Origin of the sequence: Cyclobacterium salsum (assembly GCF_010119245.1) — a bacterium.
Lineage (GTDB): Bacteria > Bacteroidota > Bacteroidia > Cytophagales > Cyclobacteriaceae > Cyclobacterium > Cyclobacterium salsum.
In genome coordinates this window covers 57,672-115,342 of sequence record NZ_WNKG01000001.1, presented here as the reverse complement: position 1 = coordinate 115,342, position 57,671 = coordinate 57,672, and the positions used below count along the sequence as shown (strand labels likewise).

The 57,671-nt window shown below is 45.4% G+C and carries 40 protein-coding genes and 2 tRNA genes (2 of these 42 cut by a window edge); 13 read left to right on the top strand and 29 right to left on the bottom strand.

Going from position 1 to position 57,671, the window contains the following annotated elements:
* A protein-coding gene (locus GJS45_RS00395; RefSeq protein ID WP_162339474.1) for a zinc-dependent metalloprotease crosses the window boundary here: on the top strand, nt 1–499 show its 3' portion. Its footprint begins 1,994 nt before the window's first position; 499 of the gene's 2,493 nt are visible here — the last part of the coding sequence; its start codon lies off the left edge, out of view; the stop codon is at nt 497–499.
* Nucleotides 500–605: 106 nt separating this feature from the next.
* Here GJS45_RS00395 and GJS45_RS00390 read toward each other — a convergent pair whose 3' ends face one another.
* From GJS45_RS00390 to GJS45_RS00305, 18 genes are all read right to left on the bottom strand, one after another.
* Nucleotides 606–1,316, bottom strand: a complete 711-nt coding sequence (locus GJS45_RS00390; protein WP_162339473.1) for a DUF3307 domain-containing protein — start codon at nt 1,314–1,316, stop codon at nt 606–608.
* Nucleotides 1,313–1,927 carry a hypothetical protein gene (locus GJS45_RS00385; protein ID WP_162339472.1) on the bottom strand — a complete coding sequence of 205 codons (615 nt, stop codon included), beginning with the start codon at nt 1,925–1,927 and terminating at the stop codon, nt 1,313–1,315. The genes GJS45_RS00390 and GJS45_RS00385 overlap by 4 nt, the downstream gene beginning before the upstream one ends.
* Nucleotides 1,928–2,075: 148 nt before the next feature.
* Complete coding sequence (locus GJS45_RS00380; RefSeq protein ID WP_162339471.1) at nt 2,076–3,785, bottom strand: L-lactate permease; 1,710 nt, start codon at nt 3,783–3,785, stop codon at nt 2,076–2,078.
* Nucleotides 3,786–3,809: 24 nt separating this feature from the next.
* Nucleotides 3,810–5,696: an aldolase/citrate lyase/malate synthase family protein gene (locus GJS45_RS00375; protein WP_162339470.1), complete on the bottom strand. Its 1,887-nt coding sequence runs from the start codon at nt 5,694–5,696 to the stop codon at nt 3,810–3,812.
* A 54-nt stretch (nt 5,697–5,750) separates the two neighbouring features.
* Nucleotides 5,751–6,899, bottom strand: a complete 1,149-nt coding sequence (locus tag GJS45_RS00370; RefSeq protein WP_202928006.1) for a YncE family protein — start codon at nt 6,897–6,899, stop codon at nt 5,751–5,753.
* A 206-nt stretch (nt 6,900–7,105) separates the two neighbouring features.
* Nucleotides 7,106–8,041: an RraA family protein gene (locus GJS45_RS00365; protein WP_162339469.1), complete on the bottom strand. Its 936-nt coding sequence runs from the start codon at nt 8,039–8,041 to the stop codon at nt 7,106–7,108.
* 105 nt (nt 8,042–8,146) lie between these two features.
* The gene (locus GJS45_RS00360; RefSeq protein WP_162339919.1) at nt 8,147–9,574 is read right to left on the bottom strand and encodes a mandelate racemase/muconate lactonizing enzyme family protein; all 1,428 of its coding nucleotides are present in this window, start codon (nt 9,572–9,574) and stop codon (nt 8,147–8,149) included.
* Between the two features lie 81 nt (nt 9,575–9,655).
* A complete protein-coding gene (locus GJS45_RS00355; RefSeq protein ID WP_162339468.1) occupies nt 9,656–10,933 on the bottom strand; it encodes a mandelate racemase/muconate lactonizing enzyme family protein in 1,278 nt (425 codons plus the stop codon).
* Between the two features lie 80 nt (nt 10,934–11,013).
* A complete protein-coding gene (locus GJS45_RS00350; RefSeq protein WP_235954562.1) occupies nt 11,014–11,904 on the bottom strand; it encodes an RraA family protein in 891 nt (296 codons plus the stop codon).
* 98 nt (nt 11,905–12,002) lie between these two features.
* Entirely contained in the window at nt 12,003–13,316 is a 1,314-nt protein-coding gene (locus tag GJS45_RS00345; RefSeq protein ID WP_162339466.1) for an enolase C-terminal domain-like protein, read from the bottom strand.
* A 27-nt stretch (nt 13,317–13,343) separates the two neighbouring features.
* Nucleotides 13,344–14,219, bottom strand: coding sequence for a 2-hydroxy-3-oxopropionate reductase (locus GJS45_RS00340; protein ID WP_162339465.1), 876 nt, complete (start codon nt 14,217–14,219; stop codon nt 13,344–13,346).
* 58 nt (nt 14,220–14,277) lie between these two features.
* Complete coding sequence (locus GJS45_RS00335) at nt 14,278–15,438, bottom strand: mannonate dehydratase (protein WP_162339464.1); 1,161 nt, start codon at nt 15,436–15,438, stop codon at nt 14,278–14,280.
* Nucleotides 15,439–15,465: 27 nt separating this feature from the next.
* Nucleotides 15,466–16,896 (bottom strand): GntP family permease, encoded by a 1,431-nt coding sequence (locus GJS45_RS00330; protein WP_162339918.1) that lies wholly within the window; start codon nt 16,894–16,896, stop codon nt 15,466–15,468.
* The gene (locus tag GJS45_RS00325) at nt 16,896–17,669 is read right to left on the bottom strand and encodes an HpcH/HpaI aldolase family protein (protein WP_162339463.1); all 774 of its coding nucleotides are present in this window, start codon (nt 17,667–17,669) and stop codon (nt 16,896–16,898) included. Before GJS45_RS00325 ends, GJS45_RS00330 begins: the two co-directional genes overlap by 1 nt.
* 62 nt (nt 17,670–17,731) lie before the next feature.
* Nucleotides 17,732–19,264, bottom strand: coding sequence for a SusD/RagB family nutrient-binding outer membrane lipoprotein (locus GJS45_RS00320; RefSeq protein ID WP_162339462.1), 1,533 nt, complete (start codon nt 19,262–19,264; stop codon nt 17,732–17,734).
* Between the two features lie 43 nt (nt 19,265–19,307).
* On the bottom strand, nt 19,308–22,772 hold the full coding sequence (locus GJS45_RS00315) for a SusC/RagA family TonB-linked outer membrane protein (RefSeq protein WP_162339461.1): 3,465 nt from the start codon (nt 22,770–22,772) through the stop codon (nt 19,308–19,310).
* A 47-nt stretch (nt 22,773–22,819) separates the two neighbouring features.
* Entirely contained in the window at nt 22,820–23,845 is a 1,026-nt protein-coding gene (locus GJS45_RS00310) for a FecR family protein (protein WP_162339460.1), read from the bottom strand.
* Nucleotides 23,846–23,974: 129 nt separating this feature from the next.
* Entirely contained in the window at nt 23,975–24,568 is a 594-nt protein-coding gene (locus tag GJS45_RS00305) for an RNA polymerase sigma factor (protein WP_162339459.1), read from the bottom strand.
* Nucleotides 24,569–24,983: 415 nt separating this feature from the next.
* Here GJS45_RS00305 and moaD point away from each other — a divergent pair, with 415 nt between their 5' ends.
* Genes moaD through GJS45_RS00280 form a run of 5 tightly spaced genes read left to right on the top strand, consistent with a single transcriptional unit; the run spans nt 24,984 to nt 29,049 of the window.
* Nucleotides 24,984–25,223, top strand: coding sequence for a molybdopterin converting factor subunit 1 (moaD, locus tag GJS45_RS00300; protein WP_162339458.1), 240 nt, complete (start codon nt 24,984–24,986; stop codon nt 25,221–25,223).
* 1 nt (nt 25,224) lies between these two features.
* Nucleotides 25,225–25,638 carry a molybdenum cofactor biosynthesis protein MoaE gene (locus GJS45_RS00295; RefSeq protein ID WP_162339457.1) on the top strand — a complete coding sequence of 138 codons (414 nt, stop codon included), beginning with the start codon at nt 25,225–25,227 and terminating at the stop codon, nt 25,636–25,638.
* A gap of 33 nt (nt 25,639–25,671) precedes the next feature.
* Nucleotides 25,672–26,661, top strand: a complete 990-nt coding sequence (moaA, locus tag GJS45_RS00290) for a GTP 3',8-cyclase MoaA (protein ID WP_162339456.1) — start codon at nt 25,672–25,674, stop codon at nt 26,659–26,661.
* Nucleotides 26,662–26,702: 41 nt separating this feature from the next.
* Nucleotides 26,703–27,899: a molybdopterin molybdotransferase MoeA gene (locus GJS45_RS00285; RefSeq protein WP_162339455.1), complete on the top strand. Its 1,197-nt coding sequence runs from the start codon at nt 26,703–26,705 to the stop codon at nt 27,897–27,899.
* 4 nt (nt 27,900–27,903) lie between these two features.
* Nucleotides 27,904–29,049, top strand: coding sequence for an XdhC family protein (locus GJS45_RS00280; protein ID WP_162339454.1), 1,146 nt, complete (start codon nt 27,904–27,906; stop codon nt 29,047–29,049).
* A 40-nt stretch (nt 29,050–29,089) separates the two neighbouring features.
* On the opposite strand, the gene GJS45_RS00275 is transcribed toward GJS45_RS00280, so the two are convergent.
* The 6 genes from GJS45_RS00275 to GJS45_RS00250 all read right to left on the bottom strand — a co-directional run bounded on the left by GJS45_RS00275 (nt 29,090) and on the right by GJS45_RS00250 (nt 40,347).
* Nucleotides 29,090–30,412, bottom strand: coding sequence for a hypothetical protein (locus tag GJS45_RS00275; protein WP_162339453.1), 1,323 nt, complete (start codon nt 30,410–30,412; stop codon nt 29,090–29,092).
* Nucleotides 30,413–30,560: 148 nt separating this feature from the next.
* A complete protein-coding gene (locus GJS45_RS00270; RefSeq protein ID WP_317165063.1) occupies nt 30,561–31,421 on the bottom strand; it encodes an HAEPLYID family protein in 861 nt (286 codons plus the stop codon).
* A 73-nt stretch (nt 31,422–31,494) separates the two neighbouring features.
* Nucleotides 31,495–31,887, bottom strand: coding sequence for a hypothetical protein (locus GJS45_RS00265; protein WP_162339452.1), 393 nt, complete (start codon nt 31,885–31,887; stop codon nt 31,495–31,497).
* A gap of 18 nt (nt 31,888–31,905) precedes the next feature.
* Nucleotides 31,906–35,331: a HEAT repeat domain-containing protein gene (locus GJS45_RS00260; protein WP_162339451.1), complete on the bottom strand. Its 3,426-nt coding sequence runs from the start codon at nt 35,329–35,331 to the stop codon at nt 31,906–31,908.
* A gap of 70 nt (nt 35,332–35,401) precedes the next feature.
* Nucleotides 35,402–38,689 carry a HEAT repeat domain-containing protein gene (locus tag GJS45_RS00255; protein WP_235954517.1) on the bottom strand — a complete coding sequence of 1,096 codons (3,288 nt, stop codon included), beginning with the start codon at nt 38,687–38,689 and terminating at the stop codon, nt 35,402–35,404.
* Nucleotides 38,690–38,967: 278 nt separating this feature from the next.
* Nucleotides 38,968–40,347: an AGE family epimerase/isomerase gene (locus tag GJS45_RS00250; RefSeq protein WP_162339449.1), complete on the bottom strand. Its 1,380-nt coding sequence runs from the start codon at nt 40,345–40,347 to the stop codon at nt 38,968–38,970.
* A gap of 506 nt (nt 40,348–40,853) precedes the next feature.
* On the opposite strand from GJS45_RS00250, the gene GJS45_RS00245 reads away from it, so the two are divergent.
* The 3 genes from GJS45_RS00245 to GJS45_RS00235 are packed head-to-tail and all read left to right on the top strand — an operon-like array spanning nt 40,854 to nt 43,658.
* On the top strand, nt 40,854–41,966 hold the full coding sequence (locus GJS45_RS00245; RefSeq protein ID WP_162339448.1) for a Re/Si-specific NAD(P)(+) transhydrogenase subunit alpha: 1,113 nt from the start codon (nt 40,854–40,856) through the stop codon (nt 41,964–41,966).
* Between the two features lies 1 nt (nt 41,967).
* Nucleotides 41,968–42,285, top strand: coding sequence for an NAD(P) transhydrogenase subunit alpha (locus GJS45_RS00240; RefSeq protein WP_162339447.1), 318 nt, complete (start codon nt 41,968–41,970; stop codon nt 42,283–42,285).
* 5 nt (nt 42,286–42,290) lie between these two features.
* On the top strand, nt 42,291–43,658 hold the full coding sequence (locus GJS45_RS00235; protein WP_162339446.1) for an NAD(P)(+) transhydrogenase (Re/Si-specific) subunit beta: 1,368 nt from the start codon (nt 42,291–42,293) through the stop codon (nt 43,656–43,658).
* Nucleotides 43,659–43,727: 69 nt separating this feature from the next.
* Here the strand turns inward: GJS45_RS00235 and GJS45_RS00230 are convergent, their stop codons facing one another.
* The 4 genes from GJS45_RS00230 to GJS45_RS00215 all read right to left on the bottom strand — a co-directional run bounded on the left by GJS45_RS00230 (nt 43,728) and on the right by GJS45_RS00215 (nt 46,850).
* Nucleotides 43,728–44,084 (bottom strand): L-rhamnose mutarotase, encoded by a 357-nt coding sequence (locus GJS45_RS00230; RefSeq protein ID WP_162339445.1) that lies wholly within the window; start codon nt 44,082–44,084, stop codon nt 43,728–43,730.
* A gap of 11 nt (nt 44,085–44,095) precedes the next feature.
* On the bottom strand, nt 44,096–44,926 hold the full coding sequence (locus tag GJS45_RS00225) for an amidohydrolase family protein (protein ID WP_162339444.1): 831 nt from the start codon (nt 44,924–44,926) through the stop codon (nt 44,096–44,098).
* A 15-nt stretch (nt 44,927–44,941) separates the two neighbouring features.
* Complete coding sequence (locus GJS45_RS00220; protein ID WP_162339443.1) at nt 44,942–46,015, bottom strand: 3-oxoacyl-ACP synthase III family protein; 1,074 nt, start codon at nt 46,013–46,015, stop codon at nt 44,942–44,944.
* Nucleotides 46,016–46,214: 199 nt separating this feature from the next.
* Complete coding sequence (locus GJS45_RS00215; protein WP_162339442.1) at nt 46,215–46,850, bottom strand: peroxiredoxin; 636 nt, start codon at nt 46,848–46,850, stop codon at nt 46,215–46,217.
* A 224-nt stretch (nt 46,851–47,074) separates the two neighbouring features.
* Here GJS45_RS00215 and GJS45_RS00210 point away from each other — a divergent pair.
* Together GJS45_RS00210 and GJS45_RS00205 are read left to right on the top strand one after the other, a co-directional pair.
* Nucleotides 47,075–47,146: transfer RNA gene (locus GJS45_RS00210), tRNA-Glu, on the top strand.
* A gap of 30 nt (nt 47,147–47,176) precedes the next feature.
* A tRNA-Glu gene (locus tag GJS45_RS00205) sits at nt 47,177–47,248 on the top strand.
* Between the two features lie 464 nt (nt 47,249–47,712).
* Here the strand turns inward: GJS45_RS00205 and GJS45_RS00200 are convergent.
* The gene (locus GJS45_RS00200; RefSeq protein ID WP_162339441.1) at nt 47,713–55,818 is read right to left on the bottom strand and encodes a malectin domain-containing carbohydrate-binding protein; all 8,106 of its coding nucleotides are present in this window, start codon (nt 55,816–55,818) and stop codon (nt 47,713–47,715) included.
* Nucleotides 55,819–56,039: 221 nt separating this feature from the next.
* On the opposite strand from GJS45_RS00200, the gene GJS45_RS00195 reads away from it, so the two are divergent.
* Nucleotides 56,040–57,272, top strand: a complete 1,233-nt coding sequence (locus tag GJS45_RS00195) for a multidrug effflux MFS transporter (RefSeq protein ID WP_162339440.1) — start codon at nt 56,040–56,042, stop codon at nt 57,270–57,272.
* Nucleotides 57,273–57,344: 72 nt separating this feature from the next.
* On the top strand, nt 57,345–57,671 hold the start of the coding sequence (locus GJS45_RS00190; protein ID WP_162339439.1) for an ABC-F family ATP-binding cassette domain-containing protein. 1,287 nt of this gene lie beyond the right edge of the window; only the first 327 of its 1,614 coding nucleotides appear in the window; the start codon lies at nt 57,345–57,347; its stop codon lies beyond the right edge, outside the window.

Sequence of the window (57,671 nt, the reverse complement as noted above, 5' to 3'; positions counted from 1 at the left end):
GGTATTCGATCCCATCGCCCCTGCAGAAATTGCTGCCCATCACACCTTATCCTTTCTCTTTCATCCGGAGAGAGCATCCCGCCTGATAAGTCAAAGCGCCCTGGATAATAATCAACTTCGATTGGAAGAATACCTTGATCTTATATTGGAAGCTACCTGGAAAACCACGGCCGGAACAAGCTATCAGGCAGAGATCAAGCGTTCGGTAGACAAATTGATACTTCAACATTTAATGGAATTAGCCACACAACCTGCAGGCAGCTCACAAGTGAGCGCCATTGCTTTAGCCAAAACAGAGGAATTAAAGGACTGGATACTGGAGCAGCGTACCAGGGATTTTGCGCAAAAGGCTCATCTGGATTATTGCCTGGATCAATTGGAAAAATTTAAATTAAATCCGGAGGATAAAATCACGATTCTGGAACCCTTACCAGCTCCTGCGGGAGCACCCATCGGACAAATGGAGGCAAATGGAATGTCCTCCTGCTTCTATTACTAAATCTGTTTTCAGGTATTAACTAGGGTTAATTTTTTTATCTACAATAAGTTGGAAAGGAAAAGAGGAGGTAGGTTACCTCCTCCTTTTTTTTGTCAATCGGTTAATTTTATAGAACAACCCGTTGAAATTGTTCGTACAAGAGGCCACATACGATGGCCAGTCCAAAACTTATCAGGGTTCCGATCAGGATGTATTCCGTCAATTTTCTATCCCTGGATTGACGCAGGTCCCCAAACCGAAATACCGATTTGGCTGCCACTAAAAAGCCAATCGCCTCCCACCTCCCGGATAATATAAAAGCAAAAACAAACAGGCGTTCCAAAATGCCGATGTACTGACCAGCCTTATCTAAAGAGCTTCCGGAATCCTCTGATAAAGGGGTCCATTTTGATATGATGGTTTGGATAATCACCGAGGAAGGCAAGGTTAAAAATACACCTAGGGTAATCAATAACCAGTATTTTTCCGAAAAGGAGACCTCCGGAATCAGAGAGGGATCGTACAAACCAACAGCCAATACCAGGATAGTCAGGTGTGCAGCCTGATCGACAAAAAACCAATACCGTCGGGTAGTGGGCTTTTGTGCTTGGATTTTTACCAGGTCAATGATTCCATGACTCAGTACAACAGCCAGTAAATAAGGCCAAAATTCAAGATCGGCTACTAACAACAGCATCAGGACCCCATGTAACAGGAGGTGCAGGTACAGCTGAATGGCCCGAAGTTTTTTGATTTCCTTTGCCCTTACCCATGAATTTGGCTGTAACAAAAAATCACCTAACAAATGAGCTAAAATTAACTTTGTCAACAGGATCATAACAGACTTTTCTTCAGTCGTTTTGGAAAATAAGCCAAAAAGGATTGGGTTAACTCAAAATGCGCCCGGGATAAACGAGCACTTACTGCATGTTGGCTTATCCCTTCCATTCCCCCCAGTTGAGTTTGGGATTTTTCGGGATAGGTCAATGCCAGGTACACCATTCTGGCAGAATTGTACGTCCAGTTGTCCATCACCGCAAGGCTCATTTTTAACATTAGATTTATTTCTTCATCAAAATCTGTGTGGGAGGTTTTCAACAGTAGACTCTGGTGCAGCTCAGCTAACAGGTCAAAGGCATCTCCAGAATGAACATAGGCAGTTCCGTTACTTTCCAATAGACGCGTGGACCTGTAATCCTCCGTTCCTATTCCCAGTCCCATCCGGCAATCCAACGGGTCGATGGATTTGATTGCTGCCTTCAACCGAATGGTAGCCAGAAGAAGTTCCTCAGGGTTTTCAATCTTTAACTGAAAACTGTCTCCCCGGTATATTTCCCAGTGTTCCCCAGCTTTGCCCCAGAAATCCAGTTCTTCTTTTAAAGACTTCATCCATTTTTTTGGCGACACTTTTCTGGAACCCTGTATATCTCCTGTTATAATGGCCATCATAGGCGGTTGCTTCTATTTCGGTTCAAACGAAAGGTAAATCTATCACGCTCTTAGTTGATCTGTCTTAATATCATGTATATGAATGATATTTAAATATATCATGCTTTTAGATGATAATCAAATTTATCATTAAAAAAGGTGATATTATTCAAATATTCATTAGAAAACGATCTACCACCCCAACTAGGCCAATAAGTACCAGCCCGATCAAACCGGTAAAGATCAGGTAATAAAGGGTCGGGAAAATGGTTTTTCTCAAGACACTCCCCTCCTTCCCTAATAGCCCTACGGTAGCAGAGGCAGCTACTACATTGTGAATGGCAATCATGTTGCCAGCGGCAGCTCCTACCGCCTGCAGGGCCAAAATCCAGGTAGGTGCCATTCCCAAATTATCTGCCACCCCATATTGAAAAAGGCTAAACATCAGGTTACTCACCGTATTACTTCCGGCAATAAAGGCACCCAAAGCACCAATCATAGGGGCGAAAAAGGGATAGATCATCCCGACTTTGTCGGCTGTCCACGCAGCCATTAAAATAGGCATACTGGTAAGGCCGGAAATATTTTCTCCCGAATTAATATAAACCCGAACCATGGCTACGGCAAAGAGCAACACAACGCCTGCCTTGACTATCATCCGGCCACTATCGGCAAAAGCTGATCGAACCATGGATCCATTCATCGCATGAAGGAAATAGGTAATGAGACAAACGAATAAAAGCAGGGTCCCCGGTAGGTACAGCGGGGTACTACTGGCAGCAATCCCGGTTCCCAGAATCCCTTCCATTCCGATCGAAAAGCGATTCAACCATTCTTTAAACGGCAGTTGTGGTAGGCGACTGAGGACCAGCAAACCGGCAAGTAAAAGATAGGGCATCCAGGCCTTTACAAAGGATATCCGTTCTCCGGCTAAGGGAGAATCCAATTTGCTGGTTGAGATATTCAAAGTTCCTTTCCAGGCTTCCGGCCAGGTAGCTTCCGGTTCGATATCCCAGGGCTTTTGGGGCATTAAGAATCCCCGCTTTGCTGCCGTAACCACCACGGCCAAACCAAGAAGCGAACCAATCAGGGAAGGAAATTCGGGGCCCAGATAGAGCCCGGTCAACAAATAGGGTAAGGTAAAAGCCAAACCCGCAAACAAAGAAAAAGGGAAAAGCTGAAACCCATCTTTCCAGGACCTGTTTTTTCCAAAGAACCTGCAGAGCATCAACACCATCAAAAACGGCATCAGTGTCCCCACCAATGCATGAATAATGGCGGCATTGGCCGTCACGGCAAGCAATACTTCCGAAAACTCCCAACCCAGAAGATCCAATCTTGCCATCAAATCCGGATTTTCCAGACCTCCTCTAACTCCCACAAGAATTGGCGTTCCTACGGCGCCGAAGGTTACGGCCGTGCTTTGCACCATCATTCCCAAAATCACCGCGGCCAGCGCCGGAAACCCCAAAGCCACCAGCAAGGGTGCAACAATGGCTGCCGGCGTTCCGAATCCGGCTGACCCTTCAATAAAGGAACCAAATAGCCAGACAATAATGATAACCTGTACCCTTTTATCTCCACTAATTCCCTGAAATCCACTTCGGATTGTATCCACTCCCCCGGAGTATTTGAGAAAGTGAAGCAGTAGGATGGCAGAAAAAACAATGTAGAGAATGTCAAACGTAATAAAGAAACTCTGCAGCACGGATGCCAGGATGGTCCTAACGGTCATTTCCCAGAAAACAAAGGCCACGATCACCGTTAGAAAAAACGTAATGGGCAGCGTAGTTCTGGCAGGAAGTCTAAAACCTACCAGCATTAGCCCCGCAATCAAAATGGGGCATATCGCAAGAAGAAACATCAGATCGGAAGACATGGCAGGAAAGGTTGATATAGGAAGTTAGACTGTAAAATCCATGTTTTCGGTAATTCGCTGACCTTTTTCTTTTAGCCTTTTGACATACTGGCTGATTCTCTTTTCCGCTTCTTTAAGATCAAAATTATTGAGGTTAATATTTAACAGGTCTATAAACCAAGGGATCTTCGTAGTCTCCGTAACGTATACCTCCACAATCCTTTTGGCTATGGGCAAGGTGGAAGTTTTGGATGAATTGTAAACATCTTTATCATTGGCTTTCAATAATTTATCATACTCCTCCTCAAGTAATTTATGAAACAGTTCCAAGGTGAAAACATCCCCTTTCTGAACTCCTGATTCGGGATCATCTTCGGTGATCACTGCCTCTTTATGCAACCACTCCCAAAGTATACTAAGGCGGATTTCACCCGTGGCCATGTCCTCCATGAGGTACAACACATCGTCATTCCCAAAAAAGTCTGCAGGCTTTAATGCAGCCGCCTGCATTCCCTGACCGAAAGCATTCCCGTATTGCAAGCCTACACTCAGTAGGTTTCTTGCACCCCGAATGGTTCTGGGAGCTTCTTCCAGCAGGATCAGTCCTGCTGCATCTTCGGGCTCATAGCTCAGGGTTGGAAATTGCCTCCCCATTTGGTTGGGGGTACCCGTCTTTTCCCAAACCGGTCGGACGATATGCACCATTTTCCAATGGGCCACCCATTTCCCACTGGCCCCTTCCCGTTGTTCCCGTTCAGCTCCAGCCAGTGCTTTTTCCATGCTGGAGCGAACCCCCTCTTCCGATCCTACCGGAATGTTTGGCTCCATTCCTCCTTGCCAAAGCGCAAAATTCCCAAATGCATCCGGGGTATTTACTGCCCTACGCACCCTGTCCTCATAATTTTTCATGTAACCATAGGTCATACCTATGGATTCAATGTTGGGGTTGATAAAATCCTTGTCCCAAAAAAGGGCATCCGAAACGCTATTGATGTAATCCCAGCGCCCGGTATTATATCCTATAAAATGCTTCCCAAGCACTGCCCTAATTTCCATCAATTGGAACGTCGCTTCCAATTGCTCTACCAGTACGTATACTTTGACAGTTCCCACAGGCAATCCCAAATGGGTTTCAAGGGCGCTGATCATTTTATTCCAAAGCCCGGCCTCTTCAGCCGTTTGAATCTTGGGCAAATAAAGCACCACCGAAGAGCCTGCATCCATCAAGGCCCGGTAGTTATTAGTTACATACAAAGTAAGGTCAGCAATAGACGCTGAAAAGGAAGATCCATCTGAAAGCCGCAAATGCCTGTCATCCAGGTGAAGGCCCCTTGCCCGGAAAATTTTTGTGGTAAATTTTAACTGCTCCCGCCAATTAGAAATTTTTTCCTCACCGAAGAAGCCCTCACTCCAACTGTTCATTTGAGAGGCTACCTTCTCGGCAACCTCCAGAAACACCGGTGAATCGTGAATGGCCAATTTAAGGTTGCGCTGATTGTCCAGGGACATAGTAGTCACTTGCCCAAGGGCATCTTCCCCATCAAACATCCAACCGTCTGCGCCCGATAAGAGTGCATAGGCCACGTTGCGAATGCTGCTTTCCAGCGCTGCATTGGGCTTGGCTCCGGGTCCGGTTCCCTGTATCCATTGCCGCTGAAGGTCGTTTGGAATAACAGCCCCTTCAAAATTCCCGTCCCTGGCATCTTTCACTTTTAGGTCGGTTCCGGGAATATTGGTGTCGGGATTTAAAAAATCAATTCGTTTACCTTTTTGGGCACGCTCATTTCTTCTACGTAGCCGAATGTCCATTAGCTTTTTCACTTCCTGGTTAAAAGGAGCCAGCACATGTAGTGCTTCCAAAACTTCTTTGGTGTAAACATCATCATACGTTTCTTTTAGGTTATCCCGAATACTAATTTCAGCGTTGCTCATAATTGTTTTTAAAAAGCGTTGATTGAGGTTATATGATTTCTATTTAGGTTCTATTTATTGGTTTTTTCGTCCCAGTCCGAATTGATTTCCTGCCGCCACGACAGTTCCATCTGCTACATGCAACTCGATCATTTTTTCGCTCGCCACATAATTCTGATGTTCGTCCTGAAGCAGGTGAAGGGTTTTTCGGCTGGCTACATCGATCACCTCCCCACTGGAAGGATACGCATAGCGGCCATCTAAACTGAAAGTGACCCATCCCGGCATGTCCTGAAGCGGTATGGTGGTCAGTTGCTGGTAAGGTGGAAAGGCCTGAAAGACATGCATTCTCATGTTGTGTCCATCGCTGATCCATATTTCTTTCTCATCCGGTGTCAGGCCTATGCCATGGCTGGGATTTCCATGGCGCCTGACCGGACCCTTATCCCAGCCCTCCACTTGAATGGCAGCCTTTACCTTTCCTGTATTCAGGTCAGCCACCTCAAAACCTAGCAGCTCGTTTACGTTGACGAAAACCAGGGATTCATCGCTGTTAATCGTAAATGGACGGATGCCATGGGAGAAAGGGCCAATTTTTTTAGTTACGGTATGTGTCCGGGTATCTGCTATATGAAGAAAGGGAGAACTTATATCCGCCATGTAGGCAAATTTACCAGAGGGACCATAAATGGTATTGTGCGCCCGGTCATATACCTGAATGGTCGTGATAATTTCACCCGTTTCACAGTTGACTACATTCCAAAAATCTTTCTCCAGGGAGGGCAAATACATGGTCAATCCGTCCGGGGAAATGGACATGCGGTCCGCGCCGCCTTCATAAGCAATTTCCCAAACAATTTTTTCGGTTTTCAGGTCTAGTCGCTGTACACCTTCCAGGGTGCTAACAAACAAACTGTTCAGTGGTATGCTGACATCTATTCCCTTTACATTGGAAGGCTTTCCGTTGGAAGAAAAACCCTGCATGGGAATTCTTTTGACAAAACGGTGCTCCGCTTCCATATCAAATACCAATATACCATGCCCCCCATATCCCAGGTAATTCCTTATTCCCGGTACCGCTACATACAAGTATTTTTTGGGCTTTTCCAGCGTTTCGTTCTTTTCGCCCAAAATTGTGAAGGAAAAAGATGGTGACAACCCGCAGAAAATAACTAACAAACTCAAGGTAATGCGGAAGAATAGCTTTCGACGGTTCATGGGCATTTTGGGTCTGGTTTAATCAAAAAGAAATCCAAGATAATTAAATTGAAATAAGTATCCATAAAAAAACAGGGATTCTCACACAAGAAAACCCCTGTTTTATCTATTTGGCCCTGACATTTATTCCCAAAAGCCTATCCTGGTAGCTGGGGGCTGATAGATCTTACCTATTAGTTACCGTATCCCGGAATAAGCCTTAGAAAATCAGTTTACCAGTTTCTATCCTTCAAATAAGCATCCAATTCCTCCCTACTCATGGGCAGGTCCTGCTTATTCTGAAGCCAATCAAGGAAATCCTCCTTAATGGTATCACTCCATCGGCTGTCAATTTCTCCGGCTGTATACTTCTGCTCCCGCAATCGTTGATGGCCAAACTGATCTCTTAACCCTGTAAATTCAGCATTGATCACCAATTCAGAAACCAGGTGTGCAGGAATAAAAATAACTCCCCATTTGTTGGCAAGGACAGCATCTCCTGGCAAAACAGTAGCCCTACCCAGACGGATCGGGTAATTGATGGTACTTAGCATCATTTCCTGAATATAGGAAGGATCATGACCCTTAACCCAAAGATTAAACCCCTCAATTTCACTCAATCCTGCCATATCCCGGACCGACCCGTTAAAAATCACGCCGTTTTTTGAATTGGCATAAATGGCATTTCCCAGGTTATCCCCGATCAATGTTCCATCGACAATTTTCCCATATCCGTCTGCTACATAAACGTCTCCATCTACAAGGGCATCAATGGGCCAGGAATTGGTCCCGCCTGATTGGGCACGGCCTTCCTCCTTACCTATTTCCTTCACCAGGTTATCTACGTCTTCCCGGAAGGGCATGTACTGGGCGGTAACTGCCCTCCCTGTCATGACTTCATCTTCATGCAAGATAATCCAGTCGTTTTCAAATTGGTTGTTATACCCTTTGTTTCGAAGAATTCCCCAGGCTTCTTCCACGGAGATTGCTTTCAACCTTTCGAGCAATTCATCGGAAATTCTAGGCCTTCCGTCCGGAAAGCGCTCCCCGTCCCATTCCGAGGTTAACGCCTGGATTTGTTCCGGTGTAGGTGTAACTTGTTGCGAATATCCCTGAAGGCTACAAATCAGGAGGCATACGAAACAAATAAGTGCTATTTTCTTCATCATTTTCGATTTAATTGGTTTTTTAAATTCAAGTTGTGGAAAAGAACGTAATAAAACAACCCGCCCACTAGCTAATTTACAGGAGAGGTTAGTTATTATTGCGGCTCTTTAGCTCCACCAGCGATCGTTTGAGCGGTCGGTATTCCATTCCTCTGTCGGCGCAAAGTACTCTGTACCTTCTACCAAATGCTCTTTTATAACATCTTCATTTAATTCCACACCCAAGCCCGGGCCTTCGGGAACATTGGCAAATCCATCTACCACCAGCGGTTTCGGAATATTTTTCACCATCTCTTCCCACCAGGGTATGTCGACTGAGTGATGCTCTAGCGAGATGAAGTTTTCGGTAGCTGCTGCGCAATGAATATTAGCCATAAAGGATACCGGGGTACCGGCAAAATGCATCGCCATGGGGATGCCTCGCTCCTCCGCATAATCTCCGATCTTCTTGGTTTCCAGAATGCCCCCAGAGGAAGCGAGATCCGGTTGAATCATGTCGATCGCCCGTGCATCAATGAGTTTAATAAATTCTTCTTTAAGAAAAATATCCTCGCCCGTTAGCGTAGGCGTTTTGATGGCATCGGTTATTTGTTTCCATTTTTCGGTATAAAACCAGGGCACCATGTCCTCCAGCCAGGCCAACCTGTATGGCTCCAGCGCCTCACCAAGCCGAATGCACTCTTTGTAATCAAAGTGCCCAAAATGATCAGCCGCCAGCGGTATGTCGTATCCTACTTTATTTCTGACTGCTGCCACATAGGCCACCATTTCCTGAATACCTTTGTCAGTAAGTTGCACACCGGTAAAGGGGTGTGCCGTCCTGCCGTAACTACCGTATTCGGAAGACCATGCGTTTCCTTTGTCAAAGGCTTTAGTGTTGACTACCGACCCCTCATTGTCTCTTACCATTTGCACCCCAAAATCCATCTTTAAAAACGTATACCCTTTGTCCACCCTGCCTTTGAGTCTTTCGGCAAAAACCTCCGGATCGTTAGATTGGGTGGTATCCGAGTACAAGCGGATAGCATCCCGATATTTACCGCCCAGCATCTGGTAAATGGGCACATTATAAGCTTTTCCTGCCAGGTCCCACAATGCCATTTCAATGGCGCAAACCCCACCTGCCTGTCGGGCGTGGTTTCCAAACAACTTGATTCTTTTGAATAATCGCTCAATCTGACAGGGGTTTTCACCCAAAATCCTACTTTTGAGTACCAAAGCATACCGGGCACTGGCTCCATCCCTTACTTCACCTAATCCGTAAATGCCCTGGTTGGTATCGATCCGGATAATAGGGCATCGCATGGGTGCCCCCGCTACTTCTGCTATCCTCAAATCGGTAATGCGCAAATCGGAAGGGCTGGAATACCGATTCACTTTTTCAGTAGAACGGGCAAGGGTTTCCTCTATGGGACTGAACATAAACGCGCCCAGCCCCAGGCCACCCAATCCGGCCTTTTGAAGAAAATCCCGCCTTGGTGGAATTATATTTTTGGGCAAACCAGCCGTAACCGTTTCCGGTTTGTTTTTTGGCATGCCCGGTAAGGAAAACAGTTCTTTGAATTTGGGGTTATTGCTTGGTTTCATGGTATTTTGGGTTTTGTGGTTGCTCATTAGTTATTCAAAAAAGGGTACATCTTTCACCGCGTATTTTTTCATTCCTTCTTCATTGATCTCCACTCCTATTCCTGGTTTTTCGGATAAGGTGATGAATCCATTTTCCGTCCTTGGACCATCATAGGTCACTATATCTTGCCATAGCTGATCGGTGTCCATGTAGATCTGCCATTCCATAATTTGAAAATTGGGAACCGAAGCACATACATGGCAGGAAGCCATGGCTCCTAGAAACGAGGCTACCATGTGAGGACTGAAAGGCACGTAATATAGATTGGACAAGTTTGCGATTCGCTGAGCTTCTCCCAACCCTCCCGCTTTTTGGATATCCGGCATGATAATATCCACACCACCCTGACTGAGGAGATTCACAAAACCATAGGCCAAGTAGACATTTTCACCGGTACAGATTGGAGTAGAGGTCTGTTGGGTAAGGTTCTGGTAAAGATCCGGATTATCGGCCGGAATGGGTTCCTCCAACCACATCAAGTCCAGGTCCTCGTACATTCTGGCCATTTTCACCCCTGTGATAAAGTCGTAGCGTCCATGCATGTCCACACAAATATCAATGGTTGGACCTACCTCATCACGTACTGCCGCTATGGCCTGATACATACGATCAATCTCCATGGGACTGGCCGTCCAATTGAACCGGTCGTACTTATTGGGATCCCTCCCATCATCCACATCAAATTTAACGGCCGTATAGCCCCGGTCCACCGCTCCTCTGGCTGCCTGTGCATAATCTTCCGGGCTGGGATTAGTAGCCGTATAGAGGGCCGTATCGCAGTAAACACGTATTTTGTCACGGAATTTACCTCCCAAAAGTTGATACACCGGAACACCGAAAACCTTTCCTGTAATGTCCCAAAGAGCGGTTTCAATGGCTGTGAGCACCGCCACGAACACGCCGGATTGAGCTCCTCCAAAAAAGGCTCCCTTTCGGAGTTGCTCGGCGAGGCGGTTTGGGTTTAGTGGATTTTGCCCCTTTATCTGGTTTCCCAGGCGCTTAACCAGGTGATAGGTTCCGTGTATGGCATCCACTGCTTCCCCGCATCCCCAAACATCCTGATTGGTATACACTTTTACATAGAGCGCCCCTCTGACAAATCCACATTTGACATCCGTGATTTTTAAATCAGAAGGGTTGGAGGCCTGCGGCATGGTTTCAACGGCAGCAGCCAGCCCGGAACCAAAATTGGCAAAAACGGCACTGCCTGTCAGGCCCGCCAGGGCCGTTTTGGATAAAAAAGACCTTCGGTCAACATTTTTTTTCATCTATAAATTATTTTGGGTTAATTCATTTTGTTAACTGATTGGAAATCCCTGAAAATTTCAATCCTAAATGCTGCCTTTTTCTACCAGGTTCTGTTTTTCAATATTTCCTGAATTTGCTCCCTGGAAACCGGCAATTCATCCATATGATCGTTGAGCCATTGAGAAAAGTCCTTTTCGATTTCATCGGCCCAGCGGGTATCAATCTGCCCGGCTGTGTACACGCCATCCCGTATTCGTTGATGACCAAACATGTCCCGAAGCCGGACGATCTCAGAGGTTAATACGACTTTTTCAGCCAGGTGAGGCGGAATAAAGGAAACCGCACCATCTCTTCCCAATACCACATCCCCCGCCATCACCGTAACCTGCCTGATTTTAGTAGGCGTATTAATACCTACCAACATGGTATTTAAATCCCCAGATTGATTGTGATGGGATGGGTGGTAGCTTGTAAAGTAGGAAGTAAAGCCGCCAATCTCCTTCAACCCATTGATATCGCGTACGGCACCATCGTACACAATGCCATTTCCGGAATTGGCAAAAATCGCATTTCCTACGTTATCACCGATGGTAGGTCCACCAATGTGTAGGCCAAATTGGTCTGCCACGTACACATCTCCCGGCACCAGCAGGTCTACAGGCCAGGCATTTTGACCCTTCTTTCCCTCTGCTTTGCCCCTCTTGTCGATGGCACCATGAATATCCGGTCTGCCAGGCATGAAAGTAGCCGTCAATGCCCTGCCAATCAGGACAGAATCCGGATTGATCGTCTCCCAACCCTCCGCATATTGGTATTTATAGCCTTCATTTTTCATTACTGCCCAGGCTTCCTCATGGGTAACTTCTTTCATCCGTTCTAAAATGGAATCCGGTACCTTGGGTCGCCCATCCTCAAAGCGCTCTCCAGTCCATTCCGGCGTTAAAAATAACATTTGCTCTTTGCTAATCTGCTGGGCCTGAATCTGGCTCATGACTAATGCCAGTGTAATAAGGAAAGCAAACCCTCTAAATAGGTAATATCTTCTCATTTATGTATTGTCAAATGTTTCAAAAAACAGGTAGTGGCGTCTTACCAACGAACTTTTTGAAAAGTCCAGCCGGGATGCACCTTCTGCATTTCTGTTTGGTCGTCCCGTTTCTTCAGACCACAGTCCAGGTAGTTTTGATGCAGTTTTTGCAGGGATTCCCTGTCCAGTTCCACGCCCAATCCCGGGCCGGGAGGAACGGCAACAGCACCCTTTTCAAAATCAAAACGGCCGCCTTTTATCACTTCCTCGGATTGCCAGGGATAATGCGTGTCCAGTGCGTACCGTAGGTTTGGGAGTGCGGCCCCTAAATGCACCATAGCCGCAAGCGAAATTCCCAGGTGACTGTTGGAATGCATCGATAAATCCCTGCCGAAAACGTTACAAATCCTGGCAAGTTCCATGGAAGCCTTTAATCCTCCCCAAAAATGATGGTCACTAAGGATGATATCCTCCGAACCCATTTGGATGGACGAGGGAATTTCATCAAAGGAAGTGGTGCACATATTGGTCGCCAGAGGTGTTTTAATCTGTCCTCTGAGCCAGGCCATGTTTTCCTGTCCTCTGACCGGGTCTTCCAGGTACTCCAGAATGGGCTCCATTTCCTTGCCGAATTTCAAAGCGGTTTCGAGTTTCCAAATGGCATTGGGATCAAAGCGCAAGGGAGCTGATTTTCCAAATTCCTGATAAAGCGCCTGCATACAAGCCACTTCCAACTCGGGTTCAAACGCTCCCCCTTTGAGCTTGATGGATTGGAACCCAAATTCCTGGCACATGGCAATGGCCTGATCTACGATTCCTTCCGGATCAACGGCCGCTTCCTGTCTTGCGGCATCCCAACCCCGGGCGGTAGGGTCTTTGGAAAAACCCCAGGACCCTCCGGCTCCCTCGTACTTAAAGAACAGGTAGGCAGCAAAGGGCACCGCATCCCGCATCCTTCCGCCCAAAAGGTCCACCACCGGGCGGTTTACCAATTTGCCGATACAATCCAAGCAGGCCACTTCCAAAGAAGAAAATACATGGACCAGCTTGCGTTGGTCCCAAGGTGCGTCTCCGCGGTCTACACTTGAATCCTTACCAAAATACGCCTCCAACTCACCTTGGATTTGATTCAATTGGTACACGTCTTTTCCAATAATTAATTTGGAAGCTTCCTCCAGGGCCTGATTGGTGGCTTCATTACCGGGAATTTCACTGATCCCGGTCACGCCATCTTCCGTTTCCAATTCCACAATGGTTCGTAGGGCATAAGGCGCATGCAATCCGGCAGCATTGAGCAATGGTGGATCTTGGATGGCAATAGGTGTGATGTGCATGGACCGAATCCGCGGCCCGCTGCCTGATATGGTATGCGTCATGGGAGTACTACTTTTTGTCGCGGAAGATCACTCAATGCCACTCATTTTTTCCATTAGCAATGCCAATGAACTATGGTCTTTTTCATCCCATCCGGCAGCCAGCACCGCATCCATTTGGCTCGCTACCAATGCTGAGCCATAAAGGGGTACCTTAAATTCCTTGCCAGCCATCAGGGCAATGTTCATGTCCTTTCGGTGGAGTTTGATTTTAAATCCAGGTTCGAAGTTCCGGTCAATGATTCGCTGACCATGTAGGTCCAATATACGGCTTTGAGCAAAGCCCCCTAATAATGCTTCCCTCATTTTTTCCAGATTCACGCCGGCTTTTTTGGCCAGGGCAAAGGATTCGGCAACCGCCTGAATGGTTATCCCTACAATCATTTGATTGCAGGCCTTTGTCATTTGTCCGGCTCCGGCTTCCCCTATCAGCACGGCACTTTTACCCATGATCTCAAACAAGGGTTTTACCTGATCAAAGGCTTGCTGGGCACCGCCTACCATGATGGAAAGGTTGCCTGATTCAGCCCCAACCTGACCTCCGGAAACCGGCGCGTCCAGGGCAGCTACTCCCTTCTCTTCCATGGCAACCGCCACTTCTCTGGCCGTGGAAGGTGCAATGGTGGACATATCCACAAAAACACTCCCCGACCGGATGCCCTCCAGCACCCCGTCCGTTCCAAATACAACTTCATTCACTTCAGGTGAATCCGGGAGCATCGTGATCACTATTTCTGAATTTGCTGCCAGTTCTTTACAGGTTGAATAGGCCTTGGCACCTTTTTGAGTCAGGTCGCCAGCGGATTTGTTGGATTCCAGTACCAGCAATTCATAGCCAGCACTCACTAAATTGATTGCCATGGGTTTTCCCATAATTCCCAAACCTATAAATCCTACTTTCTTCATAATAATTAATGGTTTATTATTCCTAAAATTTATTCATCTCCTCAACTATAAGCCGCTTTCAGGCTTCGTCCTTTAACGCTTGTAGCATTCCGATAATATGGCCATAAGCAAACGCAAAGGCTTGCAGACCGGCTCCCTCTGCCTCGTGCTGAGGAACGTGATCCGGCATCACCATACCGTCAAACTCCACATCCCGTAGTGCCCGCATCACGTGAAAGAAATTCATTTCTCCATTATCTGGATAGACTTCCTGAAAATTATTGAAATTTCCTTTAATATTCCTCAGGTGGATATTGAAGATTTGCTTTCTTTTTCCCACCCAATCAATAATCGGAAAAATCTCATTTTTCGGATCCCGAAGCCCTTCTGCAATGGAACCGATACAGAAATTAAAGCCATGATAGGGACTATCGTACAACTGGGCAAATCGTTTGATCCCCTCAAAAACCTCGGGGCTGTTCCACCGCATGATACCATTATAAGCGTCCGGAACCGGTGGATCGGCGATGTGATTTCCTAATTTGACCTGGTATTCCTCCGCTACCGGTATAATTCTATCCAAAAGATACGTAATTCTTTCGAAAACTTCATCCGCATCTGCCCTGCCTGCTTTGGTTAATTGCTGTTCCCGCTGTAAGGCCTCCTGGTAGTTCCAGGTACTGTAGGAAGCATTTCCCCTCATGGGGTCAATCGTCCTTCCCGTACGCAAAACGGGCAAGATGGTGGTATTGTAATTCAGTAATTTCACTCCTGTTTTTGCGGCCACTTCTATCATTTGCTGCACCATCTCTATTTCCCGGTCCCTTTCGGGGCTTTTTCCCATCATGATATGGGGAATGATTACCCGGTCGATTCCAGCAGACGATAAGGGAAGGTGATAGGCATCGAGTTGGATGCCGTATTTTTCGCAGGCCTCCCGTTTCTTTAAAGAATCTTCCAGGTCCCAACCCTTGCCCTCAATAAATTTAGGCATGCCTCCATCCAAATGGTATACCCCATGACGCGCCTTGAAAGCCAGGTTTTCCTCGGAGGTCCCTCCGGATTGACAGCCTACCTTCATCAATACCTCCTTTCGCGTAGCGGCCGAATTTTTAAGTTGCTGTTCGGATTTATTCTGTGATCCGAATGCCATCGAAGCGCTTGCAAAAGCACCGGCTGTTCCGGAAGCAAGTACTTTTACAAAATTTCTTCTTTGTAGATTTCTCAGGATATTTTTCATAGCTCAATTGGGTTTATCTCATTTATTTTATACCAATGGGAAGAGCCTGGCCGCAACCATAATCGTCATCAAGCCTACCAGTCCCATTATTGTCAACAAAGGCGAAAAGGTTTTTAAAGCTTCCTTTTCAGTGAGGTTACTCATTTTACACACGATCCAAAAACCACTGTCATTCATCCATGGAATGAGTTTGGATCCACAAGCAATCGAAAGCCCCAGGTAAAGGTGATGGTAGTCCAGGCCCGCCGTAGACATTCCGGATAAAATTCCGGAAGCGGTGATCATGGCTACCGTGGCCGAACCCTGGGCGGTTCTGACCAAGGCGGTAATAAAAAACGCCAGCGGTATCAATGCCATCTGGTACCCCTGGGTCAGGCTGGCAATTTTCAAACTTATTCCGGTTTGTTGAAGCATGGCTCCAAAGGCACCCCCTGCGGCCGTAATCAGGATAATTACCCCGCCGCTGGTCAAGGCTGCCTGAACCGCTCCTTTCATTTCACCACCTTCCCTACTACGCCGAATAAAAAGCGTCAACAAAGCAGCCAATGCACCCAGGATCAAAGCCATGTTTTTTTCTCCTAGAAAATGAATGCTATCCACAAAAGCAGAGGCACCTTCTCCCGGATGGATTCCCCAGAAAGTGCTGATAGAAGCACTTCCGGTAATGAGCAGCAACGGAACCAAAATCGGTGAGGCCGCCAGCCCCAGGGATGGTAATTGGGATTTTGGTCTATCCGCCAAGGATTTGATTTCACTCAGGGGGGCATCCAGCGAGTCCCGCAGGGGTATCTCGTTCCTTTTATTTGCCCAAACGGCGAAAACGTACCCCGCAGCAATGGTCACCAATCCAACCAGAAAGCCTCCCACCATCATCATACCGATGGGAATGTTCATTTCGGCAATGAGAAACAGGGGCCCGGGGGTTGGGGGAACCAGGGAGTTAGCCATGGCAGCTCCTGCCGTAATGCAAAGGACCAGCAGGAGGTAACTTTTCTTCAGTCTCATGGCCATGGCTTTGGCCAGGGGAATCATGAGGTAAAAAACCGTATCGAAAAAAACCGGGATTCCCAGAAAGAAACTACCGCTCAAAAAGGCCAGCGGCGCATTTTTTTCTCCTGTAAGTCCAAGAATTGATCGTACAATGCGCTCTGCCGCCCCACTCATAAGCATGGATTTTCCAATAATGGCGGCCATAGCTATCAATATCCCGATCTTGCCGACAGTACTACCAAAAGCATCCGCTATCCTTTCTCCAATAGAGGTATAGGCTAATGCATTGGCGGCAGATTCGGATTGGCCTTTGCTAAGGGCAAATTCCCGGATAGCCTCTGTAGGGGTCATCCAGGCTACCACCAAAGCCGCCAGTAGCAGGGCAATAAACGGGTTGAGTTTTCCCCCAATAATCCCTCCAACCACCATCAACATTCCTATCAGTAAAATGATAAATGGATCCTGCATCATGTGGCGGACGTTTTTAATTGGCTTAATTTGCGTTGCAGGTCACGGGCTCCTGAGGCAACAAAGGTGGCATCCGATCCACAGGCTATTAACTGTATTCCCAGGTCCTGATACTTCTTGAAATCGTTTGGATCAAAGATCAAAATGCCCACTGCCTTGGAAGCGTTTTTAGCAGCGGTAACAATCCGATCCACCGCTTCTATAAATAACGGATGGTTCAGGTCCCCATCAATTCCCAAGGCCACGGTAAGGTCAGCCGGACCGATAAAGAGTACATCCACGCCCGGGGTGTTGGCTATCTCATCGAGTTCTTCCAAAGCCTCTGCCGTTTCAATTTGGATGATCCCAACCAAAGCGTCGCTGGTGCCGGATTTGTAAGCGTCAAAATCCTTCCCAAAACCGGTAGCCCGAACCATTTTGGCCACTCCGCGAATGCCTATCGGAGGGTAGTGGATCCCTTTTACGGCTTTTTGGGCTTCTTCTGCGGTAAAAATTCGTGGACACATCACCCCTTCTGCCCCCAGGTCCAGGACTCGATGAATCCGTTCTTTCTGGTAGCTTTCTACCCGTACAATGGGTGCTGCCGCCGTGTGTTCGAGTGCCTGAAGGTGATGCAGCAGGTCCTGTGGTTCTCCTGCACCATGCTCCAGATCTATCAGCACCCAGTCAAATCCCGATAAACCGACTATCTCAGCCGTTAAGGAACTCCCTAAATTTAACCAGCAACCAATTAATGTTTCTCCGGATTTTAAACGCTTTTTTAAATGTTTCATTTAATATGAAAGGTTGGTTATTTGGAAAGATGTACTAAAGTTAGAATTTTATACATAAAATCCTAGGGTACATCCCACCAAACCCGGGTATCCAAAACATCCGGTCCCATTCGGCTGGTCGCCTGGTCCACATTTTCCCTATTCACCGTTAGCTCTGAATCGGGATAGGTAAGTCTTCTGATGAAGTCCTCATTTTGCAAATCACTTCCCGGATAGGGATTGGGATTCACTATCGGGAACCCGCTTCTTCTAAAATTTGCCCATGTTTCCGGGCCGATAAGGAAGGAAGAAACCCAATATTGGGTATTTATCAGCTCCAGTTCCCGACCCGATTCGAGGGGATGATTTTGAAGGTATTCCTCAATGGCTTCCGGTGCGATCTCCGTATCATTTGGCCAATGCGCCATTTGTTCCATGTGTGCGCGGATCCCATCCTGGTACAATTGTTCGGCATCTCCGGAAACCCAGCCTCTGGCAACTGCCTCCGCCCAAAGCAGCAGCGTCTGAGAATAGGTAACCAGGAAATTCGGAGCTTCGGGATTGCCCAACCGGGATCTGTCCAATTGGCTGTAGCTAAACAAACTAGCCAATCCGGCCGCTTCCGCCACCGGAATAATGGTCGTATTATCGTATCCCTGAGGCATGCCAATTTGATCATCCGGGGACCGGTTGGCATTGGCTTCGATTTGCTCTCCCCCACTCAACGCTCCTACGTACCGGACGGCTATGGAAGCAAGTCTGGGGTCGTCATTGCTTTGCAGAAAGTTTACAAAATCTTCATCCAGGTAATAAAATGGTGCCTGTCCCCCATTCAGGTTGGTCCCCACATTATTCCGGTAATCTGCATTGTGGCGGACCAAGGCATTATCTTCATTGGATTGCATCAGCCCTCCATTGATGGCCTTTGTAGCATATTCCTGAGCTGTGGATGGACTTACTTTTACCAGCCGCATGGCCGCCCGCAACAGTAGGGAATTACCCAAACGCCTCCATTGGCCGATATTTCCGCTGTAAAGAATCTCCTGGTTGATGGGATCCTTGCTTTCATCCAGCCCCTGAACAGCCATCTCCAAATCATTTAAAATATTGGCATAAATAGACTCTTGCGAATCGTAACTGGGAAATACCGTTCCTTCTATATATCCCAAACCAGCCTCTGAATAGGGTACATCACCATAGGTATCGGTCAACATCATAAACGTATGGGCCTTCCAGATGCGCATGATGTTGTAAAGGTTCGTCCGCTCTGCGTCCGCTCCAAGGTTTTCCAACCCGTCAATTAAATTTTTAGCGATCGTTCGGTAACCGTTTTGCCAATTTCCCTGAGTGGCAGACCGATTGTCCTGATTTAGGTTACCGCCGGTGCCTACTCCCTGAAAAGGAGTTATCATCTGCTTTACGATGGTTGTTTCGTAGGTTAGGTTATTGTAACCGGGAGAACTTGATATTATGGCTTGATTTAATTGAAAAACCGGATCAATAGAGGTAAGACGCACTGGATTGGTATTCATTTCGTCGAATCCTTCATCGCAGGAGGCCAGGATAAAGGCTCCCATCAACCCCAGAAACAGATATATTTTTATTGAATTTTTCATTTCAGTTCATTTTTAATGGTGTGATCAATGGTTCAATGGACGATTAAAATTTCACATTAAGGTTAAATCCGATACTTCTGGTAACCGGCAAGCCCGTCGCCTCCAATCCTGCATTGTTGTCGGAGATAATCCCATTTTGGTCCGGATGGATATGAGGTACCCATTTTTTAATGACGGCTACGTTATTGGAAACCAGATTTAACCGCAGGCCCCTGATAAAATTGTTTTCCGGAACCAGTGATGTAAAATCGTAGCCCAGGGTAAGCTGCCTGAGCTGCCAGGAACCCGCGTTAAAGACCGATTGTTCTGACATGCGACCGGAGCGAATCGTCTCGTAATAAGTTTGAACTGGAGATTGGGCCGTATTTATTTCTCCATTGGGATTCACACCGTCCCCCACTACAAAACCCTGTTCCCTGCCTTCCAGCGTGGCTTTGTCCAGGCCATGCCTATAGGCATTGGTATGTGTTCCTGAAATCATATTGTGCCCTAGCTTGTAGTCAATCAGAAAAGAAAAACTTAAATTTTTGTAGGAAAAACTATTTGTAAATCCCCCCACCCAAATTGGAATGGCCGTTCCAAAATTCAGTTGTTCATTAGATCGAAGCGGTCGTCCATTATTCGGATCGAATATCTGACGTCCTTGCTCATCTCTGAGGTAACCCCAACCATACAATTGGGCCATGGGCTTGCCCACCTCCTGCCTTACTTCACCGTGGAACTCAGCCGTACCTACTGTGATGAACGTTCCATCTACGTCGTCTCCCAAACTCAACACCTTGGATTGATTGTAGGACGCATTGGCACTGAAATTCCAATTGAAATTATTGCTGATCACCGGTGAGATGGCGGCAAACATTTCCACTCCTTTGTTTTCACTTTCTCCCACATTGATTAATTGATTCAAATAACCAGAGCCGTCTGAAATCTGCGCCTGGAGGATTTGATCCGAGGATAGCTTGTCGTAATAGGAAACTTCAAACCGGAGGTTATCAAAAAGGGTCATTTCCAGTCCAATTTCTCTTTCAGTTACCCTCATGGGCCGCAAGTCGTCGTTGGGTACGACTGATCCGCTGATAGCCCCTACCGGCTGGGCGGTACCATTGGAATTGGGAAACTGTTGCTGGTTGATATTATAGAAAAGATTATTGGCATAGGGTTGTACATCGGTATCGCTTCCGACTTCCGCATAAGCTACCCTGACTTTGCCAAATGAAATCCAGTTGGGAAGATTGGCAAAGGCCTGTGAAAAAACGAAGCTACCGGTAATAGAAGGATAGAGAATGCTCCTGTTTGCCGGAGAAAGGGTAGAAAACCAATCGTTTCTAACGGTACCATTCAGGTATATATAGCCCTTGTGAGACAATTCGGTACTGGCGTACAATGAATTTACCTGTCGTTCCGAGAGGGTGTAATTTGTGGTTATTTTACTGGAGTTTCCGATCGTGTACAGGCCACGGGTATAGAAATTCTCACCTAAAAGGGTATTTACATCTAACCGTCTATACATCTGATTACCCCCCAGATTGACCCGTAGTCCAAAATCTCCGAAGGTCTTATCCAATCCCAATAAGAAATCGGCATTTACTTCCCGGAAGCGTCTCAAATCCTGAATGAATTGGCCGTTGACAAATCCGGGGGGTGGTGAGGATTGCCGTTGAGAGCCCGTAGGCAAATTATATTCGGAATCCCTGGAGAAAAAGTCTTGCCCAAACCGCCCCTGAACGTAGAGCCAATCGGTCAGGTCATATCTCGCCGTAATATTGCCATAAACCCTGTCCCGAACATTATTTTCAAAACGGGAAAGGGCAAAGTAAGGATTGGTACGGTTGGTAAACCGGGAATACGGGAATTCATCTCCGTTTTCATCGAAGGCATATTCCTCCAATAGGTCCATGGGCATGGAAGTAGCGAGGGTATATATTACCACAGGGCTAAAGTCCTGCTCGGCAATATTCGGAGGATTGATCCGGTCTTCCTTTGAATAGTTGATATTACCGGAAACGGTCAGTTTTTTGATATTCTGGGTAAAGCCCAGATTGATCGTTTTCCGGTTGTAATTGGAGCCAGGAAGGATTGCCTTGCTGTCCATATTGGCTACTGATAGGCTAAAGCCTCCATTTGGCCCTCCAGAGGAGAGGGTAATGGTATTCGAGAAAGTAGATCCATCCCGGTAATAATCCCTGACTTTATTAGGCTGGGGTTCATAGGGTACTTCAATGCCATCAAACAAAATTTGGGTCATTCCAGGCTCGAATTTCTCACCAAAACTCCATACTCCCGATACGGGTCTTGGGGAATTGGGCCGTACTCCCCCTTCGCCTTGCCCGTATTCGTATTGGTAATCCGTAAAATCCAATGGCGTATCGTGCGTGTAATTTGAATTGAGTTCCACCTGGATTCCCGATCCGGTAGCCCTGTTTCTGGTGGTAATCATGATGACCCCATCCTTTGCTCTGGCCCCATATAACGCCGAAGCAGCAGCCCCCTTTAAGACCGACATGGTGGTAATGTCGTCCGGGTTGATACTGCTCAATCCATCCCCGCTATCCGATTTACGATTACTACCTACCTCCGAAACATCTCCACTTACACCGAAATTGGTATTGTCAATCGGAACCCCATTGACAACAATCAAGGGGGAGTTATTACCACCAAAAGAAGAAACCCCTCTAATCCTGATTTTACTGCTACCTTGAGGTCCCGATCCCATAGAGGAGATGTTCACTCCGGCTACCTTTCCCTGCAGGGAATTCATAAAATTAGGGGTTCGGTTTATCGTCATCTCTTCGGATTCTACCGTAGAGGTGGCATACCCCAGGCTTTTTGCTTCTCGTTTTATACCCAAAGCTGTAACGACCACTTCTTCCAAACCGGCAATATCCTCTTGTAAGGTGATATTGATAATTGACCTGGAATTAATAGCGATCCGCTGAGTCGCAAAGCCTATGAAGGAAAATATTAATTCGCCTTCTTCAGGAACATTTAGCGAGTACTCACCATCAATATTGGTAATCGTCCCAATAGTGGTCCCGGCCACCGAAACCGCGACACCGGGCAAGGGCTCGCCCGACTGGTCGACCACCTGGCCCGACACCTCGATATCCGCTATCTCTATTTGAATTTCCTCCAGATGATCAACATTGATCTTTTCGCTTAAAACCCTCACACTGATGGCGTTATTCACCTGTTTGAAATGAAGGTTCTTTTCCTGAGCCAGCTCCCGCAATATATCCGCAACACTTCCCCTAATTTGACTCAAATGCAGGATTTCGGAATCTTCAAGGCCGCTATCGCGATAAAAAAACCGAAACTCAGTTTTACTTTCAATGTGACGAAGAATATCTTGCAGACTCCCCTGCCTGATATCTAAGGTAATGACCACATCTTCAATACTTTTGACACTGTCAAAGGCATAACCGGTATGAAATACCAGAAGGCTTAACATTCCTAAAGCCAGCATCCTGACTTTTAGATCTTTAATGGGTTTTAATAAAACATGCTTCATGGGATTTTGGGTATTGGTTTAAATTCTACGTAAATGATTCCAGCAATTCAACTTGGGGACGGATAGATGGACACGTTCTTTCCAGTCAATTCGAAATCAAATCGCATGGAATGGCCCAACACGTTTAGCACATCAGTCAGGTAGGCATTTTTCTGGAAGGTGCCGGAACATCGGTCATTAGGGAAATTTCCATTTACCGCTATTTCGACATCATACCAGTTTTCTAATTTTTTTAGTATCGATTGAAATGGCTCTTTTTCGAAATGGAGAATTCCTTCCTTCCACAGGGAAATTTTCTTCGGATCTACATCCATTTTTTGCATGGGTTGACTTCCTGAGTGAACCAAACTCCCTTCGCCCGGAGCCAGTTGCATGTTTGTACCCGTTTGCTCATTTCGCACTCGTAGTTTCCCGGTGGCTAAGGCAATTTCTATGGATTCCGGGGAATGGGTCCTTACATTAAAGGAAGTACCCAAAACGGTGGTGGTTGCGTGAGATGCCTGAACTATAAAGGGCATTTCTCCGCTCTTTTCGACCTCAAAAAAGGCCTCTCCTTTTAACCTCACCTGACGGTTGTTTGTAAAATTTCGGGGATAGTTGATTTCGCTACTAGCATTTAAAAAAACGCGGGAACTATCCGGCAACAAGATCTTTGATTTTACCCCTTTTGGATTCGATCTTGTAATCCAGTTTGATTCCGAATCCAACTCTTCAGCGATTGGTTCTGCAGCATAGGGCGGCAAGTAACCCCATTCCCGGAACAGAAGTAAAACGATCAGCACAACGGCCGCATAACGAATCCAACGATAGATCCGGAGTGAATTATCGGGTAAATTACGGGACGGTTTATTCGTTTTTTTTTGATCTTCCTCCTCCTCTGGAAATGGCGGTTTGGAAGGTAAAAGGGTATCCGTGCTAACCGAGTCGGTTTCATTCTCCCAAACTAATTCCAGTAATTGCTGATACGCTTTTTTCCCATCAGGACTATGCAGGTATTCCAAAAATGCCTTTGCACCACTTCTTGACAATTTGCCTTCCTGGAAATCTTTCCATTTTTTATTAAAACCTTTCATGGTCACCTGGTAGGTTATATGGTATATATGCTTTAACCAGGATATTTACTTATGCACCTTATATTATTTCCATATTTTTTAATGCAATACGATAACATTAAAGAATTATTAATCTAAACAGTCATATTTTTAAAAAATCAACAACAAAAGGAATAAATCCGACGGAATTAGTTCACTGGATTGAAATTCTTGTTTTAACCTTTTTGTTGCCTTATACAGCTGGTTCTCCACTGTTCGTTTGGACAAATGCAGCCTAAGCGCTATTTCTTCCGCAGATAGGTGTTCGGCGAATTTGAGTTTAAATACTTCTTGTTGGCCTTTTGGAAGCGACGCGATGGCTTTTTCTGAAAACAATTTTAATTCCTGATATTCCAGTTCTTCCTCGGTGTTACAGATTACTTGAGCACTGTAATTTAACTGATACTGTTTGTAAGCAAGGTCCAAGGCCTGTTTTCTTGATCGTATAAAAATGGAAGAACGCATGATGGTGAACAAATAGGCATTAAAGGAAAGTGAATCATCCAACCCCTCCCTTTTTTCCCAAACCTTTAAGAAAACTTCCTGGACAACTTCCTCGGCATCTTCGTGGCACAGATACATTTTTTTACAGGTTCTGAAAATTTTGGCAGCAAACCGCTGGTATAATTGTTGGAAGGCATTGGCATCGCCCTGCCTCAAAAAGCCTACGAGTTCGGGAACCGAGTATTTGTTTTCAGTTGACATCGGTATTTTCTTACATTACTACCTACAAGTAATGTATTTTTACATAAAAACACAATTTTTTATTTTACTTTATATTTTTTATAATACATTATTCCTATAAAATTTGTTTTTACAAAAGCTTACATTATTTCATATAATTTTTGATAAAAGTGAAAGATTAATAATATATTTTTTATTAAATACACTCTTTAAATAAATTATAATAATTTAACAACAACAAATATTATAATATTATTTTGACTTTATACCTTAATACCATATAAAAATGAAATCAGGAATGGGACCGGTAGTTTCATTCAAAGGCTCCAACTACAGGTGTTCTTTCTATCTTCCTTTAATAAGCGATTTATTTTCGTGGTTAATCGAAACGGTTTGCGTAAATTTAAACTCATCATAGCAAAAATTTCAAGTAACTATGGAAGTGCTTTTATTCGGGATTTCAAAGGAGCTGATGGGGCAGCAGGTGTTATCCTTACCAGTAGATTCAAAAATTGCCAACGTATTGGAGCTAAAGCGATGGATATTAAATCAATACCCGGAAATGGGTAATTTAAACAGTTTCGCCATTGCTGTGGATCAGGAATATGCTGATGATGAAACCCCAATCTCTGGAAATCAGGAAATTGCTTTAATTCCACCTGTTAGCGGCGGTTGATATGAAGAAAATAGTACTTGTCGACCAAATCAATCTCAACGAAGTCTATTCCTGGCTACAAGACCCCGCAGCTGGCGGCATAAACCTGTTTATCGGAAATGTAAGAAACCATGCTCAGGGAAAAGCTGTTGTGAAATTGGAGTTTGAAGGCTATAAGCCCATGGCCCTGCGGGAAATGGAAAAATTGGCTGCTACTGCCATGGAGAAATGGCCCATTAAAAAGCTTTTGATGGTGCATGCCTTGGGAAGCAAACAAATTGGCGAGCCGGTTGTCGTCATCGGTACGGCAACAGCCCATCGAAAAGATGCGTTCGAGGCTAGCCGGTTTTTGATAGATGAGTTAAAAAACAAGGTTCCTATCTGGAAAAAGGAATATTTTGCCGACCAGACGGTGTGGGTAAATGCCCACCCATAGTATGCGTTATGACTAAAAGAAAAATAGAATAGCATGCAGAAAGAATTGATAGATCGGTACGGTAGAAAATTTGATTACCTGAGGCTATCCGTTACAGACCGATGCAACTTCAGGTGTTATTACTGTATGCCGGAAGAAGGTATGGATTTTGTTAACCGAACAGAACTGCTTTCCTACGAAGAACTCGATTACCTGGCTTCATTATTTATTCAATTAGGGGTAAAAAAAATCAGAATTACAGGAGGCGAACCCTTCGTTAGAAAAGGAATAATGGGTTTTTTAACTCAACTTTCCCAACAACCTGACCTTAAAGAAATTACACTTACCAGCAACGGATCCATCACGAATACCCAAATCCAGGACCTGGCAACGCTGGGCATCCGGAAGATTAATATCTCTCTCGATTCTCTCGATAAGCAACGTTTTTTTGAAATCACCCGAAGGGACCGGTTTGAAGAAGTTTACCAATGCATACTGAACCTGTTGGATCAGGGATTTGTCGTCAAACTGAATTGTGTGGTCGATGGAAATAAAAATACCGAAGATATTATTCCATTTGTCAAATTGACTAAAAATTACCCCTTGTCCGTACGTTTTCTGGAAGAAATGCCCTTTAACGGAACCGGGAAGTTTGTACCACCTCGATGGAACCACGTTGCTCTCCTGGAATATATCAAGGAATATTTTCCGAATATGCGGAAGGTGTTGGATGAAAAAAACAGCACCTCTGTCAATTACCAGGTCCCCGGTTTTCTTGGCACCTTTGGGATCATTCCGGCCTTTAGCAGAACATTTTGTGGTACCTGCAACCGAATCCGGCTTTCGGCCACCGGAGAACTGAGGACTTGCCTGTATGGTCCCCCGGTAACCAATCTCAGGGATGTCTTAAGAAGTGGGGCGAGCGACATCGCCCTTATGGATGAAATAATTCAGGCGGTAGCCAAAAAAGAAAAAGATGGCTTTGAGGCAGAAGCACAGAGTCAAAAAATCCCCAAAAAATCGATGTCCTTTTTAGGCGGGTAAGGTCTGCCATAGAAGTTTCTTATTGCAACAACCTACTACCAATGATTAGTGTAACCCAAGCCAGAGAAATTCTTTTCAGTAATCCCTTATCCTTACCGGAGGAGTTCATTCCCTTCCAAAAAAGCCTGAACCACACCCTTGCATCAGATGTATATGCAGATCGGGATGCACCGCCGTTTCATCGGGTTACCATGGACGGGATTGCCATTCAGTCCGCAGGGCTACAAACAAAAAAGCAATTCGAAATTGAAGGGATTCAGGCAGCCGGTCAGGAACAGATGACGCTGAAAAATTCCGAAAATTGTCTGGAAGTGATGACCGGCGCGGTCTTACCGAAAAATACAGACTGTGTAGTACCCTACGAAATGGTCCAAATCAACAGGGGTATGGCAGTAGTGAATGAATTGGAATTTGAGAAATTCAAAAACGTCCACCTACAAGGTACCGATGCTAAGAAGGGCGACCTGATTTTAAGAAAAGATTCCTGGATCCATCCGGGAATTTTAAGTGTATTGGCATCCCTTGGGCAGGAAAAAGTAAAGGTCGTCCGACCCCCAAAGGTACTTATTTGTGCCACTGGTGATGAACTGGTGGGCGTGGATCAGCACCCCCTACCCCACCAAATCCGCACTTCAAACGTGTACATGCTAGCGGCCGCATTACAAAACCTGGGCATAGCGGCGCAAACAGCTCACCTACCTGACCACAAGGAAGCACTCCGCAGCGCAATCGAGAAAGCGTTGGAAAGCCATGCCATTCTGCTTTTTTCCGGAGCAGTTTCCAAGGGCAAATTTGATTTTCTTCCCGAAGTATTAAACGAACTTGGCCTGGAAATTCTGATTCATGGAGTAACGCAGAAACCAGGGAAGCCTTTTTTATTCGGAAGGAAAAATGAAAATTTCGTTTTTGGTTTTCCCGGTAATCCCAGCTCCTCGTTGGTGTGTTTTCACAACTATTTTAAACCCTGGCTTTCAAAACAGTTAAGAAGACAAGAGCCCCAGGCCTCCGGGATATTGGCGGAGGAGGTGATTTTTAAAAAACCGGTAACCTATCACCTGCTGGTGAGAACCGAAATCCAGGAAGGCAACATCATGGCTTACCCCATAAAAAACTCCGGATCCGGGGATTGGGTACACCTTTCCGAGGCGGATGCTTTTTTAAGTTTGCCGGCTGACAAGGAAACATTCAAAAAAAATGATGTCTTTCCATTAAATTATTTTCATAAGGGCGGTTTCTAAAAAAATGAAGGAAATTAAATCCATAGTAGCCGCTCATGAAGTGGCGGTCCGAAACGGCGAAGCATCTGCCCTGGCCACGGTCGTAAAAGTGGACGGTTCGTCTTACAGACGACCGGGAGCCAGGATGCTGGTTACCGAAAACGGACAACTAACCGGTGCCATTTCTGGAGGTTGCCTGGAAGGGGATGCCCTAAAAAAGGCTCAAATGGTCATTTTCAGTGAGAAGTCCATGTTGGTCACCTACGACACTACGGATGATGACGATGCCAAATTCGGAGTTGGGCTGGGATGCAATGGTATCATTCACATTCTCATTGAACCCATTTTACCGGAAGTGGAAAACAACCCCATTTCCCTTTTAAAACGCTGCCTGGAAGACAGAGAAGAAAAAGTAATCATTACTATTTTTAATAGCCGGGAAAAACGGTCTGTTCAGACGGGTACCTGTTTGCTGTTAAGTGAGACCATTAATGCTCAAAATTCCGGTGCTGATCCGCTCAGCGATTCCTTACAATCCTTTGCCAGGGACAAAGCGGAAGAAGTTTTGCGAAAAAAGCATTCTATCATTACACCGGTTGATAGCCAATTCCCTTTGCAAGCGTTTGTAGAATTCGTCCCTGCGCCTATTAAATTGGTGCTAATTGGTGCCGGAAACGATGTTATCCCATTGACCCGTTTGGCAGATGTGATGGGATGGGAAATGGTCTTAGCGGATGGCAGATCGGAGTATGTAGACCCAATCCGCTTTCCAATGGTTTCCCAATACCTGGTAGGAACGCCTCAGGAGGTGCTTGCCCAATTAACACCCGATCAACGAACGGCCGTGGTTTTGATGACCCACAACTTCAACTATGATTTTGAAATCATGAAAGGGCTTTTTCCCTATACCTTTCCTTATTTGGGGGTCTTGGGACCCAAGAAAAAGCTGGAGAAATTAATTGAAAACCTGGAAACAGCGGGAATTCAACTGGAAGAAGCCCAACTTCAGTGTATTTATGGACCCATGGGCCTAAATATCGGAGCTGAAAGCCCGGAAGAAGTCGCTCTATCGGTTATCTCGGAAATCATGACGGTACTTGCTGCTCAACAACCTACTCATTTAAGAGACCGGCAGGGGCCTATCCATATCGATGAAAGCGAAAACGCTTAAACCCCATAACTTCTTTTTAATCAAGACCATGCTTATTCGGTTAAATGGAAATCTGAAATTGAAAAACCAGCATTCCTTTCCTATCGGATGAGAATACCCCTTCCTGAGAATCCAGAAAGACAGGTCGACTCTGATAGTTTAGGGATAGTTTTGTCTGATTTGCATTGATCAGCCAATTGAACCCATATTCATAGGTGATTACCCGGTCTTGCAGCAAGTCAAATTTCGAAATCTGGCTGGTGACGAAGGGCTGGAGCGTCCCCCAGGCACCTAAAAGATCTTTTTTCATCAAATAACCTGCTTGTCCGTAAAAACTATTTCCAGTGCCCATCATAGGAAACGCATTTCCCGGGCCATTAAAACCAGCCTGGGTAGTGGTTCCATTGGTAGGATTCATGACACCCAGATTTCGAACGTAATTCTTACCATAGTCATTGGAATGAAAAGCCCCATAAAGGGTAAGGGCTGTATTTTCGCTAGGATTGAGCGGTTTATCATAAAACACATCGACCGACAGCAAGGCCAGGTCCGTATAGACAGTAGGTCCGTCTACTTGTTCCAGGTACCACATGGCCTTTTTTTGGTAAAGAAATCCCGCTCCAATATTAAAGATATGCTTTTTTCCGAGGTAGGAACCCGCATTATACGGGGTGGTATTGGACTCCTGATCCAAAAACTGGTACATATAATACCCGTGTACCTGTATTCCGGCAGGTGATCCGGCAAAAGTTGCCTCCAATCCGGGGCTGTTTCCCTGAACGGAAGACTGACTTACCGCCATGGGTTTGCTCAATGCGATGCGGTAGTCCAGGCGATTTATTTTTCCTTTGGCATAAATAGAGTATTTTCTCAGAAACTGGTCGGTGACATCATTGGTGGTTTGTTGGTACAAGGGGGCATCCAATGATAAAATCGAGCCGACAGAAGGAGAAGAATACCTGGATACCCCATTCCAACCCGTAAGTCCGGTACCGATGGATAACTTTTCATCCCAAAGGGCTATTTCACCCAGCGCATCGTGAAAAAACAAACCTTGTTTTCTTTCTCCCAGATAGGTTAAATTATTGGTTCCAAATTGCGTATAGAAAAACACGTTGTCTGTCAATTGACCAAATAACTGGATTCGGGTCCTGCGAAGGCCAATATCGAAGGTTTGATCTTCCAGGTAACCATCCACGGTGGTTCCAGGGTTATTCCAGGTATTGCGTACCCAAATTTGATTTAAGAATGTCAATTTTACGTACTGACTCCCCTCCTCATTTAAAGAATATTTCAATTCAGATCGTTCTTTTTGCTGAGCGAAGAGGCTGACCGGAAAAATAAAGATGATAATAAAATAAATACGTACAGGAAATCTGGGCATATTCGATAATGGATTATCGTTTAAAAACAGGTTTTATCATTGGTTTCCCCAATAAGCTATACAAAGGTACATTTCTCAGGCAAATTGAATCTAACTCATTCTAGCTTTAAAATAAAAATTATATAAGTGGAAATTTACGATCCGGGCCTCAATGACCCGGTTCGTAAATTACCCTTAAAAAGGAACTGAACCGTTCATTTTCTCTGCTTACAGGAATCCCGGTAACAATCCCAATCAACAGGTTTTCGGCAATGCCCAGCCTCATTTGAGGCCTTATGATCATGTCAAAATCTTCACTTGTGATTTCCTTATTGAATTCGATACCGATAAAATTTCGCGTTCCACTAATCATGTAATGGAAATTGGTATTGACTTGCCAGGTTACTTCCAATCCGGGAACTCCGTTATGACTCTGCATAAACGGACCGGTGTAAATGAGCGTGTGGTAATTGAATCCCCACCTTTTGGCAGCAATAAAAAAGGGATTATAGGCATTACCTGAAAAGATACGCTCCTCCCTGTAATTGGAGAATTGATTCATCTCGAATTCATGAATATATCCGATGGCAAGAGAAGTCTTGCGTTTCTCCGATACAAAGAAGGTATATTGTCCTGCCAGTTTCAGACTGTTGAGTTTATTTCCGGGAGCCGCTCCGTTTCCGTTTATGGGATAATAAAAAGAAAACGGCAATTCTACCTCCAACCCTAATCTATCCATGGGAGCCCATTCGTATTCCACCAGGGCCAGGTATTCGTCATATCGTTCCTTATCAGTAAGTCCCAGGCCAACATTCCATTCCTTTTCCCCTTTTCTTGCACCAAGATCCCGAATGAGGTCAATGTATAAGGGTTCTGCATGCAATACTTTGGTAGGAGTTTTTCGCGCTTCGACATCAGAGATGTAAATACTATCTAATAATTCGTTGGAGGCCTCTATTTCAGTTTGTGCTTGAACATGGTAATTAATTCCAATCAGTATAATACCGATCCTGACTATTTGATTCATCATTGGTAATAAAATTAGACATAAAAAAACAGGCCCCGCTGGAGATGCGGAGCTATAAATCAATTAAAGCGGATATTTATGAAATATCCGGCGGAGGAGTAGAAATGGCAAAAAAACCAGCTGAAACCCATCCAAGGGTACTTGGTAAAAAATTAGTAGTATCCACTGTAAAACGTCCTACTCTATTATAGGGGCAATCAATAAAAAGCATCAGATCGGTTGAAATACCTTTTTTCTGAGACGTATCCTGATCACCATCTGCATCTTCTTTCTCCGGAATAGCATCTTCCATTCCAAAGCCCAACTCCACAACCAATTCTATGATGCTTTCCTGGTCGTTTATACTAAGATCTTCAGGAATATGATCCCCCCTTTCATCAGCTATATCCACGCTACAGTTTAGCATGTACACCGCCATAAATGCCCACAAGCCTTTCAAAAAACCGGTATTGCGAAGGTGACGGATCATGGGCGCAAAGTTGCAAAATTAATTATATGGTTCTTCCAATGTTGCCAGAAAACTCACTAAATCTCTGATTTCCCTTCGTGTCAGGTATTCTTTCATATCGGGCATACTGGATGGTGCATCCCTTCTTTCTACAATAGCTGATTTTTGGATAAGGGTATCTGGCTGGTTTCCCATTTTTACGGTAATACTGGAATCATCTTCATCCACTTTGATACCGGCCAGATTTTTTTCGGTTTCTAAAGTAAGGGTAACCACACCAAAGCCGGGTGCCAACCTTTCACTGGGTGCGATTAAGGCTTCCAACAGTTGCTTTCTATTTAATTTTTTCCCGATACCGTTAAGTTTAGGGCCTGCATTTCCACCAAAGTCGTCGTAAGCATGGCATTTAATGCACTGACCTGAGGCATGCTGGAAAAATATTCGTCTCCCTTTGGATACATCTCCCCCATACATACTGCCGCTATAACTGGCCAACAGATCGTCTTCCGACATTTCGGATTTAATTTTTTCATAACGACTAAGCAAGGTACCTGCCTCCATATTTTCCATGGCTTCAAAAAACTCCAATTCTATGGAAGGTGGGAGGGTTCCGTTTTCCAATTGGTCAAGCAATCTTCCCAATACCGGCAGGGACACATTTTCATTCAATTTCGTAAGGGTAGAAACAGCTGCTTGTTGCTCGTCTACCGTTCTTTTTTGAATTACTTCCTCCAGCAAGCTGGCCTTGGTTTCATCTTCTATATCCAGCTGCGCGATTAAATCCAAGCCTGCGACCCGCACCCTTTTTTCCTGGTCTGACAACGCTTTCTCAATGGCCTGACCAATAGGTGCCTGTTCCATTTTGGCCAAGGCTCTTAGACTGGCCTCCCGCACCGCTGCCACCGGATCAGCCGATAAGCGCTGGATCAGAATTTCAGAGGACTGGCTGATCGCCAGGTTCCCTAGTGCCTGTACGGCTGCCTCCCGGATAGTCGGGGAATCACTGATCGCCACTTCCATCAATGTTTGGGCGCTTGTGGCTTTGAGATCGGCTACACTTCTCTGCACCTCTCCCCTGTACCAGCCATCTACCCGATCCAATACGGAGGGAGATGCCCAGGTACTTACGGTAGCAATCGCTTCCGTTCGCATGGATTCCGGCGCATCAGCCCGGTTGATATAAGTGAGCAAATTAGAAAGTGCTTCATCGGTTCCCCATCGGAGATTGGCATTAATAGATCTTCTAAGCAGGGGTTCTGAATCGAAATTTCCATTCACCAGCAGCCTGCCAAGAGCGGGTATTGCCTCCGGAATTGAGAAATCATCGTTTATAGCCCGGGCCGCTTCGGCCACTATGTATTCACTGTCATCCATCAAAAATTCGCTAATTCCTTCGTGCCGAAGCCTGCGAAGTGCCAGTACGGCTCCTAAACGGACGGCATCGGAATGATGGTCAGCAAGGGAAATCAAAAACGCAGGATTGGCCACCCTGGACAGTGCCAGACTGGCAGCATGCCGGATGTACACATCTTCATCATCATTTTCAGCCAATAAGTTGACCAATGCATCTTTGCCTGCTTCGTATCCAATTCTACCAATCGCTTCCGCTGCAAAAAAACGAACCCGGGGATGCTCGTCCATTAAAAGGGGAACAAGTTTCTCTCCTGCCGGAGCATACCGCACATCTCCCAACCATTTGGCTGCCTGAGCCCGGATTTCATACTCCGTATCCGATAGAAAAGGCAACAGCATGGCTGCCCTTTCAGCATCTTTTCGGGCAAACTGTGAAATCCCCCATATAGAATGAACCCGAGCCAGCTGATCAGTGCCATTCGTCAACTTCTCCTGAAATACCTGTAAACCGGATTCCCCGCGCTTGGCCAGTTCAAATTGCGCCTTTTGACGCACGCGCTGGTCTTCATATGCTAACAACTCAGCTAATTTTTCCAATTCCAATTCGGTATAATCCGCAGCCAGATTGGATGCGGTCCTTTTCATAGGATCTGCGGAGGCGGTCTGGTCGGTTAACTTCCAGATTCTGCCATACCCTTTATTTACCCAACCATCAATCCAGTCCGAAAAGTACAAGGAACCATCCGGGCCAAAATCCATTCCGGTAGCCAAAATCCCTCCTACCAACTGCTCCGTTTCACCCATTTCAAATCCTGCCCCCTTAGGTTTCAGGTCGAATGCATGAATACCAGACCTGGCGGGATTTCCAGCAAATTCTGCTACGAAAAACTTGTTTTTCCACTGTTGCCCTAATGCTGTGCCCGGATTATAAACCATTCCGGTTGGACCATTGATGTAATTGGCGATGGTAGGAATAAAATAAGCAGCCTGCTCTTCGGAGCGAGGTAAATGCATGTCCTCATCCATCCAAACCTTGTAAGAATTGTTCTTAGGATCCCGATATTTTCCAAATTGCCAGTTGATCCGCCATCCCGTATCCGAACCTTCTACCAGGTAAACGATTCGCTCTCGTTCTCCCCGGTGATCCCCATCATTGTCTACACTGATCAGGTTTCCGTATTCGTCAAAGTCAAACTCATGGGTATTTCGTACACCATAAGCAAAAATTTCAAAATCCGTTCCATCCGGATTTGCCCGTGCAATTACCCCGCAATTGGGATAAACATGCTCATTCCCTTCCTTGTCCACCCCATTAAACCCAATGTCTCCTATACCCCAGTAAATCTTTCCTTCCGGGCCCATTTTTAACCCTGACATATTATGGCCGCCAAAGCCTATGTGAACACCAAAACCGTGCACCAAAGATTCCTTTTCGTCCATGATACCATCTCCATTGCCATCACGTAATTTCCAAAGATCCGGAGCAACCCCCACGAATAGTTCCCCATCGTGGTACAGGACCGCACCCGCTACATCTGAGATTTCCTCATTAAAATCACTTACAATCAACTGCGACCGATCGGCTCTTCCATCTGCATCCGTATCCTCCAATCGAAAAACGTTTTCCTTCTCTACTGTCAGGTCTTTCCAATCATGGGACCCGTCTTGATTAATATCTGGCAACCATTCGTTTTCGGCACTGTTTTCAGGGGCCAACTCCCTGTGAAGAAAGTCCCTTCTATCCTCTACATGCTGCATTTTGATCGAAGAAATCTCCCAGTCCTGGTGGCTACGGATATCAAATTCGGAAATTTTTCTTCGATTGGTCTTGGTATAATACACTCGGCCTGAATCATCCATCTGCATGGAAATGGGATCCGCTACCAGTGAATCAACGGCCCAAATATCTAAATTCAAGTCAGCATGCGTTTCGGGCTTCACCAAATTCAATACCGCCTCCGCTTGTTTATTTACTTCCTCCGGAGTCAATTCAATAGGTACCGGCTTTTGCGTCTTTTCCGAACAGCGAAAAATTAACGAAGTAAATGCAATCAAAAAAAATACCTGTATTATATGGCTGGGTCTATTTGACAACTGAATTTTCTTTAACATGTGATAATAACCAATTTTATTCCCTTCTTGTTACTCCGTTCATTTATTAAATCCGATCAGGTATCCCCACTTACCATTCATCATCGGTCAGGGTGACCAAAAAACTGACCAAATCGCGGATTTCACGCTTTGATAGCAATCCTTTCATATCAGGCATGGAGGACATCGCATCCGTCCGTTCCTCAATTTCACTTTTTGGTACCGATTTTTCAGGATCATTTCCGATTTTAAGGTTGACCATTTCTTCATTTTCAGAGACCAAAATTCCGGAAACCGTTTCGCCCTCACTTAGCTTAAGTGTCACTACACCGTACCCGGGAGCCACTCGTTTACCCGGGTTGATCAAAGCCTCCAACAGTTCTTCCCTATTCAGCACCTTCGCTACTCCATTCAAACGGGGACCTGCCATTCCGCCATAATCGTTATACGCATGACAACGCATACATTGGGCATTTTGGTGTTGAAAAAAGATTCTTCCTCCCGCACGCTCATCTCCCCCATACAAACTTCCTGCGTAGGAGGCTAGTAAGTCATCCGAACTTAATGAAGACTGAATCGTTGCAAACTTTTCCAATAACCGCTCATTACCAAGTGTTTCCAGCCCTTCTTCCAATTCTAAAACCAGTCCCGGATGCAGGTTTTCATTTTCCCATCGATCAAGTAAATCTTCCATCACAGGTATCGCGTGTGCTTCTTCCACATCTGCCAAGGTGAGCAGGGCCGCTTGTTTTTCTTCAATATCCTGGGCATCAATAACCTCCTTCAATAAACCCGCTAGTAGTTCTCCATCGAAATCCATCTGCCCCATTAAATCAAGCCCTGCAATCCGGACGATTTTTGCCGGATCCTGAGTGGCACGCTCCAGCGCGCGATCCATTTCATCCCATTCCAAAACGGCCAATGCCCGCAATGCAGCTTCCCGTACTTCTTCGTTGCCATCATTTTGAAGTTTTGCAAACAAAAGATCGGAGGCTTGAAACATTTCTATTTGGCCAGCTGCCTGAACAGCCGCCAAACGAAGAACATTGTCTCGGTGATTTAGCATTTGCAGTATTACATCCGATGCCTGAGCCTTAAGTGCGGACAAATCCCTACTCATTTCTCCCCGATACCAGCCATCTACCCTATCTAGCAGGGAGGGAGATGCCCAAGTGGAGACTGATTCCATAGCTTCCTTTCGCATGGTTACCGGTGCATCTTCCCTGGAAATATAGTTCAGTAGATTGCTAAGTGCCGATTCCGAACCGACCCTTACATTTGCATTGATAGCCCTTCGGATAAGTGGCTCAGAGCTGAGGTCGCTCCTTTGTAAAATATTTCCAAGCGCAGGCAATGCTTCGTCAATGGAAAAATCATCGTTAATAGCCCGAGCCGCCTCTGCCAAAATGTATTCATCTTCATCTTCTAAAAACACCTCAATGGAAGGCGACTGCAATCTCCTGAGGGCGACTACTGCGGCAATCCGAACTGCTCGGGAGGAGTGCTCGTGCAAGTTCTGAACCGCTTCCTGATCTCCAATTCTAGCCAAAGCAAGACTTCCGGCATGCCTTAAATAAACATCTTCGTCATCATTTACTTCAAGCATGCTGATGAGTGGTTGCACGGAGGCATTGTGACGAATCCTTCCCAGGGCTTCGGCGGCAAAGAAACGAGCGCGCGGATAGCTGTCCTTAAGCAACGGAATCAAGGCATCTCCCGCATCTTCAAAGCGAATATCACCTAGCCAGCGAGCGGCCTGAGCCCTAATTTCCGAATCCCCATCGTCAAGGTAATTTACCAGGAGTTCTCCAGCCCGTTCTCTCTCTCCAGCCCGACCCATCTGGGCGATTCCCCAAATGGCATGTACCCGTGCCAGTTGATTGGCTTCCTGTTTCAGCTGGTTTTCAAATACCTCCCATCCGCTATCTCCCCGGTTGACCAGTTCAAATTGTGCCTTTTGCCGGATGCGTTTGTCTGCATGGCCCAATAAAGATTCCAATTCCGAGAGGTCCTTGGCTTTGAAATCAGCCCGCATCAGGGTTTCCGTTTCTTTTCTTGCCGGATCATTTTTCCCCGACACATCGTCCAGTTTCCAAACCCTACCATAATCTTTTGTACCCCAACCATCAATCCAGTCGGAGAAATATAAGGCACCATCCGGTCCAAAATCCATTCCGGTAGCCAGTATCCCCCCCATGATTTTTTGGGTTTCTTTCAGGGCAAATCCTGCACCCTCGGGTTCCAGCTTAAAGGCATGAATACCGGAACGAGCCGGATTACCGACAAATTCCGCTACGAAGAACGTGCTTTTCCACTTGTCTCCCAGAGCGGTACCTGGGTTATATAGCATACCAGTAGGGCCGTTGACGTAATTGGTTATAGGTGGAATGAAATAAGCGGCCTGCTCCTCGTGCCTGGGCAAGTACATCCCTTCGTCCATCCAAACCTTATAGGAGTTATTTTTGGGATCCCGGTATTTTCCAAACTGCCAATTTATCCTCCAACCGGTATCCGAGCCGTCGACCAGATAGACAAGGCGCTCACTTTCTCCGCGGTGGTCCCCATCATTGTCCACGCTGATCAGATTGCCATAATCATCAAAAACAAATTCGTGGGTGTTCCGTACCCCCATGGCAAAAATTTCAAAATCACTTCCATCTGGATTGGAACGGGCAATAACGCCCCGATTGGGATACTTGTGCTGGTTTCCATCTTGATCCACTCCGTTAAAGCCGATATCGCCTATTCCCCAGTAAACCCTGCCATCAGGCCCCATTTCTGCTCCTGACATCCCATGTCCACCAAAACCGATATGCACTCCAAAACCGTGAGAGATGGATTTTTTTTCTTCAACCAGACCTGTTCGTTCGTCTAGCTGCATGCGCCACATATCCGGTCCCGCTCCTACAAAAAGATCATCACCGTATTTCATGACGGCACCGGCTACATCCGTTACTTCTTCATTTAATCCCTCAAAAACCAATTGGTATTGATCCGCCAGGCCGTCTCCATCTGTATCTTCAAGGCGGTAAATATGCTCTTTCTCTACGGTCAGGTCCCTCCAATCACGGATTCCATCGCCGTTGACGTCTGTCAACCACTCATTCTTATCACTATTCTGCTCCGAAAGTTCCGCCCTGAGAAATGCCCTTTTGTCTTCAATCGATTGGAGCCCAATGGATCGGATTTCCCAGTCCTGGTGTCCCCGGATATCAAACTCGGAGCTTTTTTGGCGGTTCGTCCGGCTATAATACAACGCTCCCTCATCATCAAAATCAATGGAAATGGGGTCAAAAACCAAGGAATCCGATGCCCAAAGTGATATTTCCAGGCCTTCTTCCAATTCGGGTTGGACCAGGTTCTCAAGTTCAACTGCCATTTGGGTAGCTGATTCACTGGTAATACGTTTGATTCTTAATTCTTCCTGAGGTGGATTGCAGGAATAAAAAAAAGTTAATCCGAAGATGATTGCAAAAGGCAAAACGTTCGAAGTAATAGCAGGTTTTAGGTTTATGGGTACCATCTAATTAGTGTGTAATTTGCTTTTCTTCCATTACCTGGGAAGCCACATTTGGATTAAAATTTGCACGTCAATATAGGAAAAAGTTAAAGAGTGAAAAACTACTATTTTATAAACGTAGCTTTCACATCTTTTTTTTAGTTATCGCTCTTTTTAATGGTAAGGCTCAAATGCGATGGGTCCCGTAATTTCAATTCGCAATTATTCAGCGATCTGAAATTATGATAGGCTGTTTTCCAGATGTGACCCTTTTTTTCCAATTTCAGGTCGGGCTGTTTGTCCAATCCACCCGAATACCATTCTCCATGCTCGTGATCAATCAGGTATTGCTGTATGTAATCCCATTGTTTCCTGAATTTTTCAAAATAGCGATTCGGATCATCCGGATACAAATCCGCCATTATGAGCAAGGTGTTCAGCCCTTCAGCCTGCGCCCACCAGTTTTTCGTATCCTTTACTGTTTCAGGAGTTTCCCGTCCCGGAAAATAATATCCTCCATCAAAAAAGCCACCCGAGGCCTCGTCCCAACCAAAGGTCAGGGCATGGTCTACCATTTTCTTTCCGATTTCCCAGGTTTTATAATCATTTTCCAAACCCAAAATATGAGAAGCCTCCATCATAAGGTAGGCTGTCTCCACATCGTGGCCATACGAAACGTGGTCGATGGCATGATGCTTTTCGATGGCCTCCCTACCTTGATCCCGGAAACTTACCGGAGTCCAATCTGCTTCCAGAAAAAGCTGCAAGTACCCTTGCTCCTGAACAATGGTGTCCCTGATCAGCTTTAAAAGCTCTTCGGTACGTTTTTTCACCAGTGGATCATCCCAAACCTGATACAATTCGGTAAATGCCTCCAATAAATGAATGGAACTATTTTGGTCTTTATACCCAATGGTGGAGGTGGAAGGGGTTTCTGCCGAGCGCCCAAGGGGCGTACCATCGCGGGAAAGGTTTTGAAAATACCCCCCATGCACCGGATCATAACTGTGTTCTTCCAACCAATAAAAGGCTTTCTTTGCCAGGCTCAATGCTTCCGGATCTCCTGTTTCTTTGACATGGGCAGCCAAACCATAAATACCAAAGGCATTGCCATAGGCTGTCTTCTCACCGTCACTGCCTTTGGACAGTGCCCCTTCCCGGGTCAACAGGGTGTGAAAGCCTCCGTATTCAGCATCCCAAAATTTGTCCCGGAGAAATTCAAAGCCCATTTTTGCTCCTGCTTTGTAATGCCCCACTTCAGGAAACCTTTCCCTGATTTTTGATAAGGTCCAGAGATGCCTTGCCTGGGAGACGATCATCTTATTCTGATTTTCAGAAGGCGAAAAATCATATTCAAAGCTACTCAAATAGCCTCCAAATTCAGTGTCATAGGCTTTGGGATACCAATGATTAATCATTTCCTGGTTTATGGAATAGGCTATCTCGTCAGCGATAGTCTGACGAACAGCCTCTTGAGCGGAAGCACTGAAAGAAGAGAGCAAAAGGAGTGCTACCAGAAAGGGGGCTAGTTGGATCATTATTTTGGGGTTATAGGGTACTATATCTTTTCGCAGCACGGCGGCCGGTTATTAACGACTCATTTGTTTCTGCGCCGTTTCCAGATCCGGTACAATACAATAACAAAAATAGGCAATAAAATCACAGGCCAATAATCAAAAAAGGGAAGGCTCTCTTCATTGGTATTATTCTGGGAAAATACCAGCGAAGGTACCGTAAGTAAAATTGGCAAAAATAAACGTGTCATTCGCATAGATTTATATATTGTTTGTTGTTTCAAAATGTAATCCATCCCATGGGCTAACTACAATCAGAAAATTATTTAACTATATTTTCGATTATGTTTTGAAAATTAAATAAAAAAATGGTTTTGCACTTTATTTTAGTAAACTTTTAAAAGACTTTACTGTAAAATCCCTAAAAAAGTGCTTTTTTTGCACTGCCATCGTTAAATGGCTAGCCTAACCACAACCACTTGCAACCGCTGGAAATGGAATTGTTTTGAAGTAATCAATTAACCACCAATATGATTTTAGGAATTTTAAAAGAACCGTCACCGGAAACCAGAATATCCCTGCATCCGGAGGCTGTGAAGGTACTCACAGGGTCGGGCAATCAGGTCCTGATAGAAAAAGGAGCAGGAGCATCTTCCTTTCTTTCTGATGAGGTTTTCAAGGACGCAGGTGCCAGCGTAAAATCCAGAGCAGAAGTGCTGGATGCAGCTGAAATGATTTTCCAAATCAACCCGCTTGAACCGGAAGATCAAAAAAAGTTATCCAAAGGAAAGTACCTTATTGGCGTATACCAGCCGCTGGTAGCCAGGGACCTAATGAAAACATTGGCAGAAACGGGAGTTACGCTTTTCAGTATGGATTCCATCCCGCGAATTACCCGGGCGCAAAGTATGGATGTATTGTCTTCCATGAGTACCGTATCCGGCTACAAGGCCGTTTTGTTGGCGGCTGCCAATTTACCCCGGTTTTTCCCGATGTTGATGACAGCAGCCGGGACCATCGCTCCTGCCAAAGTGCTGATAATCGGAGCTGGCGTGGCCGGTCTTCAGGCCATCGCTACTGCCAAAAGGTTAGGGGCAGTGGTAGAAGCGTTTGATACGCGACCCTCTGTAAAAGAGCAGGTAGAGAGCCTCGGAGGCAAGTTTGTAGAGGTTCCGGGAGCCGTAGAGGACAAAGGAGCCGGTGGATATGCCGTGGAGCAATCCGAAGAATACAAACAGAAGCAGTCCGAAATGCTGGAAAAATCCATTGTTAAATCAGATGTGGTCATTACGACTGCGCTGATCCCCGGTAAAAAAGCTCCTGTTTTAATCACAAAAAGCATGTTGGAAAAGATGAGAGCTGGTGCCGTAGTGGTAGATCTGGCGGCAGTTAATGGCGGTAATTGTGAAGGAACGGAAAACAACAAAACCGTCACCTTAAGTGGTGTCACCATCATAGGGAACTCGGCTTTGCCGTCCACCATGCCAGAAGATGCCAGCAAAATGTACAGCAAAAACGTGCAAAATTTACTGAAGTTGTTGCTGAAAGAAGACCAGATAAACCTCAACTTTGAAGACGAGATTATCAAAGGAACCTGCATCACACACGATGGTGAAGTTATTTATGAACCTTTATTAAAATAAAATGGAAGCGATCATAGACTATATTTCTGTTAATCAACAAGAGTTTTACATATTCATTCTAGCCATATTTGTAGGAATAGAGGTAATTTCCAAAGTCCCTACGGTGTTACACACCCCACTGATGTCCGGGTCAAATGCCCTCTCCGGAGTGGTAATCGTGGGATCCATTATCGTCCTGGGAAAAACCGACCCTGCTAACTACCTGGGATTGGTGCTGGGATTTTTAGCGGTGTTGCTTGCCACACTGAATGTGGTCGGAGGCTTTGCCGTCACCAATCGCATGTTAGAAATGTTTAAAAAGAAACCCGGTAAAAAATAATAATTATGATTTTACAACTAATCGATATATGCTATCTGGTAGCGGTAGTGCTTTTTATTCTGGGAATAAAGCTGATGAGTCATCCCGAATCAGCCAGAAAGGGCAATAGCATTGCACTGGCTGGAATGATTTTGGCAATAGTGGCCTCTTTTCTTACCCCTGGCCTGAATAATATTGCGCTCATACTTATTGCCATCGCTTTGGGTACGGTAGGTGGTTTGTACTCCGCCAAAACCGTACAAATGACAGCAATGCCCCAATTGGTCTCGTTCTTCAACGGCATGGGAGGTGCCGCAGCTGCGTTGATTGGGCTGGTAGAATACGGCGATCTACCCGTCAATGACACGGGAAAAGGAGCCGTATTAATGGCCAGCCTTATCATCGGTTCCGTTTCTTTTTCCGGCTCCATGGTTGCTATGGGGAAACTGCAGGGAGTAATCAAAGATATTCGGGTAAACAAAATTCTCGCGTTCATTGTCCTTGGATTTGCCATCGCCCTGGCGGTTTATGTTCTGAACGCAGGGGAAGCCCAGCCCTTACTGGTGTACGGCCTTGTCTTGTTGGCCTTAATTTATGGGTTGCTATTCGTCTACCCGATTGGGGGTGCCGACATGCCGGTGGTGATTTCGTTGCTCAACTCCCTGACGGGGGTGACCGCCGCTACCACCGGTTTATTGTACGACAACAAAGTGATGCTGATGGGAGGTATTTTAGTTGGATCCGCCGGTTTGCTGCTGACCTTATTGATGGCGAAGGCTATGAATCGTTCCGTAAGTAACATTCTCTTTACTTCCTTCGGATCCGCTTCAGGTGTAAGTGCCGCTGGGGCAGACGGAGATCAGGTAGCCAAGGAGATCAATACCTATGACAGTGCCATCCTACTGGCCTATGCCAAACGCGTAGTAGTTGTGCCTGGCTATGGATTGGCTGTCGCTCAGGCGCAGCATGCGGTGCATGATTTGGAAAAAATCCTGGAAGAGAAAGGCGTAGAAGTTACCTATGGGATTCACCCTGTAGCTGGGCGGATGCCCGGGCATATGAATGTATTGCTCGCAGAATCGGATGTTTCTTATGACAAGTTGATCGAAATGGAAGAAATGAACGAACAGCTGCCCAATACGGACGTGGTGATGGTTATCGGAGCGAATGATGTGGTGAACCCGGCAGCCAATGACGATCCTTCCAGTCCCATTTATGGCATGCCTATTCTGGAAGTAAACAGAGCAACCAATGTCATTGTTATTAAGCGAAGCATGAGTTCCGGCTATGCGGGTATCCAGAATGCCCTCTTTTTCGACCCGAAAACCAGAATGCTTTTCGGTGATGCAAAGAAGGTCCTTAATGGGCTGGTTAGCGAAGTGAAAAACATGTAATATTCATTAAAAAAGCCGTCCTTTCCGGGCGGCTTTTTTCTTTGCTGAGAAGCCAAATTGGTTTCGATGCTATTTCCGATTCGAGGATTGGGATTCTTCTAGCGAAAAAATCTGTTCCATAAGGACCCATTTCTCACCCGGAGCGGCCCAGGGGAGGGATTTTTGAAAGCTTCCCATTTTCGCCTCCCATTCCTTTACATTCTTATTTGACGCATCCATACGGGCTTTCTTTTCAAAGGAAAAATCATCCGCTACCTCCATTATCATAAATAGTCGGTTTCCGGTCAGATAGATCTCCATGACCTGTATACCTGCGCCCCGAATACTTTCCTCAATGACCAGAGGTACCGCTTGATGACTTGCCTTGTACCGGGCAATGGTTTCGGGGTTATCCTCCAGGTCTAATGCCAAACAATAGCGTCTCATGTGATTCTGTGTTAAAGTCTGTAAAACCGCCGGGCATTTTCATACCAAACGTTATGTTGAAGGCCTTCCGGTTTCCCCTGTAAATAGGATTCCAAAATTCCGCAAACCTCTCCGTAGGAAGCAGCTAGCGTACAAACCGGCCAGTCGGACCCGAACAGTATTCGGTCCTCCCCAAACGCTTCCATTACTACATCCAAATAGGGATAGAAGTCGGATTTCTCCCAGTTCTGCCAATCCGCTTCCGTCACCATGCCGGAAACTTTGCAGGATACCTGGGGATACCGGCCGAGTTCCGTGATCTTATCTTTCCAGCTGCTTAGTTCTTGCTTCTGAATGGAGGGCTTCGCCAGGTGATCCAATACGAACCTTCCCTTCGAAAAATTTTTTACCGTTTGGAGGACCCCGTCCAGTTGGTGCGGAAATACCAGCAGGTCGTAACTGTATCCAGCCTCAAAGATTTTTGCCAATCCCCGCTGAAAAGCTGGCTTTAATATAAAATTCGGATCGGTCTCGTCCTGCAGCAGGTGCCGAAAGCCTTTCAATTTGGAAAAGGGCTGATAGGCATGTAATCGATCTGTCAAATGGTCAGAAGTCAAATCGATCCAACCAACCACGCCTAAGATAAAGGGGAATTTTTCTGCCAGATCTAGTAGAAACTGGTTTTCCGCTTCGTCAGGTGCAGCCTGGACCGCAACGGTACCGACTACCTGATTCGCCTGCATAAGGGAATGCAACTGATCGGGAAGAAAATCATTGGCTAACAACTCCAAATCCTCCTCTATCCAGGGATACCGTTTGGATTCGTAGTGCCAGAAATGCTGATGGGAATCGATTTTTTCCATAGCTTACATGTTTAATTAGGGGTGGCGATATACCATCGCATTAATATTCATACCGGCTCCTACCGAAGCAAATAATGCATACTCTCCGGAAACAAACCGATGGTTTTTCATTTCACCTTTGGCCACCAAATCGTATAAGATAGGCACCGTCGCCACCGAATTGTTCCCAAATTTCTGAATGCTCATCGGCATAAGATCTGCCGGTATTTCTGTCTGCTGGTACAATTGAAATAAACGCTCCAGAATGTTATGATCCATTTTGGCATTGGCCTGGTGAATCAGTACTTTTTTGATCTTTTCAAGAGGAACTCCTGAGCGATCAATACATGCTTTTAAGGTAGGAGGAACCGTTTTGATTGCGTACTCGTATAGTTTTCTCCCATTCATTTTCAGGAACAAGGTGTCCTCCGGATAATCCGGCTTATAAGAGGGCCCCATACTGAGCAAATGGGCATGATCCAGGGTATCTGACCGGGTTAAATGGGATAGAATCCCCGTCTTTTGTGGCGTTTCAGAAGCCTCTAGGATCACCGCACCTGCACCGTCTGAAAAAATCATGCTATCCATATCGTGGGGGTCGGATATTCGGGACAGATTTTCGGCTCCAATTACCATGACCCGTTTGGCATCTCCCGATTGAAGGTAGTAATTGGCCTGAATCACCCCCTGCAGCCATCCGGGACAACCAAATGGTAAATCATAAGCAACGGTGTAGGGGTTGGCAATGCCAAGCTTGTGCTTGACCCTGGCCGCAATGGTCGGACAGGTATCAATACGGATATTGTCGCTTCGAATATCTCCAAAATTATGTGCCACAATGATGTAATCCAGCGATTCACCATCAATAGAGGAGGTTTCAAGCGCCCTTTTCGCTGCTAGGTAGCCCATATCGGAAGTCATCAGATGATCTTCGAGATACCTTCTTTCCTTGATTTCCGTAATTTTTTGAAGGGTAGCTACAATGTCTGAATTCGGTTTCGCAAGCCTTTCGCCATTGGCGTCGTAAAATTCCCGAGATAAAAAATCTTCGTTAAGAACGGTAATAGCAGGCAAATAACTTCCGGATCCTTTGATAATACTACTAATCATGTGCTATTGTATCAGTGAACAACTCAGTTGGAAAATAAAAGTTCTAAAGTAATGATTTTTCCCGTAGCAGAAATAGAAATTAAAAACTGATTTGATATCATCAAAACGGTGCAGACGCAAGGACTTCGAAAAATGGCATTATCCTTAAGTATAGGGGGAAAATAAAAAAGGATGATATTGATCATCCTTTTTTACCTGACTAGAGATTGGGTTGAGGAGTAGTCCTCAGATAGGGTTTGATTTCCTTATGTCCTTTTGGGAATTTGGCTGGAATGTCCTCATTTTTGATGGCCGGAGCAATGACCACATCCTCGCCATGCTTCCAGTTGGCGGGGGTTGCCACACTGTAATTGGCTGTAAGTTGTAAGGAGTCGATCACCCGAAGCAATTCGTCAAAATTTCTACCCGTACTGGCCGGATACGTGATGATCAATTTGATTTTCTTATCATTCCCGATAATAAAAACCGAACGAACCGTAAAATTCTCGTTGGAATTTGGGTGGATCATGTCGTACAGTTCAGATACCTTTTTATCCTCGTCGGCAATGATGGGAAAATTCACCGTTGTATGCTGGGTTTCATTGATGTCATTTATCCAGGATTTATGACTTTCAACACCGTCTACACTTAATGCCAGCATTTTGACATTCCTTTTATCAAATTCATCTTTTAACTTAGCTGCCGCACCAAGTTCAGTGGTGCAAACCGGCGTATAGTCAGCCGGATGAGAAAAAAGAATCCCCCAGCTATCGCCCAAATACTCATGAAAATTGATTTTACCTACCGAGGAATCTGCGGTAAAATCCGGTGCAATATCTCCTAATCGTAATGACATAATTATATAAATTTAAATTATTCTATAGGTTTAGTAGGAAAACGGTAGCTGGTGAAAAAAAGTTTGTTGAATCGTACCTTTTTTAAAGAAATTCAAATTTAATCGCTAATTTTCAAAGGATTGACCGTTCTTCACCGAATAATTATTTGGTGGGTTTTGGTTTATTATTGAAAGGCCCTATATTTGCAACACCTTTTAGGAAAGAGCTAATTCTTTGATAAAATGGTCCGTTCGTCTAGGGGTTAGGACGCATCCCTTTCACGGATGAAACACGGGTTCGATTCCCGTACGGACTACAAATTTATTACTGTTCTTTTCTTTGTAAGGGTCCGTTCGTCTAGGGGTTAGGACGCATCCCTTTCACGGATGAAACACGGGTTCGATTCCCGTACGGACTACAACAAATAGGGTTTATCTGTCCTAGACAGGTGAATGTTATTTGTGGTTGTTAGTGGTTAAAGTGAATAAAAAAACCTGGTCTCTTGACCAGGTTTTTTTTTGCCCTCTCGGACAACAGCATTCCGTTTTTTGTGATTTTGCTGAAATGGTAATGTAATCGGACGGAGGGAGAAGAGCCTGTCCCGACCAAAGTAGGGAGGGATTTTTTCGTATCTATACCATTTATACGCTAACTGATTTCTGTAAATATGTGGTAGGACTAACAATGAATAAAAATTAAACCTGTAAAATTTTTTCAGCACGGGTCAATTCATCCCAATTTCCGTGATTTATTAATGTAAAATCTACCGATACCGTTTTTTACCACCCCCTGTCTCCCCCTCCTAGAAACAGGAGGGGGCTGGGAGGAGGTCAGTTTTTGAATTCCGTAATCCCGAACGGGAATTTTTTTTGCCTAAACTTACTATCGATTCACAATCAACCTTACCTGAACGGTTTCTCCGCCTCTGGAAATCAACCGAATCAGATAAACGCCTTGCTCCAAACGGTCTACCGGCAGTGCATATTCCGGTTGATTATTATCCCGTACATTCAACAACATTACTTGCTGTCCGCTTAAGGTATAAATTCCGATCCAGTCCAACGGAATACCACCTTCCATACTAACAAATGCCTCAGAAGTTGCTGGGTTTGGATACAGCTTTACCGTCGGCAAGCTGGACGATTCGGGATAATAGGATTCCATCTCTTTATCGGAATCAGTATGGACAATTAATTTCGATGAACTGCCTTGAATAGCCTCTTTTGCGTCGACACGTTCTATAACGATACCCGAGATATTGGCATTGTTTTCAGAAGCGATCAGATTCAGACTAAGTGTGCCATCCACCACTTCTACATTTTCGAAGACGAGTTCAGTGGGCAGATTGTTACTTTCAACGAAAATATCAAAATCATCCTTTACCAGCTGTCCTTCAAGTAGGATATCAAACACACGCTTACCCGGGCCAGCCTCAGGACCCGCCTTTCCATACCAAAGCTCATTATGATACGTATGCACCCGGTAGGTACCATTTTCAACCGGTATGCTATAAGCCAAATTTTGGCTAAAACGCTCTGTTTGGAAAAGTTGGATACTGGAAGCAGAAGTGCTTTTAAAGGTATTATTACTGGAGTAGTAGTCCGGATAGTTCTCATCCCCGATAAAATCCCGGTCTTCATAGGTGACCGAAGTAGTGGTGCCTGTGTTCAGACTCAAGGACCAGGAAGGTGCTTCTTCCCAAACATCAATGCTGATCTGTTCCGAATTGTTGTTCCCATTTTCATCCGTAACTGTCAGTTGAGCCTGATAGGTGCCGGCAACGGTATATTCATGTACGGGATTCGCTTCCTGACTGCTGGCTCCGTCTCCAAAATCCCAGGAGTAAACCAGTGCGGTCTCTCCACTGGAACCGGATCCATTGAAAGCGACTTCCAATGGAGCAACACCTTCGGTATCGCTCGCAAGAATAACCGCCTGAGGAGGAAGGGATCCTTCTGAAAGCGATCGAATAGAGAATCCAGTGATGGAGGCATTATTTTCCAGGGCCACCAGATTGATGGTTAGGACCCCATCACGCACTTCGATGGCTTCGAATGTTAACTCGGTAGGCTGATTGTTGTATTCCGCAAACAAATCCAAATTCTCTTTCACGGTTTCCCCTTCCAAAAGAATCGAATATACCCGCTGTCCGGCGGTTGCTTCAGGGCCATTTTTACCAAACCACAATTCATTGTGATAGGTTTTTACCTCATAGAACCCATTTTCGACAGGAATATCATACGAGAAGTTTCCACCAAATCTTTCCGTTAAAAACAGCGTTGGATCGCCCGCACTACTATTACTATGGGTAGAAGAGTTGGAATAGGTTACTCCTGAGCTATTTTCCCCGAGAAAATCTTTGTCCAGGTAATTAACAGAATTATTCGTTCCTGAATTTACACTTAAGGCGAAATCCGGTTGGGTTTGAACTTCATTTACCTGTATGATCACTTCCGACATATCCTGGTTACCTGCTTCGTCGGTAACCGTTAGACGTGCTGTATACGTCCCTGCATTATTGTAAGTATAAACCGGATCTGCCTCGTTGGAAACCTGACCGTCACCAAAATCCCAGGCATATTGCAAGGATCCCTGACCAATAGAATTGCTTCCCGTAAAGGCTACCGTTAGCGGTACCACACCCGTTTGATCACTTGCATCCAAAAGGGCAACCGGCATGGTATCCCCGCCTTCTTCCGCGATGATGGAAAATCCTGAAATCGAGGCATTGTTGGTGGAAGCCACCAGTCGAATATTCAACACACCGTCAGTAACCACCACATTTTCGTGGGTTAGTGTGACCGGTTGGTCCTCATTCGCTACAAAAAGATCAAAATTTTCCCTGACTACCTCTCCTTCCAAAAAGATATCGTATACCCGTTGACCGGTACTACTTGCGGGTCCTTTTTGACCAAACCACAGCTCATTGTGATAAGTCTTAACCGTATACACGCCATCCGAGACCGGAACGCTATACTCGAAATCCCCTCCATACCTCTCGGTTAGAAAAAGGGTAGGATCTCCGGCAGCACTGTAACTATGCGTGTTGGAAGTAGAAAAACTAATTTCAGCATTATTTTCTCCCAGAAATTCCGCTCCATTGTAGCTGGTGGCATTATTGCTGCCCCCATTAACATGCAAGGAAAAAGCATTCGGGTTTAAAACCGATACAGTAGCCTGGTCGGTTGCCTGATCCCCAGATCCATTGTACACCGTCAAGCTCACCTGGTATTCACCTGGCGTTTCGAAAACATGTGTAGGATTTTGTTCTGCTGAGAAGTTTCCATCTCCAAAATCCCAAAAGAACGTAAAATCGGACGGTTTGCTGATATCATTTGTGAAATCCACTTCCAATGGTGCCCCACCAGACAATACGGAGGCCTTGATAGATGCGAGCGGGACCGTACCCAACTCGCCCTGATTGACAATGGAAAAACCGGAAATGGAAGCATTATTACTGGAGGCAATCAAATCAAGATGAAGAACACCATCGTTGACTTCTATGTTTTCAAAAACCAGCGCAATCGGTTCATTATTACTTTCGACAAATAAATCCAGATTATCTTTGACAACCGTACCTTCCAATACGATATCGTAAACCCGTTTCCCTTCTTCCGCAATACCACCACCCGGTTGACCAAACCAGGTTTCTGAATGGTGCGTGGTCACGGTATAAATTCCATTAGGTACAGGAACTTCGTAGGTGAGATGTGTTGAAAAACGCTCGGTTTTATAAAGGTCTTCGGTTGTCAAGCTTGAATTGCTGTGAACGGACCCACCATTGTGAATGCTGGTAAGATTCAAATCTCCCAGGTAGGTATTTCCCTCAAACTGTACATCGTCCGAAGTTCCTGAATTGTAATACAGGGATACTTCCTCAAATTCACCATCCCCCATAAGTTGAACGATGGTTTGACTTCCCTTTCCCCACTCGATAACCAGGCTGGCTTCCCCTTCGAAAGCATCCCCTTCGTAATCCAACAATAGGGTAAATCGGTGACCAGGCTCCCAAAATTCATTTTCCACTGTTTCTCCTTCCAACACAAGAAAATCCGCCGCATTTGGACCCGTAAGACTGATAGACCTAATCCACAAGCCAGTGTTTCCGTTTTCAAGTGCTACCTCGATTTCTTTTGGCTGGCCCTTTTTAAATTGAACCAAATCAGGCACAACTAACTCGCTTTTCACCAGCTTTTCGCCTCCCGGCTGATCGAAACCAAAAACCTCCATATTCTTTTGATTTCCACCGCCTTTTGTAGGAGATCCACCCAGCACATATAGTCCTTTTCCTGACACAATTCCCTGCGTACCATGCCGGGCAAAATTAAGCGAACTCAACGTTTGCCAGGTTTGGCTAAGCGGGTCAAACATTTCCGTCGTATTCAAAGCAACAGAGCTCGTATCCACTTCACCACCCGCAACGATTAATTTATCCAGGTAATTATTGACAATCGCTCCGGCTCTCGGCGTGGGTAGGTTCTGTCCTTCCGGTAGCGTGCTCCAGGTTTGACTATTAAAATCATAAACATCCACTTCGGGTAATGCCGGGGCAAAGGTTCCTTCGGCTCCACCGGATTGCCTTCCGGATGCCAGGTATAATCGGCTTCCAATAACCGTCGCAAAAAAGTGATCACGGGGTCTGGGAGCATCTTCCAAGACGGTCCACTCGCCGGTTTTTGGATCAAAGGAGTCAAAATAAGGCACGTAACCACCGTCATGACCATCTGTGTTTCCTCCCACAATGTAAAATTTTCCTCTATGTTCCACTACACCGGCTGATCCTCTTCTTCTGCTCTCTGGAATTTCCACTCCCTGTATCCATTCCTCAGCTACCGGATCAAACATCCAGATATGAGTGGCGGGTAATTCATTAGGAAAGTCATTCGTTTGAAAAGCTCCCATTATCCAGATTAGCCCTTCATAGGTAATTGCCTGGAAATGATTAAAGCTGTGTGGATTGATATTCGGCAGCGAACGCCATTCGTCCTTAGCGTAATCGTAAATATCAATGGTTTTGGCACTTTCTCTACCCCCCATCAGGTAAAATTTATCTCCGGCCTGCACAAAACTATTTTCATGCCTGCCTGTGTAGGAAGTATTTTCATTTTTTACATACCATTCCTGATCGACCAGGTCTGGGCTGATGGTCCATGTGAAATTAAACGATTCGGCATCTGAATGAATTTCATCCTCGTCATCGACGGTGATGGTCACCCGGTATGGACTATTTGCCAGCGCACCGTCCTCAATTTTTCCGTAAATGGTTCCATTCGTGGGTTCCAGATACACTCCCGGCGGCAGGCCTTCTGCCGTGTACTTGAGATTTCCGTTCCCACCCGAAGCTGCCACAAACATGCTTCCATCCAATTCGTGACCGGAGAAATTGATCAAATCCTCTATTGCTGTATACTCAATGGGAATTTGAATTGGCTTCCCTAGAATTTCAATACCATTCACAAGTGGGTTTTCCTTTTGCTTCAGGAAGGAAATGTTTAGCTCTCCATCGGTGACAGATACTTCATATTGTTTCATGCCACCAATCAGGTGACCAAATGCTTCTACGATATCAAAGGAAGATGCTACCGTTTCTCCTTCAATTTGAATATCAAAATATCGTTTTAATAAGGTAGAGGTACCTTCGAAACCATTTCCCATATACAAATTAACCAGGTAATTTCCATTTGGCAACGGTATGCTGTAGTCCATGGTGGACTCTGTAGCATACCTTTCCTTGTTAAAAAGCTGTTCGTATCGGGAATCAGATATATACTCAGGAATCGATTCGTGTCTCTGGTCTGCGCTAAAAGAGTTCGTAGCGCTTCTACCTCCGGAGACAGAAAACAAATCGGTTTGCTCCGGACCCGTAACACTATTGGCCAGCCAGTTAGGGGAACCGTCTTCTCCATTGAGCAAGCTACCTCCTGCATTGATTCGTAACAAAATCTCAAAATCCTGTTCTATGGTAACGGCAAACGATTGTTCCACATAGTACCCGTTGGTATCAGTAGCTCGAACGGTAAGATTGGCTGTCACTTCATCACTCGGAGTCATAATCCGGAGAAGGTTGTCTTCAATCTGAGTACCGACCACTGGATTGGTATTTCCGGAAACAGAATAGGTCAGGTTGTTGACACCATCATTATCATCAAAATATTCGTCCAGATTGACCATCACATCCGGATCGCCTATCAGTCGATTCACATCCCGCAAGGTCCGGATGGTGTAGGGAATTTCACCGCTGACTTTGAAATAATTCCACACGCCTATGAAGCTATCTCCAGTATCGTGAGATGATCCGTAAATGCCCATTGCCAAGGGCTTTGACAAATCCTGAATGGCTTCTAAAATAGCTCCATTGGCATTAATCGTACCCAGGGAAATGGCGGGATCGTTGTTATAGGCATATCGGGGTTCTACTGTTCCTTCCACGGGATTTACCACAAAAGACAATTCGATAAGCGTATTAGCATCGGCCTGTTGATCAACAGGGATTTCCAGAAAAAGGGATTCAGCTGACACCACATCGTTGAGCTCCTGAACAGCCGTGATTCCATCTTTGGTAAAGACCAATTTGATAAAATTACTTTGCGTACCATCGCCTATCTGAATACCTACCTCCCCATCTCCGGAATAATCATAAAGTTGTCCGGGAGAAGACAGGCCAATAATGCCGGAGGAAATAACATAATTACCGGTTTCGGTTCCGACATTTACCCCCAGTTGAAACCCTTTTTCCTGATTATTAGCTGTTTCGTTTGCAGTGCCCCCGGTCATGGAAACCTGGATGGCACCAGCCGTACCTCCGTAAATATCGGGAGGACCAGGACTATCATTTCCTTTATCAAGCCATTCCAGCCAGTTTGGGTTATCAGCTCCATTGTTCATCAATCCGGTCAACCCTAGTCCCAGGTAACCAAACTCTTCGCCAAAAGCATCTGACTGGTTCGTAAATAACTGGTTTTCCAGCGGCAAATTGGTAGGATAGCCAATTTGAAATGGATCATTGGCATCCAAAATACCATCTCCATCATCGTCCAGATCATTCAAGTTGGAAACACCGTCTTTATCATAGTCATCCGGGGCGGAACCTCCAGAGCAATAATCTGTTCCATTATCCAACTCATCTTGATTCGTATAGCCATCGTGATCATAATCAGCATTGGGATCAAATGCAGGATCATCCACAGCAATACAAAAGACATCATCGGCTGGGGTTAGCACCATTATTCTATTGTCAAAGGTTGCTACCCAAATGGTTCCCGGGAAAATTTCAGCATCTCCGTTCGTTGCGATACCGAGGGCATTCCCACCATTCAGATTCCATTTGCTGAATTCAGCATCCTTTAATGACCCATCTCCATTTAAATGGATTAAATGAAGGGTGCCTCCATTTTTCCCTACCACCAAAGAACCTTTTAACGCCCCTTCAAAATTCGTACCCTTGTATTCAGCAATCCCGTTGGAATTGTTAGGAAAAACGGTAACGATAGTGGGTTGCGGACCATTGGAATTGGCCAGGGTAGGTGCAATAAAATCCGCTTCGGCCTGATTGGCCAGACTTTGGGGCACCGGAGGCCAGTTAGCAGGTAGGCTATTGGCCGCGTATTCATCAAATCCCGTTTGGCCCGGTGCTACGGGCTCCAGAATCTGGGTTCTGAATTTGTCTGTGGGCGTAAATGCCGGCGTAACGTCGGAGTAATCATTATTATCCCCAATAAATTTTGTGTATAATCCCGCACCTCCCGGTTCAAAAGGGAATGGGGCTCCAGCCTGGTAAGGTTGCCCCGGGTTCGCTCTTATGGGTGTCGGATGTCCTCCATAATAACTACCCGGAGTGTACGTGTCCAGGTCCGAAGTAACCATCAATAGGTGATCCTGATTGTCTACAAATTCCCCGTCTGCAGAGGGGTTTAAAGGGCTGGCACCAGGTTCTCCGGGATCGTAATCATTGCTTACAAGCGTGGCATTTCCCTCGTTAATGGGTAAGCCGCCCCAATTGATATTGGCACCGTTGTCTGTTACAAAAAGTTTTCGGTCCTCGGTTACTACTAAATCATAGGAATTCCGATACCCGGGTGAATATATCTGTACAGGTCCGTCCAGGGAAACCATTCCCATATTCAACCCATCATTTCCGCCAAAGGGGTCATTGACATCTATTCCATCATAATCAGGGTCATTGGGATTGTACACCCCATTTACATTTTCGCGGCTCGGATCATCCAAGGTAGGAATATCGTATTTAAATGATCGGCCTGAATGCGTATCTGTTTGGGTAGGTAACGCTTCCAGGGCATCAAGGTCTATACTTAAAATCGCCGCCGAAAGCGCAAACTCACTAATATAGGTGAAGTTTTTCGATGGAGCTCCGGCATTGGTCAATCCACCACTTGCTACCAACAGATAAGGCTTGCCATTAATAGTGGTAAATTCCAGCCCGTTGGTAGAGTGATTTTCTTCCGACCGGGGCAGACCACGAACCAAATCCGTCACCTCCCAGGTTTCGCCTGTCCAGCTCAAACGGGTAATGACTCCTGAGTTCGTATCCAGCATCTTATCTCCGCTGGGGCCTCCCCATTTCGGATCACTGGAACTCACATAGATGATGGGGTTTTGGGCTGTACCAACCACCGTCAAGCCCGTAATTTGCCGATTTCCCCGATTGTCATAGGCCAACAGCCCATTGTCATCGTAATTAGGAATGTCTTTAACTCCCAATAAAATTTCTTCTCCAACCACCTGGTATTCGTTGGGGCCTCCTTTTTCAATGGTGTAAATTTTAATTTCCCCTTTCAACTGAGCCACGTAAAGCCTTTCATCCGGCCCGAACTGCAGTGAAGTCCCCAGATCAATGTTCTGAAAGCCATTAAAATCCAGAGAAGTCTGATTGAAACTGGCATTTTGAGAATAAACATAATTCTTAGAGGATATACCAATAAAAAGAATGAATAAAAAAAATAATATAGGGTATAATTTTGCTGTTCCCATAACCAACGGAAGATTAAATTGATAAACTGTTTAATTATAAATTTTAAAAGTATTATGCTGTTTTAACATCACAATATTAGACATTTAATCTATTAATGTCAATGTTAAAAAACGTTTTATTTTATTTAAAATACATTTTTATTGTTTTGATAGTTCAATATTTTTTTATCAAACCCAAAAAGCCAGTAAATTTATTTAATTGGCTATTTTTGTGATTTCCAATGAAAGAACAAAAAAATTATTTTATTTTGGTTTTGGTATTGGGTGCTTTGAGTACCATTAGCCCTTTTTCGGTAGACATGTACCTACCTGCTTTCCCTGCCATCGCCAAAAATTTGGATACAAGTATTTCCAGTGTACAGCTTTCCCTTACCAGTTATTTGATTGGTATTGCCATTGGACAACTATTTTACGGCCCCTTACTGGATAAATTTGGCCGAAAAAAGCCCTTATATGCCGGTCTGTGGATTTATGTGATTGCTTCGGTTGGTTGTGCCCTCACCACTTCTGTAAATTCGCTCATTGCGATGAGGTTTATTCAGGCCATCGGTGGCTGTGTGGGAATGGTGGCCGCCCAAGCCTTGGTGCGAGACTTATTTCCAGTAAATAAGATCGCTCAGGCACTCGCCATGCTAACTCTCGTGATCGCCGTATCGCCCATGATTGCACCTACGTTGGGAGGATATTTGACTTCCCATTTCAATTGGCACTGGATGTTCATTTTGTTGGCAGCCATCTGCACTGCAATAATTCTGGCCTGCAAATGGCAATTGCCCGACGGCGCTGACCCAGACCCGGATCTTTCGTTAAGACCGGGAAGTGTGTTAAGTAAGTACCTGGAAGTGTTACGAAACAAACAATTTTTGACGTTTATCCTGGTGGGAGGAATCGCAGGGGCGGCTCCCTTTGCTTACATTGCAGGATCTTCGGATGTTTTTATCAACATTTATGGCTTGACAGCTACCCAATACGGATGGCTCTTTGCCTTTTTGTCGGTAGCCATGATCGGTGCCACCCAGTTAAATCACGTGTTGTTGAATCATTTCAGCAACCGAACGATCGTCATTACCGCCCTTAGTTATCAATTAATTGTTGGCTTGGTCATTATCACCGGAGTGGGTACCGATGTCTTTAACGTCTGGGTGTTGATAGGAATGATGTTTATTTTTCTCACCGGACATGGGTTGAGTGTACCTAACGCGGCTGCTATTTCGCTGGCACCCTTTGAAAAGAACGCCGGAAGTGCCTCTGCCATGATGGGCTTTATGCGAATGGCATTTGGGGGAATAATTTCCGCACTGGTAAGCATTTTTCACAACGGAACAGCCATGCCCATGATACTGCTTATGGCAGGATGTATCTTGTTGGCTGGACTGGTTTTGATCCGTTACTACCATACCACCGGGGAATTATATGCGCTTCGAAAAAAGAATTCGGCCCTTTCTCCCAGGTGAGCAGGAAAATAGGTGATGCTCAATTATTTTTCTAACTTTGCGCTTTGTTAAAATTCTCAGAAAGTACATACAATGATTTCAGTTGATAATTTATCCTTAAAGTTTGGTAAAAGGACCCTTTTCGAAGACGTAAACTTGAAATTTACGCCCGGAAATTGTTACGGTGTCATCGGTGCCAACGGAGCTGGAAAATCCACTTTTCTAAAAATTCTCACCGGAGAAATCGACAGCACTTCGGGTGTCGTAAACATCACTCCCGGCCAACGGATGGCCGTGCTTTCTCAAGACCACTTTGCTTTTCAGGAGGAGGAGGTCTTGCGCACGGTAATCAGGGGACATCAAAAACTATTTGACATCATGACTGAAAAGGATGCCATCTACATGAAGGAGGATTTTACG

Excerpts from the sequence above, each read along its gene's own strand:
- GJS45_RS00355 (WP_162339468.1), bottom strand. The coding sequence starts at position 10,933 with ATGAAAAAAAATGTTGACCGAAGGTCTTTTTTATCCAAAACGGCCCTG.
- GJS45_RS00295 (WP_162339457.1), top strand. The coding sequence starts at position 25,225 with ATGAAGAAAATAGTACTTGTCGACCAAATCAATCTCAACGAAGTCTAT.
- GJS45_RS00305 (WP_162339459.1), bottom strand. The coding sequence starts at position 24,568 with ATGTCAACTGAAAACAAATACTCGGTTCCCGAACTCGTAGGCTTTTTG.
- GJS45_RS00365 (WP_162339469.1), bottom strand. The coding sequence starts at position 8,041 with ATGATGAAGAAAATAGCACTTATTTGTTTCGTATGCCTCCTGATTTGT.
- GJS45_RS00270 (WP_317165063.1), bottom strand. The coding sequence starts at position 31,421 with ATGATGAATCAAATAGTCAGGATCGGTATTATACTGATTGGAATTAAT.
- moaA (WP_162339456.1), top strand. The coding sequence starts at position 25,672 with ATGCAGAAAGAATTGATAGATCGGTACGGTAGAAAATTTGATTACCTG.
- GJS45_RS00195 (WP_162339440.1), top strand. The coding sequence starts at position 56,040 with ATGAAAGAACAAAAAAATTATTTTATTTTGGTTTTGGTATTGGGTGCT.
- GJS45_RS00200 (WP_162339441.1), bottom strand. The coding sequence starts at position 55,818 with ATGGGAACAGCAAAATTATACCCTATATTATTTTTTTTATTCATTCTT.
- GJS45_RS00385 (WP_162339472.1), bottom strand. The coding sequence starts at position 1,927 with ATGATGGCCATTATAACAGGAGATATACAGGGTTCCAGAAAAGTGTCG.
- GJS45_RS00260 (WP_162339451.1), bottom strand. The coding sequence starts at position 35,331 with ATGTTAAAGAAAATTCAGTTGTCAAATAGACCCAGCCATATAATACAG.
- GJS45_RS00370 (WP_202928006.1), bottom strand. The coding sequence starts at position 6,899 with ATGCCCATGAACCGTCGAAAGCTATTCTTCCGCATTACCTTGAGTTTG.
- GJS45_RS00350 (WP_235954562.1), bottom strand. The coding sequence starts at position 11,904 with ATGAGCCAGATTCAGGCCCAGCAGATTAGCAAAGAGCAAATGTTATTT.
- GJS45_RS00285 (WP_162339455.1), top strand. The coding sequence starts at position 26,703 with ATGATTAGTGTAACCCAAGCCAGAGAAATTCTTTTCAGTAATCCCTTA.
- GJS45_RS00245 (WP_162339448.1), top strand. The coding sequence starts at position 40,854 with ATGATTTTAGGAATTTTAAAAGAACCGTCACCGGAAACCAGAATATCC.
- GJS45_RS00275 (WP_162339453.1), bottom strand. The coding sequence starts at position 30,412 with ATGCCCAGATTTCCTGTACGTATTTATTTTATTATCATCTTTATTTTT.
- GJS45_RS00375 (WP_162339470.1), bottom strand. The coding sequence starts at position 5,696 with ATGAGCAACGCTGAAATTAGTATTCGGGATAACCTAAAAGAAACGTAT.
- GJS45_RS00250 (WP_162339449.1), bottom strand. The coding sequence starts at position 40,347 with ATGATCCAACTAGCCCCCTTTCTGGTAGCACTCCTTTTGCTCTCTTCT.
- GJS45_RS00345 (WP_162339466.1), bottom strand. The coding sequence starts at position 13,316 with ATGACGCATACCATATCAGGCAGCGGGCCGCGGATTCGGTCCATGCAC.
- moaD (WP_162339458.1), top strand. The coding sequence starts at position 24,984 with ATGGAAGTGCTTTTATTCGGGATTTCAAAGGAGCTGATGGGGCAGCAG.
- GJS45_RS00330 (WP_162339918.1), bottom strand. The coding sequence starts at position 16,896 with ATGCAGGATCCATTTATCATTTTACTGATAGGAATGTTGATGGTGGTT.
- GJS45_RS00230 (WP_162339445.1), bottom strand. The coding sequence starts at position 44,084 with ATGAGACGCTATTGTTTGGCATTAGACCTGGAGGATAACCCCGAAACC.
- GJS45_RS00220 (WP_162339443.1), bottom strand. The coding sequence starts at position 46,015 with ATGATTAGTAGTATTATCAAAGGATCCGGAAGTTATTTGCCTGCTATT.
- GJS45_RS00240 (WP_162339447.1), top strand. The coding sequence starts at position 41,968 with ATGGAAGCGATCATAGACTATATTTCTGTTAATCAACAAGAGTTTTAC.
- GJS45_RS00265 (WP_162339452.1), bottom strand. The coding sequence starts at position 31,887 with ATGATCCGTCACCTTCGCAATACCGGTTTTTTGAAAGGCTTGTGGGCA.
- GJS45_RS00335 (WP_162339464.1), bottom strand. The coding sequence starts at position 15,438 with ATGAAAAATATCCTGAGAAATCTACAAAGAAGAAATTTTGTAAAAGTA.
- GJS45_RS00360 (WP_162339919.1), bottom strand. The coding sequence starts at position 9,574 with ATGCCAAAAAACAAACCGGAAACGGTTACGGCTGGTTTGCCCAAAAAT.
- GJS45_RS00325 (WP_162339463.1), bottom strand. The coding sequence starts at position 17,669 with ATGAAACATTTAAAAAAGCGTTTAAAATCCGGAGAAACATTAATTGGT.
- GJS45_RS00235 (WP_162339446.1), top strand. The coding sequence starts at position 42,291 with ATGATTTTACAACTAATCGATATATGCTATCTGGTAGCGGTAGTGCTT.
- GJS45_RS00225 (WP_162339444.1), bottom strand. The coding sequence starts at position 44,926 with ATGGAAAAAATCGATTCCCATCAGCATTTCTGGCACTACGAATCCAAA.
- GJS45_RS00380 (WP_162339471.1), bottom strand. The coding sequence starts at position 3,785 with ATGTCTTCCGATCTGATGTTTCTTCTTGCGATATGCCCCATTTTGATT.
- GJS45_RS00255 (WP_235954517.1), bottom strand. The coding sequence starts at position 38,689 with ATGGCAGTTGAACTTGAGAACCTGGTCCAACCCGAATTGGAAGAAGGC.
- GJS45_RS00315 (WP_162339461.1), bottom strand. The coding sequence starts at position 22,772 with ATGAAGCATGTTTTATTAAAACCCATTAAAGATCTAAAAGTCAGGATG.
- GJS45_RS00340 (WP_162339465.1), bottom strand. The coding sequence starts at position 14,219 with ATGAAGAAAGTAGGATTTATAGGTTTGGGAATTATGGGAAAACCCATG.
- GJS45_RS00320 (WP_162339462.1), bottom strand. The coding sequence starts at position 19,264 with ATGAAAAATTCAATAAAAATATATCTGTTTCTGGGGTTGATGGGAGCC.
- GJS45_RS00390 (WP_162339473.1), bottom strand. The coding sequence starts at position 1,316 with ATGATCCTGTTGACAAAGTTAATTTTAGCTCATTTGTTAGGTGATTTT.
- GJS45_RS00280 (WP_162339454.1), top strand. The coding sequence starts at position 27,904 with ATGAAGGAAATTAAATCCATAGTAGCCGCTCATGAAGTGGCGGTCCGA.
- GJS45_RS00215 (WP_162339442.1), bottom strand. The coding sequence starts at position 46,850 with ATGTCATTACGATTAGGAGATATTGCACCGGATTTTACCGCAGATTCC.
- GJS45_RS00310 (WP_162339460.1), bottom strand. The coding sequence starts at position 23,845 with ATGAAAGGTTTTAATAAAAAATGGAAAGATTTCCAGGAAGGCAAATTG.